The organism is Streptomyces sp. NPDC059875, from assembly GCF_042731085.1.
Taxonomy (GTDB): domain Bacteria; phylum Actinomycetota; class Actinomycetes; order Streptomycetales; family Streptomycetaceae; genus Streptomyces.
Genome location: NZ_JBHWJZ010000016.1, coordinates 111,495 through 168,280, shown reverse-complemented (window position 1 = coordinate 168,280; position 56,786 = coordinate 111,495). Strand labels below are relative to the sequence as shown.

General features: G+C 71.5%; 44 protein-coding genes, 1 tRNA gene and 3 pseudogenes (1 of these 48 only partly in view). 19 read left to right on the top strand and 29 right to left on the bottom strand.

All coding sequences use genetic code 11. From position 1 onward, the window contains the following. Window positions 1-134 precede the first annotated feature (134 nt). From ACFV9D_RS21100 to ACFV9D_RS21090, 3 genes are all read right to left on the bottom strand, one after another. Window positions 135-1,532: an alpha/beta hydrolase gene (locus ACFV9D_RS21100; protein WP_385148139.1), complete on the bottom strand. Its 1,398-nt coding sequence runs from the start codon at window positions 1,530-1,532 to the stop codon at window positions 135-137. A gap of 106 nt (window positions 1,533-1,638) precedes the next feature. Next, on the bottom strand, window positions 1,639-2,520 hold the full coding sequence (locus tag ACFV9D_RS21095) for a helix-turn-helix domain-containing protein (protein ID WP_385148137.1): 882 nt from the start codon (window positions 2,518-2,520) through the stop codon (window positions 1,639-1,641). A gap of 86 nt (window positions 2,521-2,606) precedes the next feature. Beyond that, window positions 2,607-3,302, bottom strand: coding sequence for a class I SAM-dependent methyltransferase (locus ACFV9D_RS21090; RefSeq protein WP_385148134.1), 696 nt, complete (start codon window positions 3,300-3,302; stop codon window positions 2,607-2,609). A 131-nt stretch (window positions 3,303-3,433) separates the two neighbouring features. Between ACFV9D_RS21090 and ACFV9D_RS21085 the strand changes: the two genes are divergently transcribed. Continuing rightward, window positions 3,434-3,706 carry a DUF6343 family protein gene (locus ACFV9D_RS21085; RefSeq protein WP_385148131.1) on the top strand — a complete coding sequence of 91 codons (273 nt, stop codon included), beginning with the start codon at window positions 3,434-3,436 and terminating at the stop codon, window positions 3,704-3,706. Between the two features lie 27 nt (window positions 3,707-3,733). On the opposite strand, the gene ACFV9D_RS21080 is transcribed toward ACFV9D_RS21085, so the two are convergent. From ACFV9D_RS21080 to rpsA, 4 genes are all read right to left on the bottom strand, one after another. Next, on the bottom strand, window positions 3,734-4,102 hold the full coding sequence (locus ACFV9D_RS21080; RefSeq protein ID WP_385148128.1) for a tetratricopeptide repeat protein: 369 nt from the start codon (window positions 4,100-4,102) through the stop codon (window positions 3,734-3,736). A 144-nt stretch (window positions 4,103-4,246) separates the two neighbouring features. After that, window positions 4,247-4,852, bottom strand: a complete 606-nt coding sequence (gene coaE, locus ACFV9D_RS21075) for a dephospho-CoA kinase (RefSeq protein WP_385148126.1) — start codon at window positions 4,850-4,852, stop codon at window positions 4,247-4,249. Between the two features lie 31 nt (window positions 4,853-4,883). Then, window positions 4,884-5,822: a PAC2 family protein gene (locus ACFV9D_RS21070; protein ID WP_385148123.1), complete on the bottom strand. Its 939-nt coding sequence runs from the start codon at window positions 5,820-5,822 to the stop codon at window positions 4,884-4,886. 202 nt (window positions 5,823-6,024) lie between these two features. Continuing rightward, window positions 6,025-7,527, bottom strand: a complete 1,503-nt coding sequence (gene rpsA, locus ACFV9D_RS21065) for a 30S ribosomal protein S1 (RefSeq protein ID WP_019885395.1) — start codon at window positions 7,525-7,527, stop codon at window positions 6,025-6,027. Window positions 7,528-7,876: 349 nt separating this feature from the next. Between rpsA and ACFV9D_RS21060 the strand changes: the two genes are divergently transcribed. Continuing rightward, complete coding sequence (locus ACFV9D_RS21060) at window positions 7,877-8,704, top strand: class I SAM-dependent methyltransferase (RefSeq protein ID WP_385148120.1); 828 nt, start codon at window positions 7,877-7,879, stop codon at window positions 8,702-8,704. Between the two features lie 109 nt (window positions 8,705-8,813). After that, window positions 8,814-11,384: an ATP-dependent helicase HrpB gene (gene hrpB, locus ACFV9D_RS21055; RefSeq protein ID WP_385148117.1), complete on the top strand. Its 2,571-nt coding sequence runs from the start codon at window positions 8,814-8,816 to the stop codon at window positions 11,382-11,384. Here hrpB and ACFV9D_RS21050 read toward each other — a convergent pair. The 3 genes from ACFV9D_RS21050 to ACFV9D_RS21040 all read right to left on the bottom strand — a co-directional run bounded on the left by ACFV9D_RS21050 (window position 11,368) and on the right by ACFV9D_RS21040 (window position 14,385). Then, entirely contained in the window at window positions 11,368-12,330 is a 963-nt protein-coding gene (locus tag ACFV9D_RS21050) for a DUF3068 domain-containing protein (RefSeq protein ID WP_385148114.1), read from the bottom strand. The two genes, hrpB and ACFV9D_RS21050, sit on opposite strands and share 17 nt — an antisense overlap. Window positions 12,331-12,343: 13 nt before the next feature. Next, window positions 12,344-12,484 carry an SPW_0924 family protein gene (locus ACFV9D_RS21045; RefSeq protein WP_385148111.1) on the bottom strand — a complete coding sequence of 47 codons (141 nt, stop codon included), beginning with the start codon at window positions 12,482-12,484 and terminating at the stop codon, window positions 12,344-12,346. 164 nt (window positions 12,485-12,648) lie between these two features. Next, the gene (locus tag ACFV9D_RS21040) at window positions 12,649-14,385 is read right to left on the bottom strand and encodes a lytic murein transglycosylase (protein WP_385148108.1); all 1,737 of its coding nucleotides are present in this window, start codon (window positions 14,383-14,385) and stop codon (window positions 12,649-12,651) included. Window positions 14,386-14,614: 229 nt separating this feature from the next. On the opposite strand from ACFV9D_RS21040, the gene ACFV9D_RS21035 reads away from it, so the two are divergent. Beyond that, complete coding sequence (locus tag ACFV9D_RS21035; RefSeq protein ID WP_385148105.1) at window positions 14,615-15,529, top strand: DUF4184 family protein; 915 nt, start codon at window positions 14,615-14,617, stop codon at window positions 15,527-15,529. 139 nt (window positions 15,530-15,668) lie between these two features. Here ACFV9D_RS21035 and ACFV9D_RS21030 read toward each other — a convergent pair. Together ACFV9D_RS21030 and polA are read right to left on the bottom strand one after the other, a co-directional pair. Next, window positions 15,669-16,022: pseudogene (locus ACFV9D_RS21030) on the bottom strand (serine hydrolase); the annotation flags it as partial. Between the two features lie 476 nt (window positions 16,023-16,498). Next, the gene (gene polA / locus ACFV9D_RS21025; RefSeq protein ID WP_385148102.1) at window positions 16,499-19,207 is read right to left on the bottom strand and encodes a DNA polymerase I; all 2,709 of its coding nucleotides are present in this window, start codon (window positions 19,205-19,207) and stop codon (window positions 16,499-16,501) included. A 124-nt stretch (window positions 19,208-19,331) separates the two neighbouring features. Here polA and ACFV9D_RS21020 point away from each other — a divergent pair, with 124 nt between their 5' ends. From ACFV9D_RS21020 to ACFV9D_RS20985, 8 genes are all read left to right on the top strand, one after another. Next, the gene (locus ACFV9D_RS21020) at window positions 19,332-21,614 is read left to right on the top strand and encodes an FdhF/YdeP family oxidoreductase (RefSeq protein WP_385148099.1); all 2,283 of its coding nucleotides are present in this window, start codon (window positions 19,332-19,334) and stop codon (window positions 21,612-21,614) included. A 76-nt stretch (window positions 21,615-21,690) separates the two neighbouring features. Then, window positions 21,691-22,194 carry a PaaI family thioesterase gene (locus ACFV9D_RS21015; RefSeq protein WP_385148096.1) on the top strand — a complete coding sequence of 168 codons (504 nt, stop codon included), beginning with the start codon at window positions 21,691-21,693 and terminating at the stop codon, window positions 22,192-22,194. 609 nt (window positions 22,195-22,803) lie between these two features. After that, window positions 22,804-23,196: a hypothetical protein gene (locus ACFV9D_RS21010; protein WP_385148093.1), complete on the top strand. Its 393-nt coding sequence runs from the start codon at window positions 22,804-22,806 to the stop codon at window positions 23,194-23,196. Between the two features lie 447 nt (window positions 23,197-23,643). After that, the gene (locus ACFV9D_RS21005) at window positions 23,644-24,876 is read left to right on the top strand and encodes a branched-chain amino acid ABC transporter substrate-binding protein (protein ID WP_385148091.1); all 1,233 of its coding nucleotides are present in this window, start codon (window positions 23,644-23,646) and stop codon (window positions 24,874-24,876) included. A 106-nt stretch (window positions 24,877-24,982) separates the two neighbouring features. Continuing rightward, complete coding sequence (locus ACFV9D_RS21000; protein WP_385148088.1) at window positions 24,983-25,915, top strand: branched-chain amino acid ABC transporter permease; 933 nt, start codon at window positions 24,983-24,985, stop codon at window positions 25,913-25,915. Window positions 25,916-25,920: 5 nt separating this feature from the next. Continuing rightward, window positions 25,921-27,684, top strand: coding sequence for a branched-chain amino acid ABC transporter permease (locus ACFV9D_RS20995; RefSeq protein WP_385148086.1), 1,764 nt, complete (start codon window positions 25,921-25,923; stop codon window positions 27,682-27,684). A 5-nt stretch (window positions 27,685-27,689) separates the two neighbouring features. Continuing rightward, entirely contained in the window at window positions 27,690-28,727 is a 1,038-nt protein-coding gene (locus ACFV9D_RS20990; RefSeq protein ID WP_385148203.1) for an ABC transporter ATP-binding protein, read from the top strand. Beyond that, window positions 28,724-29,440 (top strand): ABC transporter ATP-binding protein, encoded by a 717-nt coding sequence (locus ACFV9D_RS20985; RefSeq protein WP_385148083.1) that lies wholly within the window; start codon window positions 28,724-28,726, stop codon window positions 29,438-29,440. Before ACFV9D_RS20990 ends, ACFV9D_RS20985 begins: the two co-directional genes overlap by 4 nt. 74 nt (window positions 29,441-29,514) lie before the next feature. Here ACFV9D_RS20985 and ACFV9D_RS20980 read toward each other — a convergent pair whose 3' ends face one another. Then, window positions 29,515-30,171 (bottom strand): ANTAR domain-containing response regulator, encoded by a 657-nt coding sequence (locus ACFV9D_RS20980; protein WP_385148080.1) that lies wholly within the window; start codon window positions 30,169-30,171, stop codon window positions 29,515-29,517. A 113-nt stretch (window positions 30,172-30,284) separates the two neighbouring features. Here ACFV9D_RS20980 and ACFV9D_RS20975 point away from each other — a divergent pair. Then, window positions 30,285-30,357, top strand: a tRNA-Leu gene (locus tag ACFV9D_RS20975). A 186-nt stretch (window positions 30,358-30,543) separates the two neighbouring features. Continuing rightward, a pseudogene (locus ACFV9D_RS20970) lies at window positions 30,544-32,429 on the top strand (alkyl/aryl-sulfatase). Between the two features lie 7 nt (window positions 32,430-32,436). On the opposite strand, the gene ACFV9D_RS20965 reads toward ACFV9D_RS20970, so the two are convergent. From ACFV9D_RS20965 to ACFV9D_RS20955, 3 genes and pseudogenes are all read right to left on the bottom strand, one after another. Next, entirely contained in the window at window positions 32,437-33,390 is a 954-nt protein-coding gene (locus tag ACFV9D_RS20965; protein ID WP_385148077.1) for a DUF4331 family protein, read from the bottom strand. Window positions 33,391-33,444: 54 nt separating this feature from the next. Continuing rightward, the gene (gene pyk, locus ACFV9D_RS20960) at window positions 33,445-34,881 is read right to left on the bottom strand and encodes a pyruvate kinase (RefSeq protein WP_385148074.1); all 1,437 of its coding nucleotides are present in this window, start codon (window positions 34,879-34,881) and stop codon (window positions 33,445-33,447) included. Between the two features lie 130 nt (window positions 34,882-35,011). Continuing rightward, window positions 35,012-35,902: pseudogene (locus ACFV9D_RS20955) on the bottom strand (RNA polymerase sigma factor); the annotation flags it as partial. Between the two features lie 131 nt (window positions 35,903-36,033). Between ACFV9D_RS20955 and ACFV9D_RS20950 the strand changes: the two are divergent. Continuing rightward, entirely contained in the window at window positions 36,034-36,663 is a 630-nt protein-coding gene (locus ACFV9D_RS20950) for a TetR/AcrR family transcriptional regulator (protein WP_385148071.1), read from the top strand. 48 nt (window positions 36,664-36,711) lie between these two features. Here ACFV9D_RS20950 and ACFV9D_RS20945 read toward each other — a convergent pair whose 3' ends face one another. After that, on the bottom strand, window positions 36,712-37,383 hold the full coding sequence (locus tag ACFV9D_RS20945; protein WP_385148068.1) for an SIMPL domain-containing protein: 672 nt from the start codon (window positions 37,381-37,383) through the stop codon (window positions 36,712-36,714). A 134-nt stretch (window positions 37,384-37,517) separates the two neighbouring features. On the opposite strand from ACFV9D_RS20945, the gene ACFV9D_RS20940 reads away from it, so the two are divergent. Continuing rightward, on the top strand, window positions 37,518-39,317 hold the full coding sequence (locus tag ACFV9D_RS20940; RefSeq protein ID WP_385148065.1) for a bifunctional metallophosphatase/5'-nucleotidase: 1,800 nt from the start codon (window positions 37,518-37,520) through the stop codon (window positions 39,315-39,317). A gap of 9 nt (window positions 39,318-39,326) precedes the next feature. Here ACFV9D_RS20940 and ACFV9D_RS20935 read toward each other — a convergent pair whose 3' ends face one another. The 7 genes from ACFV9D_RS20935 to ACFV9D_RS20905 form a co-directional block, all read right to left on the bottom strand. Beyond that, complete coding sequence (locus ACFV9D_RS20935; protein ID WP_385148062.1) at window positions 39,327-40,739, bottom strand: lysine N(6)-hydroxylase/L-ornithine N(5)-oxygenase family protein; 1,413 nt, start codon at window positions 40,737-40,739, stop codon at window positions 39,327-39,329. Continuing rightward, window positions 40,736-42,145 (bottom strand): pyridoxal phosphate-dependent decarboxylase family protein, encoded by a 1,410-nt coding sequence (locus tag ACFV9D_RS20930; RefSeq protein ID WP_385148059.1) that lies wholly within the window; start codon window positions 42,143-42,145, stop codon window positions 40,736-40,738. The genes ACFV9D_RS20935 and ACFV9D_RS20930 overlap by 4 nt, the downstream gene beginning before the upstream one ends. A 114-nt stretch (window positions 42,146-42,259) precedes the next feature. Then, window positions 42,260-43,099, bottom strand: a complete 840-nt coding sequence (locus tag ACFV9D_RS20925) for a nuclease (RefSeq protein WP_385148057.1) — start codon at window positions 43,097-43,099, stop codon at window positions 42,260-42,262. Between the two features lie 214 nt (window positions 43,100-43,313). Further along, complete coding sequence (gene pepN / locus ACFV9D_RS20920; RefSeq protein WP_385148054.1) at window positions 43,314-45,806, bottom strand: aminopeptidase N; 2,493 nt, start codon at window positions 45,804-45,806, stop codon at window positions 43,314-43,316. Between the two features lie 82 nt (window positions 45,807-45,888). Next, the gene (locus tag ACFV9D_RS20915) at window positions 45,889-46,878 is read right to left on the bottom strand and encodes an asparaginase (protein WP_385148051.1); all 990 of its coding nucleotides are present in this window, start codon (window positions 46,876-46,878) and stop codon (window positions 45,889-45,891) included. Next, entirely contained in the window at window positions 46,878-47,183 is a 306-nt protein-coding gene (locus ACFV9D_RS20910; protein ID WP_385148048.1) for a chorismate mutase, read from the bottom strand. Before ACFV9D_RS20910 ends, ACFV9D_RS20915 begins: the two co-directional genes overlap by 1 nt. An 11-nt stretch (window positions 47,184-47,194) precedes the next feature. Next, a complete protein-coding gene (locus ACFV9D_RS20905; protein WP_385148045.1) occupies window positions 47,195-48,082 on the bottom strand; it encodes a helix-turn-helix domain-containing protein in 888 nt (295 codons plus the stop codon). A gap of 84 nt (window positions 48,083-48,166) precedes the next feature. On the opposite strand from ACFV9D_RS20905, the gene ACFV9D_RS20900 reads away from it, so the two are divergent. Then, a complete protein-coding gene (locus ACFV9D_RS20900; RefSeq protein WP_385148042.1) occupies window positions 48,167-49,918 on the top strand; it encodes a beta-galactosidase family protein in 1,752 nt (583 codons plus the stop codon). Window positions 49,919-49,969: 51 nt separating this feature from the next. Here ACFV9D_RS20900 and ACFV9D_RS20895 read toward each other — a convergent pair whose 3' ends face one another. Further along, window positions 49,970-50,767, bottom strand: coding sequence for a S1 family peptidase (locus ACFV9D_RS20895; RefSeq protein WP_385148039.1), 798 nt, complete (start codon window positions 50,765-50,767; stop codon window positions 49,970-49,972). Window positions 50,768-50,909: 142 nt separating this feature from the next. Here ACFV9D_RS20895 and ACFV9D_RS20890 point away from each other — a divergent pair, with 142 nt between their 5' ends. Both ACFV9D_RS20890 and ACFV9D_RS20885 read left to right on the top strand, forming a co-directional pair. Further along, a complete protein-coding gene (locus tag ACFV9D_RS20890; RefSeq protein WP_385148036.1) occupies window positions 50,910-51,785 on the top strand; it encodes a hypothetical protein in 876 nt (291 codons plus the stop codon). A gap of 51 nt (window positions 51,786-51,836) precedes the next feature. After that, entirely contained in the window at window positions 51,837-53,471 is a 1,635-nt protein-coding gene (locus tag ACFV9D_RS20885; protein WP_385148033.1) for an ankyrin repeat domain-containing protein, read from the top strand. Here the strand turns inward: ACFV9D_RS20885 and ACFV9D_RS20880 are convergent. The 4 genes in view from ACFV9D_RS20880 to hsaD are tightly spaced (at most 11 nt apart) and all read right to left on the bottom strand, a layout consistent with a single transcriptional unit that may run on beyond the window. Then, window positions 53,431-55,086, bottom strand: coding sequence for an FAD-dependent oxidoreductase (locus tag ACFV9D_RS20880; RefSeq protein WP_385148030.1), 1,656 nt, complete (start codon window positions 55,084-55,086; stop codon window positions 53,431-53,433). The genes ACFV9D_RS20885 and ACFV9D_RS20880 overlap by 41 nt on opposite strands. Next, on the bottom strand, window positions 55,083-55,544 hold the full coding sequence (locus ACFV9D_RS20875; RefSeq protein WP_385148027.1) for a flavin reductase family protein: 462 nt from the start codon (window positions 55,542-55,544) through the stop codon (window positions 55,083-55,085). Before ACFV9D_RS20875 ends, ACFV9D_RS20880 begins: the two co-directional genes overlap by 4 nt. Then, on the bottom strand, window positions 55,544-56,452 hold the full coding sequence (locus tag ACFV9D_RS20870; protein WP_385148024.1) for a VOC family protein: 909 nt from the start codon (window positions 56,450-56,452) through the stop codon (window positions 55,544-55,546). The genes ACFV9D_RS20875 and ACFV9D_RS20870 overlap by 1 nt, the downstream gene beginning before the upstream one ends. 11 nt (window positions 56,453-56,463) lie before the next feature. Beyond that, window positions 56,464-56,786, bottom strand: the final stretch of a protein-coding gene (gene hsaD, locus ACFV9D_RS20865) for a 4,5:9,10-diseco-3-hydroxy-5,9,17-trioxoandrosta-1(10),2-diene-4-oate hydrolase (protein WP_385148021.1). It continues 544 nt past the right edge of the window; only the last 323 of its 867 coding nucleotides appear in the window; its start codon lies beyond the right edge, outside the window; the stop codon is at window positions 56,464-56,466.

Genomic DNA, 56,786 nt, shown 5'->3' with positions numbered 1-56,786 from the left:
CCCGGGCCCTTTACGTGGCCCCCGGCCCCCCCCCCCGGGCGCCGACCCGGGCCCGCCAAATGCCGCGGGCCCCCCCCGCCGCCCCCCCCCCGCCCCCCCGCCGGGGGGGGGCCGCGCCGTGCGGTTCCCACCCGCTACCGGAGCAGGAACTCCGTCGCCGCCCGGGCTCCCCCGGCGCTGCGGCTCTGGGTCGAGTGACCGGCGCCCTCGAGGACGACCAGTTCGGCCCGGGGAGTGGCCGCGGCGAGCTCGCGGGCCCACCGCACCGGCGTGGACAGGTCCCGGTCCCCCGCCAGGAGCAGGACCGGCATGGTCAGCGTGCGTCCCGGCGCCGCCCGGTGGGGGCGGGAGGCCGGCCAGGGCAGGCAGGTCCGCGGGATGCCCTGGCCGCCGGCCGTCTCCCGTTCGAACGGCCAGACGTCCGCCGGCCTGATCCGCTGCACGGCGCGCTTCAGGGCGCGCTCCCGCCCTTCGACGGGCGCGGCGGAGTCACCCCAGGGCCATCGGGAGTCCGCGCAGAGCGTGGCGGCGTGCAGACCGGAGCTGAAGTCGGCGGGGCTCTCGCCGGACGGTCCGGAGAAGCCGGCGACGAGCGCGTCGAGCCGCGCGCGGTCGCCGCCCGCGGAGGCGTGGAGGGCGTTCAGGATGCCGAAGCGCGGATCGTCGAGCTTCGGGTCGATGATGCTCGCGATCACCAGCAGGTTGAAGACGCCGACTCCGTTGCCGTCGCGGCGTACCACCTTCGCGAGATCCCGCGCCGGGTCGAAGCCGCACCGCTGTTCCCGGCAGGCGGTGCGGAGCACCTGCGCGGAGTGGCCGAGCGAGTCCTCGTACAGCACGCCGGCGCCGTCGGACGGAACCACGGAGTCCAGGACGAGTCGGCGCACCCGCTGCGGGTGGGCGAGGGCGTACTGGGCGCCGGTGAACGTCCCGTACGACACCCCGTCGACCGTCCAGGACGGGACGCGCAGGGCGCGACGCAGGTCCTCGAGATCGGCCACGGTGTCGGCGGTGGTGTAGAAGTCCCGGTTCCTGCCGAGGCTTTCGGCGCAGGCCGTGACGGCTCCCGGGGTGGGGGCGACGGTGTCGCTGCTGCCGACCTCCTTCTGGAGCGCGGGGCAGTCGACGGCCCCGCCGCCGGTCCCCCGCTGGTCGATCATGACCAGCCGGTACTCGGCGAGCACGTCAGGGAGGCGTTCGCGGATCCTCGGGACGAAGGGAACGCCCGGTTGGCCGGGACCTCCGGTGAGGAAGAGAAGTGTCCCGCGCGGTGCGTCGGCCTTGCCGAGGACCGCGGCCCGGAGCTTCAAGGTGCCGGGCACGGCTCCCCCGCGGTCCAGGGGCACGGTGAGATCGGCGCAGGTCACATCGGGCTGTCCGGGGCAGGGCCGGTGCCCGGTGAGCCCGGGTGCGTCCGCGGCCGGTGCCGCCGCGGGTGAGGCGCCGGCGGCGCTGCCGGGGGCGGAGCCGACACACGCGGCGGCCGTCAGGACGGCCGCCATGGTCATGCCTGCTCGAGCCAGCAAGGTCATCGTCGTTCCCCCGCTCGGAAGACGTGGTGCCGCCGGTGTCACGGCACCGGCCGGGATTCCGGCCGCTGCCATCCTGCGGGGCGTGCGCCGTCCGGGCGTTGAAGATTCATGCGCGGTCCGCGAGAAGACTCCGTACGGCGCTGGGAACCTGGCCCGTGTTGCTGCGGCACATCCGGGTCAGATGGGCCTGGTCGGCGAATCCGTAGGCGTACGAGAGGGTCCGCAGACTGTCCTCGCCCTCCTCCAGGGCGTGCAGGACGCCGCGCACGCGCAGTTGGTTGCGGTAGCGCGTGAGGGTCGTCCCGGTGACGGCGTGGAAGATCCGGCTCAGATGGTGCGGGGACACCCCGACGACGCGGGCCAGTTCCTCCAGGGAGAGGCGGAGCGCGGGGGTGCCGGTGGCCAGGGCGGCGCAGGTGTCGCGGACCAGATCGGCGTGCACACGCGCGGTGGAGGGGCGGGCGGTGGCGTCGGTGCGCCAGTGGCCGGCGGAGGCGGCGACCAGGTCCAGTAACCGGTGGAGCCGTTCGGCCAGTTCGAAGGGGTCGGCGCCGCGGCGGGCGGCGGCCAGGAGGGCGCGGTGATGCAGGTCGGTGGGGCCGGTGACGGTAAACCTGCGGATGCCGGGCCGGCCGTCGAAACGGTCCGCGAGGAGCTGCTCGCCGATACGGATCTCCGTGGAGCGGTCACCCGGACCGACCGGATGGGCCACCTGGTGTTCGTCACCGGGGCGGGTCAGATAGCCGCCGGTCGGGTCGACGAAGAACTCCTCGCCCGCGATCCGCCGCAGATACCCGCCCGAACGGGAGAGGACGACGGTGTGCGCGTCCGCGTAGCCGGGCCCGACGAACGCGGTCCGGTCCTCGCAGCAGAGGATGTCCTGGACGGTGATCCCGGCGGTCTCGATCCGCCGGCAGAGCGCTCCGCGCCGCTCGCGTACGGCCTCACTGCGGAGCAACTCGTCGACTCCACGGACTTCCTGGTCCATCCCCGCCTCCCCCGTCGGACGTCGGATCCCCCGTCGCGCGCCGCCTCACACCCGGCGCCGGAGGACCAGCGCGAGGAGCTCCTCTCTCAGGGGGACTTGGGGCGGGCCCTGACCCAGGTGCCGTCGTCCGTCAGATAGGCGTCCACCGCGAGCCCCGCCTCGCCCAGATACCGTTCGAAGTCCTCCCTGCTCAGGGGGCGCGAGAGGAAGGTCTGGGTCCAGCGCAGGTCCGGGAAGACGTACTCGGCCAGGACCGAGTTGACGCCGTCGCCGACCGGGTCCGCCGACACGATCCGTACGGTGCAGCCGCCCGGGTCCTCGCGTTCGCGCGGCACCTCCAGGTGCCATCCTTCGCCCTCGCGCTGGATCAGGACACAGCCGTCGTCCCGCACATGCCGCCTGCAGGTCTCGAGCAGCGCCTGCCTCGCGCTGTGTTCGGCCGTGTGCACCAGGTACGAGGCGAGCATCACCACGTCGAACCTCCGGTCCAGCCGCAGCGATTCGATCGGGCTCCGCACCGTCTCCGCACCGGCCACGCGCTCCCGGACCGCATCCAGCATCTCGGCCGACTCGTCCACCGCCGTCACGGCGAAGCCCCGCTCGACCAGAGGCCCCGTCACCCGCCCCGCTCCGCAGCCCAGTTCGAGCAGCGAGGCATCGGCCGGTACGGCGGCCTCGATCACATCGGGCTCTCTCCCGACCCCGAGGCGCCGGTAGACATCGACGGCGCATCCGTCCGGGGTGATGGCTCCGGGCCCCGTCCCTTGGTGTCCCTCACGCATCCGTCCGCTCATGCCCCCGAGAACGAAGGGGGACGGGTGGCCGTTCCCCTCGGCCGGTCCGTTCACCCTCGCTCTTCGGGGGTAGACCTTCAGTAGGCCCTCAGGGGTTCTCGGCAGGAGATGCGACCGTCATGCGTACTGGGAGTGAGCCCGCGACCGCACGCAGTGCCCTGCGGATGCGGTTCTGGCTGAGTCTGTGGGGTCTGGCCTGGGCCGTCTTCGGTACGACGGTGTTCGCCCTGATCGGCAGGCCCGGGTGGGCGGCGGCCTGCGGTGTGCTGTTCGTGGTGGCCGCCGTCGACATGTCGATGGTGCTGCACCACATCCGCCAGGGACCGCACTGGCAGCCCGGTCGGGACATCCCGCCGTACGAGCCCGACCACGGCGGCAGGGGCCGCCACTGACGCCCCCAGGGGCTCGATGCGGCCCGGTCAGTCCTCCACGTCGAAGCGGGCCGCCTGGAGGTACTCCGGCTTCGGGTCCAGCGCGGCGGCGAGGCGGAAGTGCCGGGTCGCCTGGTCGGGGCGGCCGGAGCGCTGGAACGTGCGGGCGAGTGCGAAGTGCGCGAAGGCGTTGTCCGGCTCGTGGTCCACGATGTGCTGGAACTCGCGCTCCGCTGCCCGCAGTTGAGCCGCCGCGAAGTAGGCGCGGGCCCGCAGCAGGCGGGCCGCTCTGCTCTCCGGGTGGGCGGCGATGACCGAGTCGAGCAGCTTGATCGCACCCCGCGGATCACGGGCCGAGAGCAGTTGCTCGGCCGCACGGAAGTCGATGACGTGGGTCTCCGGGCTTGTCTCGGCCACGGTGGCGTCCTTCCCCTTGCTCCGGCGGTTCAACATCGGGAACGGCAGCGGTATTCCGTACGGGAATACGATCCGACAGCCGTCGCACGCCGGCATCCCTACCCAGCCGGAGGCGCCGCCGATCCGCCCCACCCGGCACCCCTTCTAGCGGCCCTCGGCGGCCCGCCGGGTCAGCTCGTCCCAGACCTTGCGCACCTGCGGTTCCAGGGCCTCCAGCGGCCCGTCGTTGTCGATGACGAGGTCCGCGACCGCCCGCCGCTCCTCCCGCGTGACCTGGGCCGCCATCCGGGCCCGAGCCTCGGACTCGGCCATGCCACGGAGGCGCACGAGTCGGTCCAGCTGGGTCTCGGGGGACGCGTCCACGACGACGACCAGGTCGTAGAGCGGGGCGAGGCCGTTCTCGGCGAGGAGGGGCACATCGTGGACGACGACGTCGTCCGGCCCTGCGGCGCTCTCCAGCTCGGCGGAGCGGGCGCCGACGAGGGGATGGACGATCGTGTTCAGGGTGGCGAGGCGGTCGGCGTCGGCGAACACGATGGAGCCGAGCTTCGGCCGGTCCAGGGTGCCCTCGTCGGTCAGGATGTCCGCCCCGAACGCCTCCACGACGGCCGCGAGCCCGGGTGTCCCGGGCTCGACGACCTCGCGCGCGATCTTGTCGGCGTCGATCAGCACGGCCCCGTACGAGACGAGCAGCCGTGACACTTCACTCTTGCCGGCGCCGATACCGCCGGTCAGGCCCACCTTCAGCATGAGCGGCAGCTTAGGACGCCCGGCGGGGGCGCTAGGCGTCGCCCTCCCGTTCGGCGAGGAAGCGCTCGAACTCGCGGCCGAGTTCGTCCGCGGACGGCAGGTCCACGGGCTCCGCGACCAGGCTGCCCCGGGTTTCGGCGCCGGCCACGGCGTCGTACTGGTGCTCGAGGCCCTGGACCAGGGCGGTCAGCTCCTCGTCGCCCTCGCCAATCTGGCGCTCGATCTCGGTCTGCGTACGCCGGGCCTCCGTGCGCAGCGCGTGCGCGACGCCGGGCAGGACAAGCCCGGTGGCGGCCGTGACGGCCTCCAGGGCGGACAGTGCGGCATCCGGGTAGGAGGAGCGGGCGACGTAATGCGGGACGTGGGCCGCGACGCCGAGCGTGTCGTGGCCGGACTCCATGAGCCGGAACTCGAGGAGCGACTCGGCGCTGCCGGGCACCTGCGCCTCGTCGAACGGGCTGCGGTGGCCGGGCATGAGGTCCGTGCGGTTGCCGTGCGGGGTGAGGCCGACGGGGCGGGTGTGCGGGACCCCCATGGGGATGCCGTGGAAGTTCACGGACAGACGCACGCCGAGGCGCTCGACGATCTGGCGGACGGCGGCGGCGAAGCGCTCCCACTCCACGTCGGGCTCGGGGCCGGAGAGCAGCAGGAAGGGCGCGCCGGTGGCGTCCTGGACGAGCCGGACCTCGATCGCGGGCGTCTCGTACGCCGTCCAGCGGTCGCGGCGGAAGGTGAGCAGCGGCCGGCGGGCGCGGTAGTCCACGAGCCGGTCGTGGTCGAAGCGGGCCACGACCTGGTGCGGCAGCGTGTCCAGCAGGCGCTCGACGATCTGCTCGCCGGTCTCGCCCGCGTCGATGTAGCCGTCGAAGTGGTACAGCATGACCAGCCCGGCCGACTCCTGCGCCAGGGCCACGTCCACCACGGCCAGGCCCTTCTGGTCCCACTCGTACAAATCCTGGGGATCAAGCACGATTACCGCTCCTCCTCGCGTTCGTAGAAAAGAACGCCCCGCGGCGCACGGTCATTCCCCCTGGCCCGGATTTCGTGAACGGAGTGTCAGCAGGTGAGCACGCGCGCGTGGAGCGACGCGCCCCGGGCACGACTGAGGCCCGCCCCCCGAAGGGAAGCGGGCCTCGATCGTTGGCTAGCTAGTGCCTAGCAGCAGAGCCGATTCAGCTCTGGCCGCCGGCCAGCTTCTCGCGCAGGGCAGCCAGGGCCTCGTCCGACGCCAGGGCGCCGGAGTTGTCGTCCGACTCCGAGGAGTACGAACCACCGGAGACGCCCGCCGGGGCACCGGCCGGAGCGGCGGCGCCACCCTCGGCAGCGGCGGCCTCGTCGGCCTCGCGGGACTTGATGACCTGAGCCTGGTGCTGCTCGAAGCGCTGCTGCGCCTCGGCGTACTGGGTCTCCCAGGCCTCGCGCTGGGTCTCGTAGCCCTCGAGCCAGTCGTTGGTCTCGGGGTCGAAGCCCTCGGGGTAGATGTAGTTGCCCTGGTCGTCGTAGGACGCGGCCATGCCGTACAGGGTCGGGTCGAACTCGACCGACGCCGGGTCGGCACCGAAGGACTCGTTGGCCTGCTTCAGGGACAGCGAGATCCGGCGACGCTCGAGGTCGATGTCGATGACCTTGACGAAGATCTCGTCGTTGACCTGGACGACCTGCTCCGGGATCTCCACGTGGCGCTCGGCCAGCTCGGAGATGTGGACCAGACCCTCGATGCCCTCGTCCACGCGGACGAACGCACCGAACGGAACCAGCTTGGTGACCTTGCCCGGGACGACCTGACCGATCTGGTGCGTGCGGGCGAACTGCTGCCACGGGTCCTCCTGCGTCGCCTTCAGCGACAGGGAGACACGCTCGCGGTCCATGTCCACGTCGAGAACCTCGACGGTGACCTCCTGGCCGACCTCGACAACCTCGGACGGGTGGTCGATGTGCTTCCAGGACAGCTCGGAGACGTGCACGAGGCCGTCGACGCCACCCAGGTCCACGAAGGCACCGAAGTTGACGATCGAGGACACGACGCCGGAGCGGACCTGACCCTTCTGGAGGGTCGTGAGGAAGGTCTGGCGAACCTCGGACTGGGTCTGCTCGAGCCAGGCGCGGCGGGACAGGACCACGTTGTTGCGGTTCTTGTCCAGCTCGATGATCTTCGCCTCGAGCTCCTTGCCCACGTAGGGCTGGAGGTCGCGGACGCGACGCATCTCGACCAGGGAGGCCGGGAGGAAGCCGCGGAGGCCGATGTCGAGGATGAGACCACCCTTGACGACCTCGATGACGGTACCGGTGACGATGCCGTCCTCTTCCTTGATCTTCTCGATGGTGCCCCAGGCGCGCTCGTACTGGGCACGCTTCTTCGAGAGGATCAGGCGGCCTTCCTTGTCCTCCTTCTGGAGAACCAGGGCCTCGATCTCGTCGCCGACCTTGACGACCTCGTTCGGGTCGACGTCGTGCTTGATCGAGAGCTCGCGGCTCGGGATGACACCTTCGGTCTTGTAACCGATGTCGAGCAGGACCTCGTCCCGGTCGACCTTCACGATGACGCCGTCGACGATGTCGCCGTCGTTGAAGTACTTGATCGTCTCGTCGATCGCGGCGAGGAAGGCTTCCTCGTTACCGATGTCGTTGACCGCAACCTGCGGGGTGGTGGCGGTGGTCTCGGTGCTGCTCGTCATGTGGGAAAGGGCTCCGGTTACGGACAGAAAGTCGTAGGTACTGCTACGCCGTGAGCCCGTATCGCACCGAAGAAGCCGGACAGCCAATGAAGCGCCTTTCCCGACTGAACGGTGGGGCGCCTCGAGAACCGAGGGGACATACAACCGTGCGAGCGCGGCCTGCTCCGTCTGAGGCGCGCAGGCCCGCAGCGCAACCTTTAGCATACGGGGGCAGCCCGACAGGGTCAATGCGCGAAGCGCGCACCCGGGGCAGATGGCCGCATAACCGGCACAACTCACGTCCTCCCAGGCCGTCCCGGCACGGGGGGCAGCGCAGCCGCGCTGTGCGCAAACTACATCGACGGGCGAGATGAACCAAGAGTACGGACAGGAAGACGGACCCGACCAGGAGCCGGAGGCGACCCGGCGAAACGCCGGCGACGCGGAGAGCAGCCGGGCGAGTCGCGGGTGGTGGGACCGGAACGCGGACGAGTACCAGAGCGAGCACGGGGCCTTCCTCGGGGACGACCGGTTCGTATGGGGTCCGGAGGGCCTCGACGAGGCCGAGGCCGGTCTGCTTGGCCCGGCCGGGTCGCTGAAGGGCCTGGACGTCCTGGAGATCGGCGCGGGGGCGGCGCAGTGCTCGCGCTGGCTGGCCACGCAGGGGGCGCGGCCGGTGGCGCTCGACCTCTCGCACCGGCAGCTCCAGCACGCGCTGCGGATCGGCGATGACGTGCCCCTGGTCGAGGCGGACGCGGGAGCACTGCCCTTCCTCGACGGCTCCTTCGACCTGGCGTGCTCGGCATACGGAGCGGTGCCGTTCGTGGCGGACCCGGTGAAGGTCTTCCGCGAGGTGCGCCGGGTGCTGCGGCCCGGCGGCCGGTGGGTCTTCTCGGTGACGCATCCGATCCGCTGGGCGTTCCCGGACGAGCCCGGCCCGGAAGGGCTGTCGGTCGCGTCCTCCTATTTCGACCGCACTCCTTATGTGGAGCAGGACGAGCTGGGGCGGGCCGTGTACGTGGAGCACCACCGGACGATCGGCGACCGCGTGCGGGACGTGGTGGCCGGCGGCTTCCGGCTGGTGGACCTGGTGGAGCCGGAGTGGCCGGCGTGGAACAGCCAGGAGTGGGGCGGCTGGTCTCCGTTGCGGGGGAATCTGCTCCCGGGGACGGCGATCTTCGTGTGCGAGAGGGACTGACGACACAAGGGCCCCTTCGTCAGACGCGAGGGGCCCATTAGTCATATGAAAGGACGGGGCCTGTGGACAGCCGGGCCCGCCACCGGCGACGACGTACGAAACTGAGTGCGTGATCCGACACGACGCACTCGACCGTCTCCCCGTCCGCCATGCCGTCCCCGAGCTGCTGACCGCGCTCGAGGAGCGCGGCACGGCGGTGCTGTACGCGCCTCCCGGCACCGGCAAGACGACGCTGGTGCCCCTCGCGCTCGCGGGACTCATAGGGGACGGCCCGCGGCGGCGGGTGCTGGTGGCCGAGCCGCGCCGGATGGCGGTGCGGGCGGCGGCGCGGCGGATGGCGTGGCTGTTGGGCCAGGACGTCGGCGAGGCCGTCGGCTTCTCGGTGCGCGGCGAGCGCAGGGCCGGGCCGGCGACCCGCGTCGAGGTGGTGACCACGGGCGTCCTCCTCCAGCGGCTCCAGCGCGACCCCGAGCTGGCGGGTGTGGACGTGGTGCTGCTCGACGAGTGCCACGAGCGCCATCTGGACGCGGACACGGCGATGGCGTTCCTGGTGGACGTCCGAGCGACGCTGCGGCCCGAGCTGAAGCTGATCGCCGCCTCGGCCACCAGCGACGCCGAGGCGTGGTCCCAGCTCCTGACGGTCCTGGACGGCACCGGTCCGGCGCCGATCGTGTGGGGCAAGGGAGAGGGGCACGGGTACCGCGTCCTCTTCGCCGCACCGCCCACCGGGATCCGGCCGGCGCACGGCACCTGGGTGGATCCCGCCCTTCTGCGCCATGTGGCGGCGACGGTCCGGCTCGCCTGCGAGCGCCACGAGGGCGACGTCCTCTGCTTCCTTCCCGGCACGGGAGAGATCGCGCGCACGGCGGGGATGCTGGCGGACCTCGACGCCGACGTGCTCCAGCTGCACGGACGGGCCCCGGCGGCGGTGCAGGACACGGTGCTGCGCGGGGCGGAGCCGGGTGGGCGACGGCGGGTGATCCTCGCGACCTCCGTGGCGGAGTCGAGCCTCACCGTCCCGGGGGTGCGGATCGTCGTGGACTCGGGTCTGGCGCGGGAGCCGCGGATGGACCACGCCCGGGGCCTCGGGTCGCTGGCCACGGTTCCGGTGTCGATCGCGGGCGCGACACAGCGCTCGGGCCGCTCCGGCCGGGAGGGGTCCGGCATGGTGTACCGCTGCTGGGCGGAGGCGGACGACGGGCGTCGCTCTCGCTTCCCCTCTCCCGAGATCGAGATCGCGGACCTGGCGTCGTTCGCGCTGCGGACGGCGTGCTGGGGCGATCCCACGGCGAACGGGCTCGCGCTCCTGGACGCCCCGCCGGCCGGGGCGATGGCGGCGGCCCGTGCCGCGCTGACGGCAGCCGGAGCGGTGGACGACGAGGGCCGGGCCACCGAACGGGGCCTACGGATGTCACGGCTCGGAGTGCACCCACGGCTGGCCAGGGCCCTGCTGGACGGTGCGCCCGAGGTGGGTGTCCGGCGGGCGGCCGAGGTGGTGGCGCTGCTCAGCGAGGAGCCGCCTCGGGAGTACGGCGACGACCTGGCGGCGGCCTGGCGTGCGGCGCGGCGGGGCGGTGACGCGTACGGCGCGCGGTGGAAGGCGGAGGCCCGTCGCCTGGAACGCTCGGCCGCCGAGGCGGGGCCGGAGGCGCCGGGTGGGCCGGGCCTCGGCGTCGCCGGGGACGTGACGGCCGGCGGGGACGACGCCGTGGCAGGTCTGGTGACGGCGCTCGCGTTTCCCGAGCGGGTGGCCAGGGCCCGGGAGGGCGGCGGGTTCCTGATGGTGTCGGGGACGGGCGCCGAGCCCGCCGAGGGGTCGGGGCTGCGCAGCGCCCCCTGGCTGGCCGTGGCGGTGGCGGACCGGCCGGTGCGGAGCGCCGCGGCCCGGGTGCGGCTGGCGGCCGTGGTGGACGAGCGCGTGGCTCGGGCCGCCGCGGGGCATCTGCTCCGGGCGGGCGAGGAGGTCCATTGGGAGGACGGCGACGTCGTCGCCCGGTCCGTGTCCCGGCTGGGCGCCGTAGAGCTCTCCGCGCGTCCGCTCAGGGACGGCGCCGACCCCGTTCTCGTACGGGCGGCGCTGCTCGACGGGCTGCGGCGCGAGGGGCTCGGGCTGCTGCGATGGAGCCGGGAGTCGGAGGAGCTGAGGCAGCGGCTCGGCTTTCTGCACCGGGTCCTGGGCGACCCCTGGCCGGAGGTGACGGAGGAGTCCCTGCTCGACCGGGCCGAGGAGTGGTTGGAGCCGGAGTTGTCCCGGGCGCGGCGGCGGGCCGATCTGGGCCGGATCGACGCGGGCCAGGGACTCCAGCGGCTGCTGCCCTGGGCGACGGGCGAGGCGGGCCGGCTCGGCGAGCTGGCGCCCGAGCGGATCGAGGTCCCGAGCGGGTCGCGGATACGGGTCGACTACGGCGGCGAACAGCCGGTCCTCGCGGTGAAGTTGCAGGAGATGTTCGGCCTGGCGGAGACGCCGGAGGTGGCGGGGACGCCGGTCGTGGTCCATCTCCTCTCCCCCGCCGGTCGCCCGGCGGCCGTCACCGCCGATCTGGCCTCGTTCTGGCGGGACGGCTACCCCTCGGTGCGGGCGGAGCTCCGCGGGCGCTACCCCAAGCACCCGTGGCCGGAGGACCCCGCCACGGCGGAGCCCACCCGGCACACCAGCGCGCGGCTCAGGAGGGAGCGGTAGCGGGCGCCGGGTCCGGGCGCCGGCCGCGGGCCTCCAGCCAGAGCGCGAGGGCGAGCAGGGCGAGAGCCAGGGTGACGAAGGTCCACGGCAGGTAGGAGGTCACGAGGAGGACCACCGTCCGGTTGGTCTTGACGAGCTCGACGGTGGACCGGATGTAGTCCTCGCGCATCTTCACATGGCCGGAGAAGGCGGTGACCTTCCACTGGGTCTTGTCGTTGCGCAGCTCCTCCTTGTGGATCTCCTCACCGTTGACGGGCGCGCCCGTGACCGGATCGATCCAGAACATGCGCTTGGTGGTGTACCAGATGGACATGCCCGACTGGGCGATCATCTCGGGCGTGACGCCCTTGACGGGCATCGTCTTGGGCATGGGGACCTTGGTCCAGGGGATGGTCTGCTCGAAGTAGTAGACCTCCATGCCGCGGAAGGTCCGGGTGCCCTTGTAGTGGATGGGGGACGTGGTGCGGGACCGGGCGTCGTAGTACTGGTAGTCCCGCTTCTCCGTGAGGAAGGGCCACTTGAACTCGATGCCCTCGCGCCGGACGGCGTCGCCGTCGACCATCGCCCCGGTGGCGTTGACCGGGTCCTGGGTGTGGGCGTCGAAGATGTAGCGCTCGGGGATCTGGGAGACCATCTTGCCGTCGGGGCCGGTGATGTAGGTGAGCGCGTCCCACACGACGACGTCGCGGCCGGCGTTGCGCTCGATCCGCTTCGACTCCTCCACGTTGCCCTTGAGGGTCTGGATGATCGTGAGCTTCTCGACCTCCTTGGCCGTGAGGGTGGAGTAGTCGACGAGGGTGGCGGGCTTCGCCTCCAGCACGATCTCTTGGTACTGGTTCGGCGGGATCTTCACCACGCGGGGGAAGACGTACCACCGCAGGGTGGGGGCCATCGCGGCGAGGAAGACGGCGAAGGAGAGCAGGACGAGGCTGGCTCGGCGGCGCATGGACTGGCTCCTCCTACTTCTTGGGGCCGGGGTCGGCGGTGAGGAGGGGCTTCGGAGAGGTGGGTCCGTCGGGCGGCAGGTCGACCACCGAGACGAGGAGGATGACGAGGAGGACTTGGACCAGCCCGATGGCGGCGGCTACGAGGGCGCGCATGGTCGGCCTCCCGGTGCTCGATCTGATGCGGCGTCAGGGCTGGGGCACCGTAGCAACGCGGCCGCGAGATGAGAACACGTTGCACTCAGAACACACAGCGCCGCCCCTGCGTCCGGGCGGACGGAGGGGCGGCGGAGTCGTACGGGATCGGCGGCCGGGGCCGGTCAGGGCGTCGGCGTGGCCTCGGTCGAGCCGCTCGGCGACTGCGTCGGGGTCGGCGTCGGCTCGGGGGCCGGGGCGGTGACCTCGAGTTCGATGGTCACGGTGCCACCTCCGGGCGCGGTCAGGCGCAGCAGGAAGGTGCCGGCCTCGCCGTCCGTGTAGATGTCGGGCAGCGTGAGCAGACCGTTCTCGTCGGTCTTCAGGTCCGTGAGCGTACGCAGCGGGTTGCCGTCCGCGTCCTTGAAGTACGGGCCCTTGGCGTTCGTCTGCGGGTCGTCCGCCGAGGTGATCATGGTGGCCGTGAGGGCCACCGACGAGGCGGCGGCGCCGTCGAGGGTCGCCTTCACCAGGACGCGGTCGGCGAACCGGTCGCCGGTGGTGGCGGTCAACTCCTCGGTGTCGGCGCGGACCAGGGTGTCGGCCTTCCGCTCGGTGACCGTCGCGGAGAACTCGACGGGCGCCAGGGTGCGGCCCACGACCGTGGCCCGGACCGTGAACGTGCCCGGCCGCTCGCCCGCCCGGACGGGCGGCGCGACGGCCTTGCCCGTGGAGTCGGTGGTCACGGTCACGCTCTTCGCCACACCGCCGAGGTTGGCGTCGGTGGAGCCGACGATCTCGAACCGCACACCGAGGCCGGCGACCGGCTTGCCCGCCGAGTCGAGCGCGAGGACGGCAGGACGGGCGGCGAAGACGCCGCCGGCGGTGGCCGCCAGGGTGCCCGTGCCGGCGTCCTTGATCCGCACCACCTTCACCGTGGCGGGCGGGTCGACGGGCGGCTTGGCCGGCTCCGTGGTGCCGGGCGTGGACGGGTTCGGCTTGGGCGTGCCCGTCGACGGGGAGGGTGCGGGGGTGACCGGGGCGGTCGGCGTCGGGTTCGGCCGGGGCGAGGTGGTGCGGGCGGTGTCGCTGCGGTCCACCGGCAGCAGACCCGTGCCGTCCGGCACCTGGTGGGTGCCGCGCTTGTAGTACTCGAACCAGGAGAGCACCGTGTGCAGGTACTCGGTCGAGCGGTTGTAGCTGAGGATCGCCCGGTCCAGGTCCGCCTTGACCGCGAGGTCGCGGTTGTTGGCGCACAGGTAGAGACCGGCGGCCTGGGCGGCGTCGTAGATGTTGTTGGGGTCCTTGCGGCCGTCGCCGTTGGCGTCCTGACCCCAGGTCGCCCAGGTGGAGGGGATGAACTGCATCGGGCCGACCGCGCGGTCGTGCGTCGAGTCGCCGTCGAAGGCACCGTCGTCGGTGTCCGAGATGTTGGCGAAGCCGACGCCGTTGAGGACCGGGCCGAGGATCGGCGAGACGGTCGTGCCGTTGGCGTCGACCCGTCCGCCGCGCGCCTGGCCGGACTCGACCTTGCCGATGCCGGCGAGCAGCTGCCACGGAAGGTTGCACGCGGGGTCGCTGGACCGGATGGACTGCTCCGCCCGCTTGTAGGCGGCGAGCACGGACGCGGGGATGCCCGCCTCCGCGGGACCGGTCACGAGGGGCAGTTCTATGGAGGTGCCGGGCTTGTTGGGCGTGTTCAGCGGCGGCAGGTCGGTGTAGTACGGGGAGTCGCCGGTCGCCGTGCCGTCGGGCGACGGCGGTGTGTCGGCGGCGCCGACGGGCCGGTCGCCACCTGCGTTGTCCGCGGGCGGCGGGGTCACGCCGGGCGCCTGCGAGGCGGCCAGCGCCGCCACCGCCGCGGCCACGACGGCCCCACTGGTCGCTCCCCTGCGCAGTCGGCGGCCGAATTGCGCTGCCATACGGATGGTCCCTCCCCCTCGACGGCCGCGCTCCCCGCGCGTGGACTCAGGAGACCCTATGACACCTACGGGCCCCGGAAAACCGCGCCCTGACCGTGTTTCACTCTTTCGTCACCTCTTGGCCGCCTACCGTCTCTTCACGATCACTGCCGCATACTGGGCGTGATCGCCGACCGCAGGTCACAGGGGAAATACCGTGGTCGGCACGGATCCTGAGGGGGATGTTCCGATGCCGTTCACGCTGAGTCATGCCGCCGCGGTGCTGCCGGGCATCCGCCGCGACGGCACCGCGCGCGGGCCGCTGGTGGCCTCCGCACTCGTGGCGGGCTCGTTCTCGCCCGACATGACCTATTTCGCGGCCACGGCGATCCCGGACGCGATGGTCTTCGGCGACGTCACGCACTCCGCGCCGGGGATCGTGACCGTCGATGTGCTGATCACCGCGGCGCTGGTGGCGGTGTGGCTGATGGTGCGTGAGCCGCTGGTGGCCCTGCTGCCGGAGCGCCGGCGCGGGCGCGTGTACCGGTTCGTCCGCGGCCGCTCCTGGCGGGAACGGCGGGCGGCGCCGCTGGCCGCGTGGTTCGTTCTGTCGGCGGCGCTCGGCGCCACGACGCATGTGGTGTGGGACGCCTTCACCCATCTCGACCGCTGGGGTACGCGGTTGATTCCGTTCCTCGGCGAGATCGTGGCCGGTTTCCCGGTCTATCTCTATCTCCAGTACGGGGGTTCGGCCCTCGCTCTCGTGCTGCTGGTGTGGTTCACGGTACGGGCGCTGCGCGCGGCCTCCGGGGACCCGGCGCCGCCCCCGGCCGTACCGGTTCTCGGCCGGCGGGGGCGGTGGCTGGCGGGCGGGCTGATCGGCGTGTGCGTCCTGGCCGGTGCGGTGCACCGCTGCGTGCGCTGGTACGCGTACTGGGGCCGGATCGAGACGCCCCTGGACATCATTCCGACGGCCTGCTTCGGGGGCGGCGCCGGCCTCGCCGTCGGGCTTGTGCTGTACGGGGCGGGGATGCGGCTGCGAGGGACGGCTCCGGCTCCACGCCGGGCGAGGGCGGAGGCGTCGGGGTCGGCGGAGGCGTCGGGGCCGGGGCCGGGGCCGGCAGGGGATCCAGAGCCGGTGCGCTCCCGTCCGAGATCTCGTTGATCGTGTCGCCCGGTGTGTAGCCGCGGACCTTGGCGCCGCCGCCCGCGAGGCGGACGTTGACGGCGTGGGCGACCAGCTCCAGGGTGCGCACGCCGTAGCGCATGGACGAGTTGCCGTGGCTGAGCAGGGCGATCCGGTAGTCGTGGCCGCCGCCCCGGACCGCGCCGATGCTGTGCACCCGCCAGCCGTGGGTGGCACGCGGCAGCCAGCCGTTCTTGAGGTGCACGCGGGCGGCCCGCGGGGCGCCCGCCGAGACGCCCCAGGACTGTGAGGCGACGACCTTGCCCATGAGACCGAGTGCCGCGGGGCGGCGGGAGACCGCGCCCAGTAGCGCCAGCTGGTCACGGGCGGTGGTACGAGTGAGGCCCCAGTAGCGGTCGTGACCGAGGACGGTGTCACGGGCGCCGGCGGAGCTCAGGACTCCGCGCATCCGGTCACGCGAGAGCCCCTGCCACAGCGCGGTCGCCGCGTTGTTGTCGGAGCGGGTGATCATCGCCGACATGCGCTGCGCTTCCAGGACGGTCGGCGCCCGGCCGAACTCCTGCGCACGGTTGTGCACCGACTCCATGATCAGCACCTTGGTGACGCTGGCGGCGTCGTAGGACCGGTCGTCGGCGAGTCGGCAATGCAGTCCGCGGCCGGGGTCGTGGACGGCGACGGAGACGGTGCCGTTGCGGCCCTTGAGGGCGGCCCGGATGTCCGTGGACAGCCTGGCGGCGAGGGCGGGATGACGGGCCGACGCACAGAGCGCGGCCGCCCTGGAGGCCGCCCCGGCGGGCCCGGGGGTTCCCAGCACTCCGAGTACGGCACCGAGCAGGACCCAGGCACGCAGACGGGGGCGAGAGCTCCTGATCATGCCCCCCAGTCTCGGGAGCACTCCGCGCAGAAGCGCCCCCGGACTGGTCCACCTGGCGCAAGCCCGACGCCCCGCGGGCGGCCCCACGGCCGCGACCGCGGGGCCTCGCCGCGTCAGTGCGCCGCGGACTCCCAGTCCGGGCCCACGCCGACCGAGACGTCGAGCGGGGCGCGGAGGGTGACCGCCGCGGACATCTCCCGGCGGACCAGGGACTCGACCTGCTCGCGCTCGCCGGGGGCCAGCTCCAGGACGATTTCGTCGTGGACCTGCAGGAGCATCCGGGACGCGAGGCCCGCCTCCGTCAGCGCCCGGTCGACGTTCAGCATCGCGACCTTCACGATGTCCGCCGCGGTGCCCTGGATCGGGGCGTTGAGCGCCATCCGCTCGGCGGCCTCGCGGCGCTGGCGGTTGTCGCTGTTCAGGTCCGGGAGGTAGCGGCGGCGGCCCAGCATCGTCTCGGTGTAGCCCGTGGCGCGCGCCTCGTCGACGACGCGGCGCAGATAGTCCCGCACCCCGCCGAAGCGCTCGAAGTACGTGTCCCTCAGGGCACTCGCCTCGCCCGCCTCGATGTTCAGCTGCTGGGAGAGGCCGAAGGCCGACAGACCGTACGCCAGGCCGTACGACATGGCCTTGATCTTGCGCCGCATCTCGGCGTCGACGGCGGACCGCTCGACGCCGAAGACCTGGGAGGCGACCGTGGTGTGCAGGTCCTCCCCGGAGGTGAACGCCTCGATGAGGCCCTCGTCCTCGGAGAGGTGGGCCATGACCCGCAGCTCGATCTGGCTGTAGTCCGCCGTCATCAGGGCCTCGAAGCCCTCGCCGACGACGAAGCCGTGCCGGATCGCCCGTCCCTCGTCGGTGCGCACCGGCACGTTCTGCAGGTTCGGGTCGGTGGACGACAGGCGTCCGGTCGCGGCCACCGTCTGGCTGAAGGTGGTGTGGATGCGGCCGTCCGCGGCGATCGTCTTGACCAGGCCCTCGACCGTGGAGCGCAGCCGCGCCTGCTCACGGTGCCGGAGCATGATCACCGGCAGCTCGTGCTCGGTCTGGCCGGCCAGCCAGGCCAGCGCGTCCGCGTCCGTGGTGTACCCGGTCTTGGTCTTCTTCGTCTTCGGCAGGTTCAGCTCGCCGAAGAACACTTCCTGGAGCTGCTTGGGCGAACCGAGGTTGAACTCGTGGCCCACCGAGGCGTGCGCCTCCTTCACCGCCTGCTGGGCGGCGCCTGCGAACTGCTGCTCCATGGCCTCCAGATGGGCCCGGTCGGCGGCGATGCCGTGCCGCTCCAGACGGGCCAGGAGGATGGAGGTGGGCAGCTCGACCTCGTGCAGGAGCTCGCGGGCTCCGACCTCGCCGAGCTTCTCCTCGAAGGCCGCGCCCAGGTCGAGGACGGCCCGGGCCTGAGTCATCAGGGCCTCGGCCTCCGCGGTGTCGTCGGCACCGAAGGCGAGCTGTCCGTCGGCGGCGGCCGCCGGGGCGAGCTCACGGTGCAGATACTCGACGGAGAGCGCGTCGAGCGCGAAGGAGCGGCGGCCCGGCTTGACCAGATAGGCGGCGAGCGCGGTGTCCATGGTGACGCCGGCGACGCTCCAGCCGTGCTCGGGGAAGACCCGCAGCGCGCCCTTGGCGTTGTGCATGACCTTGGGTCGGTCCGGGTCCGCGATCCAGGCGGCGAAGGCCTGCTCGTCGGCCTCGTCGAGCTGGGTGGTGTCGAACCAGGCCGCGGCGCCTCCGGCGGCGGCCAGCGCGATCTCGCTGACGCTGCCGGTGCCCAGCGCCCAGCTGTCGACCGTGGCCACGCCCAGCGGCTCGGCGCCGTGCTCGGCGAGCCAGGGCGCGAGCTCGCCGGCGCCGAGGACGGTGCCGTCCAGCTCAACGCCGGCGGCGGGGGCGGCGGGCTGCTCCTCACCGGCGCCGGGGTCGACGGCGAGGAGCCGCTCGCGCAGCGAGGGGTTGCGGATCTCCAGGGTGTCGAGGACCAGCGCGACGGCCGTGCGGTCGTACGGCGCGCGCTCCAGGTCCTGGACGGTCCTCGGCAGCTCGACGTCCCGCACCATCTCGGTGAGGACGCGGTTGAGCTTGACCGCCTCCAGGTGGTCGCGGAGGTTCTGACCGGCCTTGCCCTTGACCTCGTCGACGCGCTCCACCAGCTCGGCGAACGAGCCGAACTGGTTGATCCACTTCGCCGCGGTCTTCTCGCCGACGCCGGGGATGCCGGGGAGGTTGTCCGACGGGTCGCCGCGCAGCGCGGCGAAGTCCGGGTACTGCTGCGGGGTGAGGCCGTACTTCTCCTCGACCTTCTCGGGCGTGAAGCGGGTCAGCTCGGAGACACCCTTGGTCGGATACAGCACGGTCACGTGGTCGCTGATCAGCTGGAAGGAGTCGCGGTCGCCGGTGACGATCAGGACCTCGAAGCCCTCGGCCTCGGCCTGGGTGGCGAGTGTGGCGATGACGTCGTCGGCCTCGAAGCCGTCGATCGCGAACCGCTCCGCGTGCATCGCGTCCAGCAGCTCGCCGATCAGCTCCACCTGCCCCTTGAACTCGTCCGGGGTCTTGGAGCGGTTCGCCTTGTACTCCGGGAACTCCTCGGAGCGCCAGGTCTTGCGCGACACGTCGAACGCGACGGCGAAGTGCGTGGGCGCCTCGTCGCGGAGCGTGTTCGCCAGCATCGACGCGAAGCCGTAGATGGCGTTGGTCGGCTGACCGGTCGCCGTGGTGAAGTTCTCCGCGGGCAGCGCGAAGAACGCCCGGTACGCCAGGGAGTGCCCGTCCATGAGGAGCAGGCGCGGACGGTTGTCTTGGGTCTTCGATGCTGTCTCAGCCACGGGGACGATCCTGCCACGGACCACTGACATTCCCGCCCCCGGCGACCGAGGGGCACGGACTGTCCGTGGCGCGTGACAGGATCGGGGATGTACGACACACGATGACCGCTCAAGGGAGAGCGCGATGGTCAGCAAGCCCCCCGCAGGCGACCCGGTCCAGGACGCACCGCAGGTCGCGCCGCCTCAGCACGCCGCCGCCGGGCTTCCCGCCGTCGCCCATACCCTCAGGATCGCCCAGGCGCAGATGGGGATGCGGCGCACCGCGCAGACCCTGCTCAAGGTCAATCAGAAGGACGGCTTCGACTGCCCGGGCTGCGCCTGGCCGGAGGCCGACAAGCGGCACGTGGCGGAGTTCTGCGAGAACGGGGCGAAGGCGGTGGCCGAGGAGGCGACGCTGCGCCGGGTCACGCCGGAGTTCTTCGCCGCCCACCCGGTGGCGGACCTGGCGACCCGCAGCGGGTACTGGCTGGGGCAGCAGGGCCGCATCACGCAGCCGATGTACCTGGCGGAGGGCGCCGAGCGGTACGAGGCGGTGCCCTGGGAGCGGGCGTTCTCGATCATCGCCGAGGAGCTGACCGCCCTCTCCTCCCCCGACGAGGCGCTCTTCTACACCTCGGGGCGGACGAGCAACGAGGCCGCGTTCCTGCTGCAGCTCTTCGCGCGCGAGTTCGGCACGAACAATCTGCCGGACTGCTCCAACATGTGCCACGAGTCGTCCGGTTCGGCGCTCAACGAGACCATCGGGATCGGCAAGGGCAGCGTCTCCCTCGAGGATCTCCACCAGGCGGACCTGATCGTCGTCGCCGGGCAGAACCCGGGGACGAACCACCCCCGGATGCTCTCCGCCCTGGAGAAGGCCAAGGCCGCGGGCGCGAAGATCATCTCGGTGAACCCGCTGCCGGAGGCCGGCCTGGAGCGGTTCAAGAACCCGCAGACGCCGCAGGGCATGTTCAGGGGCGCCGCGCTCAACGATCTCTTCCTCCAGATCCGCATCGGCGGCGACCAGGCGCTCTTCCGCCTGCTGAACAAACTGATCCTCGAGACGGAGGGCGCGGTCGACGAGGAGTTCGTCCGCGAGCACACGCACGGGTACGAGGAGTTCACCGCGGCCGCCGGCGCGGCGGACTGGGACGAGACCCTCGCGGCGACCGGCCTGACCCGCGCCGAGATCGAGCAGGCCCTGGAGATGGTCCTCGCCTCCGAGCGGACCATCGTCTGCTGGGCGATGGGACTCACCCAGCACAAGCACTCCGTGCCGACCATCCGCGAAGTGGTCAACTTCCTTCTCCTGCGCGGCAACATCGGCCGGCCGGGCGCGGGCGTCTGTCCGGTCCGCGGCCATTCGAACGTGCAGGGCGACCGCACGATGGGGATCTTCGAGCGGCCCGCGCCCGCCTTCCTCGACGCCCTGGACAAGGAGTTCGGGATCGTCTCGCCGCGCCACCACGGCTTCGACGTGGTGCGCTCGATCCAGGCGCTGCGCGACGGCGAGGCGAAGGTCTTCTTCGCCATGGGCGGCAACTTCGTCGGGGCCACCCCCGACACGGAGGTCACCGAGGCCGCGATGCGCCGGGCCCGGCTGACGGTGCACGTCTCGACGAAGCTGAACCGCTCGCACGCGGTCACCGGCACGCGCGCGTTGATCCTCCCGACGCTCGGCCGCACCGACAAGGACGTCCAGGCGAGTGGCAAGCAGTTCGTGACGGTCGAGGACTCGATGGGCCTCGTGCACGCCTCGCGCGGCAACCTGCCGCCCGCGAGCCCGCATCTGCTCTCCGAGCCGGCGATCGTGGCCCGGATGGCGCGGGCCGTGCTCGGCCCGGCCTCGACCACGCCCTGGGAGGAGTTCGAGAAGGACTACGCCACGATCCGCGACCGCATCGCGCGCGTGGTGCCCGGCTTCGAGGACTTCAACGCCCGCCTCGCCGCCGACCCGGGCGGCTTCGCGCTCCCGCACGCCCCGCGCGACGAGCGCCGCTTCCCCACCGCCACCGGCAAGGCCAACTTCACCGCGGCGCCGGTCGAGTACCCGACGGTGCCGGAGGGCCGGCTGCTGCTGCAGACCCTGCGCTCGCACGACCAGTACAACACCACGATCTACGGACTCGACGACCGCTACCGCGGCATCAAGGGTGGCCGCCGGGTCGTTCTGGTCAACCCCGAGGACGCGGCGGCCCTCGGACTGCCGGACGGGGCGTACACCGATCTGGTCAGCGAGTGGAAGGACGGCAGCGAGCGGCGGGCGCCCGGCTTCCGGGTGGTGCACTATCCGACGGCCCGGGGCTGCGCGGCGGCGTACTACCCCGAGACGAACGTCCTGGTGCCCCTGGAGTCGACCGCGGACATCAGCAACACCCCCGCCAGCAAGTCCGTCGTCGTGCGTCTGGAACAATCACAGTCCGCCTAAGCGTTTGCTCAGGTGGTTCCACGGGTCAGCGGATCGGTGGATCAGCAGCCGTACGAAGACGAACGGAGCCGGGCCGATGGGTGAGCAGCAGCACGTGAAGTTCCCGCAGGAGGTCATCGACGAGTACGCCGCGCTGGGCGTCGATCTTCCCGCCCTCTTCTCGGCCGGGCACCTCGGCAACCGCATGGGCGTGCAGATCGTCGAGGCCTCGGCGGAGAAGGTCGTCGGCACGATGCCGGTGGAGGGCAACACCCAGCCGTACGGACTGCTGCACGGCGGCGCCTCCGCGGTCCTCGCCGAGACCCTCGGCTCGATCGGCTCGATGCTGCACGGCGGGGTCTCCAAGATCGCGGTCGGTGTGGACCTGAACTGCACGCACCACCGCGGGGTCCGCAGCGGCCTCGTGACGGGTGTCGCGACACCGGTCCACCGCGGACGCTCCACGGCGACGTACGAGATCGTGATCACCGACGAGCAGGACAAGCGGGTCTGCTCGGCCCGGCTGACCTGCCTGCTCCGCGAGGTCACGGCCAAGGACGCCGACAACGTCCCGGGCGCGGGCACGGGCACGGGCGCCTGATCCCCACTCTCTGACGCGACTCCCCTGAACCCCGGCGCGGCCCGGGACCGCCACCGCCGTCCCGGGCCGCGCCGCGTCGGGGCACCGCCGTCCCGGGCCGCGGCACGTCGGGGCACCGCCCGTGGACCCGCTCGAGGCACCGCCCGAGGCAACGCTCGAGACACCACCCTGGGTACGAGCCGGCCCGGCCCGAGCGGGTTCACGGTCACAGGGAGCCACCATCACGGGAGTCGGCGCACCCTCGGACCGGGGCGACGAGGCACGACACCCGACGGGCGAATCCACCTCTTCCGGGCGCCGCCCCGGGCGCGGATCGTCGGCCTCCGGAATACCGGCCCTCGGACGTGGAACATCGGCTTCCGGACGCCGGAGAGGCAGGCGGGACCACCCCGGATTCCGGACGCCGACCCCTCGGCCCGACAGCTCCGCCGACGCACCGAGCGCGACCCGGGGCGGAGCGACGACGGCGCCCGATCCGGCGATCCGGGGCGGACCGGGCATACCTCCCCCCGCACTCCCGGTACCCGCTCGTTCCTCGCGCCGTGCGCGCAACTACCTTGGCCGGACCGGCTGTTGTGCCCGCGTCCGCGATCCCCTAGCGTCCCGGGCATGGGGTTTCCGCCGTACGCGCAGACCAGGAGCGCGCTCGCCGCGGTGCTGGCCGTCGGCGTTCTGACCGCCCTGCCCGGATGCTCGGACGACCGGCCCGACCCGGCGCCGCCGAGGGCCAGGACCGCGGTGGAGATCTGTACCGACCTCGTCGCGTACTGGGTGAAGGAAGCCCTCGCGGGGAGCACGTGGGCGGGGCTCGACTGGGAGCAAAAGGGGCTCTCCAACGAGCAGTTGACGATCCACGACGACGTGCTCGCGCTCGCGCGCGCCCAAGAGCGCTCACAGGGGCGCGAAGCCGCGCTGGCCCTCACCGACCGGGAGAGCCGAAGACGGTGCGCGTCGGCGAACGGCGCGACCGGAAGCTCGGAGAACTGGAAGCCGCCACCGTGACCCTCCGTGACGGCCACCCGAGGGGCGAGCGGAGTGCCGCACTCAGCGTTCCGTCCGCTGACGTTTGAGTGACCGTCCGATATCCGGAGACCCTCGCAAGCGGTCCGACAGGAGCAAGATCTGCTCAAGCCCCTTAGCGGAACTGGGCGTTCTCACTATGTGAACACCGCATTGATGACCGCTATGTCCCTATTTGCCCACCACCTGTCCACCTCCTCTCCCCCTCGCGATAACAAGACAGTCACATCCTGACCTCGCCGCTCCCCACCTCCCTCACCTGCGCTTAGAGTCACCGCCAGTCACCGCGCCGCCGGGCGCGTCCACTGCACGGCCCTGCACCACCCAGTCATCCCCAGTACGGCCCGGCATTCACAAACGGCACCTCCAGCTCCACGCTTCACGGCACCGCCTCAGCTCGAGGGGGCCGCGCCAGGGAAAGGATTCATCGTGCGACACCGTTCCTTGCTCATCCTCACCACCGTGATCACCACGGGAGCACTCACGCTCACCGCCTGCGGTTCGCGCGACGACAAGGGCGGCAGCGACAACACGAGCGGCGGCACGACCGTCGTCATCGGTGTCGACGCGCCGCTCACCGGTTCGCTCTCCGCGCTGGGCCAGGGCATCAAGAACTCCGTGGACCTGGCGGTCCAGACCGCCAACAAGAACAAAGAAGTCCCGGGCGTCACCTTCAAGATCGAGGCCCTCGACGACCAGGCCGTCCCGGCCACCGGCAAGGCCAACGCCACCAAGCTCGTCGGCATCAAGGACGTCCTCGGCGTCGTCGGCCCGCTGAACTCCGGCGTCTCCCAGTCGATGCAGGCCGACTTCGACAAGGCGAACCTCACGCAGGTCTCCCCGGCCAACACCAACCCGTCCCTCTCCCAGGGCGACAACTGGGGCAAGGGCGACTTCAAGCGTCCCTTCAAGACCTACTTCCGTACCGCCACCACGGACGTCGTCCAGGGCAAGTTCGCCGCGAACTACCTGTTCAAGGACGCCGGCAAGCGGAAGGTCTTCGTCGTCAACGACAAGCAGACCTACGGCGCCGGCCTCGCCGCGATCTTCTCCGACGAGTTCAAGCGTCTCGGCGGCACCGTCGTCGACACCGACTCCGTGACGGTCAAGGAGACGGACTTCTCCTCCACCGCCAACAAGATCAAGGCCTCGGGCGCCGACTCCGTCTACTTCGGCGGTCAGTACCCCGAGGGCGGCCTGCTCTCCGACCAGGTCAAGAAGGCCGGCGCCAAGATCCCCACCATGGGTGGCGACGGCATCTACGACCCGGAGTTCATCAAGGCGTCCGGCGAGGCCAACGACGGTGACCTGGCCACCTCGGTCGGCTTCCCGGTCGAGAAGCTCCCGACCGCCAAGAAGTTCATCGCCGACTACACCGCGGCCGGCTACAAGGACCCGTACGCGGCCTACGGCGGCTACTCCTACGACGCCGCGTGGTCGATCATCCAGGCCGTCAAGGCCGTCGTCGCCGCCAACAACGGCAAGCTCCCCGACGACGCCCGCGCCAAGGTCACCGAGGCCATGTCCAGCGTCTCCTTCGAGGGTGTGACCGGCAAGGTCTCCTTCGACCAGTACGGCGACACCACGAACAAGCAGCTCACCGTCTACCAGGTCAAGAACGGCGCCTGGGTCGACGTGAAGTCCGAGACCTTCAAGGACTGACCCCCCGCACTGCCCCGCACACGCACCAAATGAACCAAGCCGCGCGAGGGCGCAAACAGCGCCCTCGCGCGGTGTCATATCCGACACGCTCATCGGAGGCCCTGCGGTGAACGAACTGCCGCAACAGCTGGCCGACGGCCTTGCCCTGGGGGCCCTTTACGGCCTCATCGCCATCGGTTACACGATGGTCTACGGCATCGTCCAGCTCATCAACTTCGCCCATGGCGAGATCTTCATGATCGGGGGCTTCGGCGCCCTCACGGCGTACACGATCCTGCCCGAGGGCACCGCCCTCGTGATCGCGATTCCCGTGATGCTGATAGGCGGCGCGGTGGTCTCCGTGGCCGTCGCCACCGCCGCCGAACGCTTCGCCTACCGCCCCCTGCGCGGCGCGCCCCGGCTCGCCCCGCTGATCACGGCCATCGGTCTGTCGATCGTGCTCCAGCAGCTCATCTGGGGTTTCTACCCGGGCGCCAAGAGCAAGGTCACCTTCCCCGAGTTCAAGGGCGGACCTTTCGAGATCTTCGACGGCCTGTCGATCTCCCGCGCTGACACCTTCGTCCTCGTCGCAGCCCCGATGTGCATGCTCGCCCTCGGCCTCTTCGTCTCGAAGAGCCGCAGCGGCCGCGCCATGCAGGCCACGGCGCAGGACCCGGACACCGCGAAGCTGATGGGTATCAACACCGACCGCATCATCGTGATGGCCTTCGCCATCGGCGCCGCGTTCGCCGCGGTCGCGGCGGTCGCCGAGGGCCTCGACAAGGGCCAGATCCGCTTCGAGATGGGCTTCCTGCTGGGCCTCAAGGCCTTCACCGCAGCCGTCCTCGGCGGCATCGGCAACATCTACGGCGCCATGATCGGCGGCGTGGTGCTCGGTCTCGCCGAGACCCTCTCCATCGCCTACGTCGAGCACATCCCCGGGATGGACCAGTTCGGCGGCGGAGCCTGGAAGGACATCTGGGTGTTCTCCCTCCTCATCCTGGTGCTCCTGTTCAGACCACAGGGTCTGCTCGGACAACGCGCTGCGGACAGGGCGTGATCGCGATGACGACCGACCTCACCAAGACCCCCGAAGAGTCCGGTACGCCGACGCCGGTGAAGACCGACGCCCAGAGCCCCGGCCTCCTCCACTGGATCGTCGCCGCCGGTGGCCTCGTCACCGTCGCCAGCACTTTCCTCGCCTGGACCTACACCACCGAGTTCCCCGGCGACCTCACCGTCAACGGCTACCCCGGCGGCCTCCAGGTCCTCACCCTCGTCGGCGGCCTCCTCCTGACGCTCTTCGCCCTCTCCGGGCTCGGCGTCAAGGGCCTGCGCTGGCTCACCCCCGGCGGCTCCACGAAGGCGCTGCAGTTCCTCGCCCTCGGCGTGCTCGGCACCACCTGGTACTCCGTGATCGCCATCGCGGCGCAGCTGGGCGGCATCGCGCACTGGGAGCCCGGCGCGTACGTGGCCTTCGTCGCGGTACTGATCCCGCTGGCCTCGTTCTCCCTGAAGGACGACAGCCGCAAGCCGTCGAAGCCCAAGGAGATCCCCTCCTGGGCCGAGATCCTGATCATCGTCGCCGCGTTCGCCATCGGCATGTACGCCGTGACGTACGGCATCTCCACCGAGTACCCCGAGCTGTTCATCGGCTACCTGCTCCTCGCGGGCTTCGGCGCCGGCGCGCTCAACAAGTCCGGCCTCATGGGCCGCATCTCGGCGATCGCCTCGAAGAACAAGCAGGTCGCGGCCGTCGCCGCCTTCGCCGCGGCCGCCGTCTTCCCCTTCACCCAGACCACCGACACGTTCACCGTGATCGCGGTGCAGATCCTGATCTTCGCCACGGTCGCCCTCGGTCTGAACGTCGTCGTCGGTCTCGCGGGTCTGCTCGACCTCGGTTACGTCGCGTTCCTCGGCGTCGGCGCCTACACGGCCGCCCTCGTCTCCGGATCCACGGCCTCCGCCTTGGACATCGAGCTCCCGTTCTGGGTCGCCATGATCATCGGCGCGCTCGCCTCGCTGATCTTCGGCGTCATCATCGGCGCACCGACCCTCCGGCTGCACGGCGACTACCTCGCCATCGTGACGCTCGGCTTCGGTGAGATCTTCCGCATCACCGTCAACAACATGGACGGCGACAACGGACCGCAGATCACCAACGGCCCCAACGGCATCCCGAACATCCCGGCGCTGAACATCTTCGGCTACGACTTCGGCGAGACCCACACCATCCTTGGCGTGGAACTCGGCAGTTACGCCAACTACTACCTGCTGATGCTGCTGGTGATGGTCCTCGTCGTCCTGGTCTTCAGCCGGGCGCAGGACTCCCGCATCGGGCGCGCCTGGGTCGCCATCCGCGAGGACGAGACCGCGGCGACCGCCATGGGCATCAACGGCTTCCGGGTCAAGCTCATCGCCTTCGCCCTCGGCGCCACCCTCGCCGGCGTCGCCGGCACGGTCCAGGCCCACTTCCAGGGCACGGTCCTCCCCGAGATGTACGTGTTCGCCGGCCCCGTCGCCCCGAACTCCGCGTTCCTCCTCGCGGCCGTCATCCTCGGCGGCATGGGCACCATCCGCGGCCCGCTCCTCGGCGCGGCGCTGCTCTTCCTCATCCCCGAGAAGCTGTCCTTCCTCAAGGACTTCCAGCTCCTCGCGTTCGGTCTCGCGCTCATCCTGCTGATGCGCTTCCGTCCGGAGGGCCTCATCCCCAACCGGCGCGCGCAGCTCGAGTACCACGAGCACGACGAGAACGCTGACAAGCTCGACGTACCGGAGCAGCGGCCGTCCGCCGAGTCCGGTGTCGGAACCGCGAAGGCGGGGGCGTGAACGCCATGACGACCACCACCACGGAATCCACGGCAGCGGCCACGGCCGCGACCGTCCTCGACGCCAGCGGTGTCACCATGCGCTTCGGCGGACTCACCGCCGTACGCGGAGTGGACCTCACCGTCCGCGAGGGCGAGATCGTCGGCCTGATCGGCCCCAACGGCGCCGGCAAGACGACCTTCTTCAACTGCCTGACCGGTCTGTACGTCCCCACCGAGGGACAGGTCAGCTACAAGGGGACCGTGCTGCCGCCCAAGCCGCACCTGGTCACGAAGGCCGGCATCGCCCGCACCTTCCAGAACATCCGCCTCTTCTCCAACATGACGGTCCTGGAGAACGTCCTCGTCGGACGCCACACCCGGACCAAGGAGGGCCTCTGGTCCGCGCTCCTGCGCGGCCCCGGCTTCAAGAAGGCCGAGGTCGCCTCCCGCGAACGCGCCATGGAGCTCCTGGAGTTCGTCGGCCTGGCGAGCAAGGCGGAGCACCTCGCCCGCAACCTGCCCTACGGCGAGCAGCGCAAGCTGGAGATCGCCCGGGCACTGGCCAGTGACCCCGGTCTGCTCCTCCTCGACGAGCCGACCGCCGGCATGAACCAGAACGAGACCCGCGCCACCGAGGAACTCGTCTTCGCCATCCGTGACAAGGGCATCGCCGTCCTGGTCATCGAGCACGACATGAAGTTCATCTTCAACCTGTGCGACCGCGTCGCGGTGCTGGTCCAGGGCGAGAAGCTCGTCGAAGGCACCTCGGACGTCGTCCAGGGCGACGAGCGCGTCGTCGCCGCGTACCTCGGCACCCCGTTCGAGGGCGCGCCGGGCGCGGAGGAGGTCGCCGAGGTCGAGGCGGCGGAGGCCCACGCGGAGGCGGCGGCGGAAGCGGAGGCCGAGGCGGACGCCGAGGAGGCTCCCGCCGACGACGCTCCCGCCGACGAGGCACCCGAGGCCCCGGAGGCCGAGGAGACCCCGGAGGCCGACGAGGCCGACGAGGCCCCCGAGGCCGACGCTCCGGCAGCGGACAGCACCACCGAAGGAGATTCCAAGTGACCGCACTTCTCGAGGTCGAGGACCTCAGGGTCGCCTACGGCAAGATCGAGGCCGTCAAGGGCATCTCCTTCTCCGTCGAGGCCGGTCAGGTCGTCAGCCTCATCGGCACCAACGGCGCCGGCAAGACCACGACCCTGCGCACCCTCTCCGGCCTGATCAAGCCAGCGAGCGGGAAGATCACCTTCGACGGCCAGGTCCTCAACGGAATCCCGGCCCACAAGGTCGTCTCCCTCGGCATGGCCCACTCCCCCGAGGGCCGGCACATCTTCCCCAAGCTGACCATCGCCGAGAACCTCCAGCTCGGTGCCTTCCTCCGCAAGGACAAGGACGGCATCGAGCGGGACGTCCAGCGCGCCTACGACCTCTTCCCCATCCTGGGTGAGCGTCGCAAGCAGGCCGCGGGCACCCTCTCCGGCGGTGAGCAGCAGATGCTGGCGATGGGCCGGGCCCTGATGTCCCAGCCCAAGCTGCTCATGCTCGACGAGCCCTCCATGGGTCTCTCCCCGATCATGATGCAGAAGATCATGGAGACCATCGCCACCCTCAAGGCCGAAGGCATGACGATCCTGCTCATCGAGCAGAACGCGCAGGCCGCCCTGTCCCTCGCGGACTACGGCTACGTCCTGGAGGTCGGCACCGTCAAGCTCTCCGGCACCGGCCAGGACCTTCTCCACGACGACGAGGTCCGCAAGACCTACCTCGGCGAGGAGTAGAACCCCGTCCCCACGGACAGAAGGCCCGCCCCACAACGATGTGGGGCGGGCCTTCTCCTGCTACTGCGCCGTTGCTACTGGCCGCCCTTGGCCGCCTTCTTCTCCTCGGCGTCCTCGATGACCGCCTCGGCGACCTGCTGCATCGACATGCGGCGGTCCATGGAGGTCTTCTGGATCCAGCGGAACGCGGCGGGCTCGGTGAGGCCGTACTGCGTCTGCAGGATGGACTTCGCCCGGTCGACGAGCTTGCGGGTCTCCAGCCGCTGCGAGAGGTCGGCGACCTCCTTCTCCAGCGCGCGCAGCTCCGCGAACCGCGACACGGCCATCTCGATGGCCGGCACGACGTCGCTCTTGCTGAACGGCTTCACGAGGTACGCCATGGCACCGGCGTCCCGCGCCCGCTCGACGAGATCGCGCTGCGAGAAGGCGGTGAGCATCAGGACGGGGGCGATGGACTCCCCGGCGATCTTCTCGGCGGCGGAGATCCCGTCCAGGACCGGCATCTTCACATCGAGGATGACGAGGTCGGGCCGGTGCTCCCGCGCCAGCTCGACGGCCCGTGCGCCGTCGCCGGCCTCGCCGACGACCGAGTAGCCCTCTTCTTCGAGCATCTCTTTGAGGTCGAGGCGGATGAGGGCCTCGTCCTCGGCGATGACGACGCGGGTCGTCAGCGGCGGGACGTGCGACTGGTCGTCGTCGGCGGCGGGCTGGGGCGACTCGGGGGCGGTCACGGGGGCTCCTCGTTCAAGGCCTCTTCCAAGGCGGATACAGCTCCCCAAGAGCCTACCCACCTCCTGTAAGGTGGGGGCACGGCGGGTGACCGCCGATCTTCGTTCCGAAGGATGCCCCGGTAGCCCAGCGGTAGAGGCAGTGGTCTCAAACACCATCCAGCGTGGGTTCGAATCCCACCCGGGGCACTCTACCTTCGATTTAAAGGTTCGAACTTTCCGTCGGCGATCTTCGGCCGTCCCAGTGAGGCGAGCAGCCGGAGCTCCGGCCGCGCAATGTGACGCGTCACCGTCCTCCACGGGCCGTGCGGGGAGTACTCCCAAATTTCCGCGGAACCGTTGATTCACCCCTGCTCACCTGCGACGTTCCCTGGCATGACGCCCATGAATCGCCGTACTTTCGTCGCCGCCACCGGGGCCGCCGCCGCTGCCGTCGCGTTCAATCCGGTCACCGCCGCCGCGGACAACGCACCCGCCGGGGACTTCGCCGATGCCGACCGGGGGTCATCGCCGCCCTCGTGCCCGGGGTCGTGAAGAACGCCGCCGGCAAGGTCGTCTGGGACAACGACGCGTACGCCTTCCTCGGCGGCGAGGCACCCGGGACCGCGCACCCCGGTCTGTGGCGGCAGTCGCAGCTCGTGGCGCGGCAGGGGCTGTACAAGGTGACCGAGCGGATCTATCAGATACGCGGACTCGATCTGTCGAACATGACGATCGTCGAGGGGGACACCGGGATCGTCGTCATCGATCCGCTCATCTCCGCCGAGACGGCCGCCGCCGCGCTGGGGCTCTACCGGGCCCACCGCGGGGACCGGAAGGTCACCGGGATGATCTACACGCATCCGCATGTGGATCATTTCGGAGGGTCGCGGGGGGTTCTTCCGGAGGGCGCGGGTGGGGTGCCCGTGTTCGCGCCGGCCGGGTTCATGGACCACGCCGTCTCGGAGAACGTGTACGCCGGGACGGCGATGACGCGGCGCGCGGGCTACATGTACGGGTCGCACCTGCCCAAGTCGCCCGCCGGGCAGATCGGTTGCGGTCTGGGGCAGAGCGTGTCGCTGGGGACGGTGGGGCTGGTGCCGCCGACGCGGGAGGTCACGCGGACCGGGCAGGTGGAGACGGTCGACGGTGTGCGGATCGAGTTCCAGATGACTCCGGGGACGGAGGCGCACGCGGAGATGAACTTCGTCTTCCCGGATCTGCGGGCGGTGTGCATGGCGGAGAACGCGACGCACACGATGCACAACATCATCACCCTGCGGGGTGCGCAGGTGCGCGACGCCCGGCAGTGGGCGCGCTACCTGGGTGAGTCGATCGAGTTGTTCGACGGCCGGGTGGACGTGGCGTTCGCTTCGCATCACTGGCCGACGTGGGGTGCGGAGGCGATCACCGAACTCCTCGGGCAGCAGCGCGACTTGTACGCGTACATGCACGATCAGACGCTGCGGATGCTGAATCAGGGGTTGACGGGGCGGGAGATCGCGGAGGAGATCGAGCTGCCGCCCGCGCTCGCGAAGGTGTGGGCGAACCGCGGCTACTACGGTTCGCTGAGCCACAACGTGAAGGGGATCTACCAGCGGTACATGGGCTGGTTCGACGGCAATCCGGCCCATCTGTGGGAGCATCCGCCGGTCGAGGAGGCCAAGCGGTACGTCCGGGCGATGGGCGGCCGGTCGGCGACCGTGGCGAAGGCGCGGGCGTTCGCGCGGGAGGGTGATCTGCGGTTCGCCGCGACGCTGTTGAACCAGGTGGTGTTCGCCGATCCGTCGCATCGTACGGCGAAGGCTGAACTGGCCCGCGTGTACGAGACGTTGGGGTACGCCTCGGAGAACGCGGTGTGGCGGAACTTCTATCTCACCGGTGCGCTGGAGTTGCGCGAGGGGGTGCGATCGGCGTCGGGGTCGACGACCGGGCCGGACATGCTGATGGCGCTGTCCGTGGAGCAGTTGATCGACTCGGTGGCGATCCGGGTGAACGGGCCGCGGGCGTGGGATGTGCGGCTGTCGATGGACTGGAGTCTGCCGTCGCTGGGCGCCGTGTGGCATCTGCGGTTGGCGAACGGGGTGTTGACGTATCGCCGGAGCGAGCGCCCCGATCCGGACGCGGGGGTGACACTGACGATGACGAAGCCGCAGTTGCTCGCCCTGCTGGGGGGCAAGGGGTTGGGCGGGATCACGGTGGAGGGGGACGCCTCGCTGTTGTCGAAGCTCCTGGACGTCCTCGACGAGCCGGATCCGGACTTCGCCATCGTCACTCCGTGAGCCCGGCTCAGTGGGGCGTCCCCAGATAGGGGAAGTGCGGCAGGAGGTCGGTGTGGGGGCCGATGTGGTCCGAGGTGACCTTGCCGTTGGAGATCATGGCGAGCCGGGCCGAGGTGACGTCGTCCGTCAGCGTGCGCCCGTTGGGGTAGGCGGCGGGCCGGGTGCGGTCGTAGCGCAGGACGTCGGGGAGGACGGTGCGCAGGGCTGCCTCGGCGGCGTCGGGGTCGTAGCCGCCGGTGTGGGCGAGGGCGGCCTTCCAGGGTTCGAGGTAGGTCGCCCAGTCGTCGGCCGGTTCGCCCGCGTTGTAGGCGTCCTTGGCGTCGTCGGCGTTGAGGTACGCGGTGAGGGAGGGGTGGGCGCCGCGGTCGACGGACGTCAGTTCGCCGTCGGTGTGGAGGCTGACGCGGGCCCAGACGCCGATCCGGGGGTCGTCGCCGAGTTCGACGTCGGGCATTTCGAGGGCGATGCCGAAGACGTTCTTGTCGGCGCCCCAGTCGGTGCCGGTCCACTGGAAGTCGGCGACGATGCCGTCGAGGTCGGCGAAGAAGGGGTCGCTGCGGAGCCCGGCGGAGACCTTGTAGCCGTCGGCTTCGGTGACGGAGAGTTCGCGCCCGAAGGAGACGGGGACGTCGGTGAAGAGGGGGGTGCCGGCGGCTTCGTGGCTGCGGGCTTCGGTGCCGGTGGCGCGGTGCAGGGCGAGGGTCTGTTCGCCGTCGTCCGCGGGGTCGGAGAAGGTGAAGCTGTAGGCGATGTCGGCCTGGTTGTCGCCGTCGGTGTCGACGTTGATGCGGTAGACCGCGTCGGGGTGGAACGTGGTGCCGCCGGTGGGCGCGATGGGGTTGACGTTCATGATGAGAACGGTCCGCCCGCCGGGGACGGTGAAGGCGAAGAGATCCGTGAGGTCCAGGCGGGCGTCGTCCATCGGGGACCGCAGGTGGGGTCCGCTGAGGTGGTGTGACATGGCGCCACTGTTGCCGTACGGGGGTGTGGTCGTACGGCGACGGGGCCGCGGTGGTCACTCCTTCGGGCTGTCGTCCTCGCCGATGTGGTGGACACGGACGAGGTTGGTGGAGCCGGGGACTCCGGGCGGGGAGCCGGCGGTGATGACGACGACGTCGCCCTTCTTGCAGCGGCCGATGCGCAGGAGCTCTTCGTCGACCTGGGCGACCATGGCGTCGGTGGAGTCGACGTGCGGACCGAGGAAGGTCTCGACGCCCCAGGTGAGGTTGAGCTGGGAGCGGGTGGCCGGGTCGGGGGTGAAGGCGAGCAGCGGGATGGGCGAGCGGTAGCGGGAGAGGCGCCTGACGGTGTCGCCGGACTGGGTGAAGGCGACGAGGAACTTGGCGCCGAGGAAGTCGCCCATCTCGGCGGCGGCGCGGGCGACGGCTCCGCCCTGCGTACGGGGCTTGTTCCGCTCGGTCAGCGCCGGCAGGCCCTTGGCGAGCACGTCCTCCTCCGCGGCCTCGACGATCCGGCCCATGGTGCGGACGGTCTCGACGGGGTACTTGCCGACGCTGGTCTCGCCGGAGAGCATCACCGCGTCGGTGCCGTCGATGACGGCGTTGGCCACGTCGCTCGCCTCGGCGCGCGTCGGCCGGGAGTTGTCGATCATCGAGTCGAGCATCTGGGTGGCGACGATGACCGGCTTGGCGTTGCGCTTGGCGAGCTTGATGGCGCGCTTCTGGACGATGGGGACCTGTTCGAGGGGCATCTCGACGCCGAGGTCGCCGCGGGCGACCATGATGCCGTCGAAGGCGGCGACGATGTCGTCGATGTTGTCGACGGCCTGGGGCTTCTCGATCTTGGCGATGACGGGGAGGCGGCGGCCTTCCTCGTCCATGACACGGTGGACGTCCTCGATGTCGCGGCCGCTGCGGACGAAGGAGAGGGCGATGACGTCGGCTCCGGTGCGCAGGGCCCAGCGGAGGTCGTCGATGTCCTTCTCGGAGAGGGCGGGGACGGAGACGGCGACACCGGGGAGGTTCAGGCCCTTGTGGTCGGAGACCATGCCGCCTTCGACGACGCGGGTGTGGACGCGCGGTCCCTCGACGGAGGTGACTTCGAGGGTGACGCGGCCGTCGTCGACGAGGATGCGTTCGCCTGCGGTGACGTCGGCGGCGAGCCCGTCGTAGGTGGTGCCGCAGATGTGGCGGTCGCCCTCCATGGGTTCGACGGTGATGGTGAAGTCGTCGCCGCGTTCAAGGAGTACGGGGCCTTCACGGAAGCGGCCGAGGCGGATCTTCGGGCCTTGAAGGTCGGCGAGGACACCGATGCTGCGGCCGGTCTCGTCGGAGGCTTTGCGTACGCGCTGGTAGCGCTCCTCGTGCTCGGCGTAGGTGCCGTGGCTGAGGTTGAATCGGGCGACGTCCATTCCCGCTTCGACCAGTGCCTTGATCTGGTCGTATGTGTCGGTGGCGGGGCCCAGGGTACAAACGATCTTTGCTCGGCGCATGGTTCGAGCCTAGGGCTTACCGGTGGGTAGAGAAGTGGCCCGGCATGTCTGTTCAACAACCTTTGCGTGAAAGGTTGTTGACAAGTCTTGAATCTGTGCAGGTGGGTGCTCCGATGAGCATGGCCCGCGGTCACGAGAGGTAGGCGCGCAGGCTCCGGGAGCGGGCGGGGTGGCGCAGTTTGGACATGGTCTTGGCCTCTATCTGGCGGATGCGTTCGCGGGTGACGCCGTAGACCTTGCCGATCTCGTCGAGGGTGCGGGGGTCGTCGCCGTCGAGTCCGTAGCGCAGGGCGATGACGCCGGCCTCGCGCGCGGTGAAGTCGGCGAGGACGGCGGCGAGGTGCGCCTTGAGGAGGTCGGCGACGACGACGTCCTCGGTGGCGGGGGCGGTGGTGTCCACGATGACGTCGCCGAGTTCGCCGTCCCCTTCCGCGTCACCGAGGGGGGTGTGGAGGGAGACGGGCGCACGGTCGTAGCCGCGGACCTGGGTGATGCGTTCGACGGTGGTGTCGAGCGCGGCGGCGAGTTCCCCGTCGGTGGGCGTGCGGTCGAGGTCGGCGGTCAACTCCCGGGTGGTACGGGTGAGTCGGTTGATCTCCTCGACCATGTGGACGGGGACGCGGATGGTGCGGGACTGGTCGGCGAGGGCGCGGCCGATGGCCTGCTTGATCCACCAGGTGGCGTACGTGGAGAGCTTGAAGCCCTTGGTGGGGTCGAACTTCTCGATGGCGCGGAGGAGGCCGAGGTTGCCCTCCTGGACGAGGTCGAGGAAGGGCAGGCCGCGGCCGGCGTGGCGTTTGGCGATGGAGACGACGAGGCGGAGGTTGGCCTCCAGCATCAGGTCCTTGGCGCGGCGGCCGTCGCGGGAGGCGTGTTCGAGGTCGGGGGTGGGGGTGCCGGTGTCGGCGATGCGCTGTTCGGCTGCGAGGCCGGCCTGGACGCGGAGACCGAGGGCGACTTCCTGGTCTGCGGTGAGGAGGGGGATGCGGCCGATCTGGCGGAGGTAGTCACGGACGGCATCGGTGTGGAGCGAGGTCTGGGTGAGCAAGGAGATCCTTCGGTTCGGGTTCATTGTGATGGACCTAAATTTAGGCTGGACCTAGCCATTAGGTCAAGCATAAATTTATGACCGACCTATGAGAGGGTGGATCCATGAGCACACAGTCCCTGCGGGAGCAGAAGAAACAGCAGACCCGGCAGGCGATCTCGGACGCGGCGACGGGCCTGTTCATCGAGCGGGGCTTCGACCGGGTGACGATCGCCGACGTCGCGGCCGCGGCCGGGGTCGCGAAGATGACCGTCACGAACTACTACCCGCGCAAGGAGGATCTGGTCCTCGACCTGAGCGAGGAGTTCGTGGCGGGCGCGGCACGGGCGGTGGCGGCGGGGCGGGAGGCCGGGGTACCCGCCGTGGAGGCCCTGCGGGACGACTATCTGGCGGCGGTGGCGCGGCGGGACCCGGTGATCGGGTTCGCGCCGGAGCCGTTCGCGCGGATGCTGACGGACAGTCCGGTGCTCCTCGCCCGGCTGCGGGAGTTCCACGAGCAGCGCGAGGCGGCCCTGACGGCGGTGCTCGCCGAGGACTGGCCGGCCGGTGACATCACGCCGCTCGCGGTGGCGGCGCAGCTGGGTGGTGCGCTGCGGGTGCTGTTCGGGCGGCTGGTGGAGCGGGTGCTGGAGGGGGAGGACGTGGAGGAGATCGCGGTGGCGCACGAGGCGGAGGCGCGGCGGGTGTTCGAGCTGCTGCCACCCCCGCCGCTCCCTCCACGCCCTGCGGCGTAGGGCCCCCACGTCGCGCCGACGAGCCCGGGGATCGGGGCCGCTCGGCCCCTACAGCGCCGGGGGATTCATGGTGAAGCGGGCCGTCACCTCGGCCGTGACGGTCTGGCGTTGCGGTTCGAGGTCGAGGGGCGGGGCCGTGTCGACGGCTTCGGCCGCGAAGGCCATCCGCATGCCGCCCATCGGGGCGGGCGGCGGGACCAGGCCCGTGTCCGAGAGTTCCAGGAGGGCGGAGAGGGAGGTGCCGAGAGCTGCCGCGTACGCGCGGGCGCGTTGAACCGCCTCCCCCACCGCCGTGCGGCGCGCCTCGCCGTACGACGGGGAGTCGGGGCGCAGCGCCCACCACGGACCGTCCACGCGGGTCAGTTCCAAGTCGGCCAGCCGGGTCGTGAGTTCACCGAGTGCGGTGAAGTCGTTCAGCTCGGCGATCAGATGGACGCGCCCCTGGTAGGCACGCACCCGCTCCCCGCGCCCGTGCCGGGCCGGCTCCGGGGTGATCGAGAAGGCACCCGTCTCCAGCTTCTCGACGGCCTCGCCGTACGACTTGATCAGGTCGAGGGCGAGCGCGTTGCGCCGCGTCAGATCGCTCAGGGTCGCGCTCCGGTCGGTTCCCCGGGCGCTCACCGTCACCCCGATGCGGGCGATCTCCGGGTCCACTTCGAGCAGGGCCTCCCCGCGGACCGCCACCTGCGGTGCCTCCGGGGTCGGGTGTGGGGTCGTCACGGCGGGCTCCCTCGTACGAACGACGGCTGCGGTCCCGAACACTTTCCCACTCCGTAACCCGAAAACTCTGTTGCCGGCGTGACGGGTGAGCCAGAATCTACGCGCGTTGTGCGCCATTGAACCAAGGAGAACACATGCCGTTGAACCGTCGGACGTTCCTGGAGAGCTCCGTCGCCGTCGGAGCCGGAGCCGCCCTCACCACCGGGGCCGCCGTCGCGCCGGCGCAAGCCCACGGACACCGCCCCAAGCCGGTCAAGCGGTACTCCTTCACCGTGATGGGCACCACCGACCTGCACGGCAACGTCTTCAACTGGGACTACTTCACCGACAAGGAATTCGACGACAAGGCGCACAACGACGTCGGCCTCGCGAAGATCTCCACCCTCGTCGACCAGGTGCGCGAGGCGAAGGGGAAGCGCAACACGCTCCTCATCGACGCCGGTGACACCATCCAGGGCACCCAGCTGTCGTACTACTACGCCAAGGTCGACCCGATCACCGCGCACCGCGGTCCGGTCCACCCCATGGCCCAGGCCATGAACGCCATCGGCTACGACGCCGCGGCCCTCGGCAACCACGAGTTCAACTACGGCATCCCCGTGCTCCGGAAGTTCGAGGAGCAGTGCGACTTCCCGCTGCTCGGCGCCAACGCGCTCGACGCGAAGACGCTGCGGCCGGCTTTCCCGCCGTACAGCATGCACCGGCTGCGCACCCCGCACGGCCGGGACGTGAAGGTCGCGATACTCGGCCTGACCAACCCGGGCATCGCCATCTGGGACAAGGCCAACGTCAGCGGCAAGATGGTCTTCCCCGGGCTGGAGGAGCAGGCCGCGAAGTGGGTGCCGAAGCTGCGGTCGATGGGTGCCGACGTCGTCGTCGTGTCCGCCCACTCCGGCTCCAGCGGCACGTCCTCGTACGGCGACCAGCTCCCCCACATCGAGAACGCGGCCGGGCTCGTGGCCGAGCAGGTCCCGGGGATCGACGCGATCCTCGTGGGGCACGCGCACACCGAGATCCCCGAGTACCGGGTGAAGAACAAGGAGACCGGCAAGGACGTCGTGCTGTCGGAGCCGCTGAAGTGGGGGCAGCGCCTCACCCTCTTCGACTTCGACCTCGTGTGGCAGAAGGGCCGCTGGGTGGTCGAGAAGGTCGCCGCCCAGGTCCTGAACTCCAACACGGTGGAGGAGGACCCGGAGATCGTCGGGCTGCTCGCGGACGAGCACAAGAAGGTCGTCGCGTACGTCAACCAGATCATCGGCACCTCCACCGCGACCATGGCCACGGCCCAGGCGCCGTGGAAGGACGAGCCGATCATCGACCTGATCAACCACGTCCAGGCGGAGACGGTGAAGGCGGCGCTGGCCGGCGGCGCCTACGCGGCCCTGCCCGTCCTGTCGCAGGCGTCCTGCTTCTCCCGTACGGCGGCGATCCCGGCCGGTCAGGTCACCATCAGGGACGCGGCCGGTCTCTACGTCTTCGAGAACACCCTGGAGGCCCGCCTCCTGACGGGTGCCCAGATCAAGGACTACCTGGAGTTCTCGGCGCGGTACTACGTCCAGACGCCGGCGGGTGCGCCCGTGGACACCGCGAAGCTGACGAACGCGGACGGCACCCCGGACTACAACTACGACGCCGTGTACGGGGTGACGTACGACATCGACATCGCCAAGCCGGCCGGCTCGCGGATCGTGAACCTGTCCTTCGGCGGCAAGCCGATCGACCCGGCCGCGCAGTTCGTGCTCGCGGTGAACAACTACCGCGCCAGCGGCGGCGGCGCGTTCCCGCACGTCGCGGGGGCCAAGCAGCTGTGGGCGAACTCGGACGAGATCCGCAACACCATCATCCAGTGGGTGAAGGCGAAGGGGTCGATCGACCCGGGTCAGTTCGCTTCGGTGGACTGGAAGCTGACCCGGGACGGTGTGCCCGTGTTCTGATCCGGCGGTTCAGCTCTGTGTGAGAGGCGTCAGCACCTGGCCCTGGGCCGGGATGCGCGGCGCCTCTTGCCGTTCCAGGCCGAAGCTCGTGAACGCGGTGCGGCGCGGCAGCGGGTAGGGCTCCTTGCGGGTGAGTGAGTTGAGGATGGTCGCGCTGCGCCAGGCGGCGAGCCCGAGGTCGGGCGCCCCGACGCCGTGGGTGTGCTTCTCGGCGTTCTGGACGTAGACGGAGCCGGTGACGCAATCGTCGAGGACGAGCCGGAACTCGCTGTCGATCCGGGCCCGCCCGGCCGAGTCATGGCGCGTGTACGGGTCGAGTCCGGCGAGCATCCGGCCGAGCGGGCGCTCCTTGTAGCCGGTCGCGAGGACGACGGCGTCGGTGGTGAGGCGGGACCGGGAGCCCTCCTGGACGTGCTCCAGGTGCAGTTCCACCTTCGTCGTGGCGACCCGGCCGGCGGTGCGGACCTGGACGCCCGGCGTGAGGACGGCGTCCGGCCAGCCGCCGTGCAGGGTGCGCCGGTAGAGCTCCTCGTGGATGGCGGCGATGGTGTCGGCGTCGATGCCCTTGTGCAACTGCCACTGCCGGGGCACGAGTTCGTTGCGCACGGGCTCGGGCAGGGAGTGGAACCAGCGGGTGTAGTCGGGGGTGAAGTGCTCCAGGCCGAGCTTGGAGTACTCCATCGGCGCGAAGGCCGCCGTCCGCGCCAGCCAGTGGATCTTCTCGGCGCCGGCCGGCCGGGCCCTGAGCAGGTCGAGGAAGATCTCGGCGCCGGACTGGCCGGAGCCGATGACGGTGACGTGCTCGGCGGCGAGGAGCCGCTCGCGGTGGTCGAGGTACTCCGCGGAGTGGATGACGGGGACGTTCGGAACGTCGGCGAGCGGCTTCAGCGGCTCGGGGACGTACGGCTCGGTGCCGACGCCCAGGACGACGTTCCGGGTGTACGCGCGCCCCAGCGCCTCGGCCTCGCCGTCCGCGTCGAGCTGGGTGAAGTCGACTTCGAACAGGGCGCGTTCGGGGTTCCAGCGGACGGAGTCGACCTGGTGGCCGAAGTGCAGGCCGGGGAGGCGGGAGCTGACCCAGCGGCAGTAGGCGTCGTACTCGGCGCGCTGGATGTGGAACTTCTCCGCGAAGTAGAAGGGGAAGAGCCGGTCGCGGGTGCGCAGGTAGTTGAGGAAGCTCCAGGGGCTGGCGGGGTCGGCGAGGGTCACCAGGTCGGCGAGGAAGGGGACTTGGAGGGTGGCGCCGTCGATGAGGAGGCCGGGGTGCCAGTGGAAGGCCGGGTTCTGCTCGTAGAAGGTGGCGGCGAGGCCGCCGGGGACGCCGTGCGCGAGCGCGGCGAGGGAGAGGTTGAAGGGGCCGATGCCGATGCCCACCAGGTCGTGGGGCTGATCGAGGTCTCGCTGGGGCGTGCTGCCGGTCATCGGTCGGTGCTGCCTTCCGTCTGGGCTTCTACGAGGGCGAGGAGCTGTTCGAGGTCGCCGGGGCCGGCGTGGGGGTTGAGCAGGGTGGCCTTGAGCCAGAGCCGGCCGTCCTCGTGGGCGCGGCCGAGGACCGCGCGGCCCTCGGTGAGGAGGGTGCGGCGGATCGCGGCGACGGTGGTGTCGTCGGCGTCCGTGGGCCGGAACAGGACGGTGGTCAGGGTCGGACGCTCGTACAGCTCGAGGCGGGGGGCCTTCTCGACGAGGTCGGCGAGGTGCTGGGCGAGCGCGCAGACCCGGTCGACGAGTTCGCCGAGTCCGGCGCGGCCGAGGGCGCGCAGGGTGACGGCGGTCTTGAGGATGTCGGGCCGGCGGGTGGTGCGCAGCGAGCGGCCGAGGAGGTCGGGGAGGCCGGCCTCGGTGTCGTCGTCGGCGTTGAGGTAGTCGGCGGTGTGGGCGAGGACGGCGAGGTCGGCGGTGTCGCGGACGGCGAGGAGTCCGGCGGCGACCGGCTGCCAGCCGAGTTTGTGCAGGTCGAGGGTTACGGAGCGGGCGCGGTCGAGGCCGGCGAGGAGGGGGCGGTGGGTGTCGCTGAAGAGGGCGGCGCCGCCGTAGGCCGCGTCGACGTGGAGCTCGGCGTGGTGGGCCTCGCAGAGCGCGGCGATCTCGGGGAGCGGGTCGATGCGGCCGGTGTCGGTGGTGCCGGCGGTGGCCGCGACGAGGAGGGGGCCGTGGAGGTCGGTCAGGGCCTCGTCGAGGGCGACGGGGTCGAGGGTGCCGTTGGGGGTGGGCACGGTCACCGGCTCGGGCAGGCCGAGGAGCCAGGCGGCGCGGCGGAAGGAGTGGTGGGCGTTGGCTCCGACGACGGTCTGGACGGCCCGGCCGGGTCCGAGGCGGCCGTGGCGCTCGCGGGCGAGGAGGAGGGCGAGCTGGTTGGACTCGGTGCCGCCGGTGGTGACGAGGGCGTCGGGGCGGGGCGCGGTCGGGAACACGGCCGTGGCCAGGGCCTCGGTGACCAGTTCCTCCAGGGCGGAGGCGGCGGGGGCCTGGTCCCAGGAGTCCATGGAGGGGTTGAGCGCGGAGGCGGCGAGGTCGGCGGCGGTGGCGAGCGCCAGGGGCGGGGTGTGGAGGTGGGCGGCGCAGAGGGGGTGGGCGGGGTCGGCGGCGCCTTCCGCGAGGGTACGGACGAGGGTGCGCAGGGCGTCGTCGGAGCCGGTGCCGTGGGCGGGGAGCGGGTCCCCCAGAGCCTCCCTCACCTGGGCGGCGACCGCGTCCGGTCCGCCGGCCGGGATCGGCCCACCGCGTGCGTGCGCGCCTTCGCGCAGGGCGTCGAGGACGGTCTCCAGGAGAGGGCGCAGGGCGTCGGGGCCGGTCTCGCCTCCGGCGAGGGGTGGGGGTGAGGCACGCATGGGCACGAGCCTGCCGGGGGTTCTGGGGGTTTGTCCGACGATGTCGCCGGAGCAACCCGAACGGGGGACGGCACCCTTGCGCGGGCACCGGCCCCCGCCCTCGCACCCGCGCGCTCATTCCTCGAAGACGATGTCCTCGACCGGGTGGGTCCAGCGGACCTTGTCGGTGTCGACCTCGATGATCAGGTCGAGACCGGTGCTGAAGTGCCCGGTGGACAGCAGGGTGAACTTGTCGGCCTTGCGGCGGAGATAGACCACGAAGCCGTCCAGCGCCGGGTCCCCGTCGTTCTCGAGCACGTACTCGCCGAGCCTGCGGAAGAACTTGGGGTAGATGACGTCCGCGTTGATCAAGGGCGGTGCGATCACGGTGGTGTTGCTCTGGGTCTTGTCGAGCCGCCACAGGCCCTCGCTGTCGCTCCGGGCCTTGACCGCCGTCGCGGCGAGATCGTTGCGGAGGTCGGGGAAGAGCGTGCGGTAGAAGATCGGGTACGCGAAGCCCTTGGCGAGCAGCTTGTGGTTGACCGTCTCGCGCATCATCGCGGGGGTGAAGAAGAGTTCACCGTTCGCGTCGGCCTCGGGCCCGTCGCCCGGGCCGGTGAACGCGATGCAGCGACCGTGGGTGTCGGCTCCGCGCGTGATCACGTAACCGCGGACCGCGGCCGGGTTGGTGGGGGCCTTCACCTTGCCGTTGGGCGTGCGCTGGACGGGGTCGAAGCCGAGGAGCCGGAGCAGCTCGGCGGCCGCCGCGTCGGCGGGCACCTTGGGCTGATGCAGCTCGGGGCCGCTGACGAAGGGCGGTTTGAAGTGGGTCTCGAGGGAGTCGATCCCCTCCAGGCGCAGATTGGCCCCGCCGGGGCCGAGGATCACGATCGGATGGGGGCCGGGGACGGTGTCCCAGGCGGCCGGATCGTCCGGGTAGAACCGGACCGTGTCGCCGTCCGGACGTGTTCCCACGATCCGGAATTCGCCTTGGATTCTGAGGTACGGCATGGGGACCTCGCAGACGCCCGCAGGGATGGGGTGAGCAGGGTGCGGAGGGAAGGCCCGGGCGGACGCCACGCGGGCACTCCCCTGCCCACTATGCGTCCCGAACGTCGGCAGGGCCTGTTGGCGGTTCAACCTCTGCGGTACGTGAGGTCGAACCGCCGTCCAGCGTCAGGCGGGTGGGTCAGGCGGTACGGACCTTCAGCGCGCGGCGGAGGTCGTCGAGTTGGTCGACCAGTTTGCGGCGGAGGGCCGGGATCAGGGCGTCGGTGCCCAGGTGGTGGTCGCCCAGGGCCAGGGACTCCGCGTCGATCGCGTACGCGGGGAAGGCGTAGCGGCCCGCCGCCTCGGCCATCGCGGGGCCGCGGCGGGCGGCCAGGGCGGCGGCGGCCGGGTAGTAGCGGGGGACGTACTCCCGTACCAGGTCGGCCTGTTCGGGCTGCCAGAAGCCCTGAGCCGTCGCGGTGAAGAGGTAGTTGGACAGGTCGTCCGAGTCGAAGAGACGGGACCAGGCGGCCGCCTTCGTCTCCGCGTTCGGCAGGGCGGCGCGACAGCGGGCGGCGCCTTCCTGGCCGGTGGCCGAGGGGTCGCGCGCCAGCTCCGCGTCGATCGCGGCCTCGTCGACGGCGCCGAGGACGGCGAGCCTGGCGAGGATGCGCCAGCGCAGTTCCGGGTCGATCTCGGGGCCGCCGGGGACGGTCCCGTCGGCGAGCCAGGCGGCGATGGTGTCGGGCTGGGTGGCGCTGCTGATGAACGTACGGACCGCGGTCAGGCGCAGGCCGGGGGCGCCGCCGTCCTCGGTGCGGCGGATGAGGTCGCGGGCGAGGGAGGTGAGCAGGGCGAGCGCGGCGGGGCGCTCCCCGGCCGGCAGGTAGCGGTCGGCGACCTGGGTGCGGGCGAAGGCGAGGACGCCCTGCACGATGGCGAGGTCGGTCTCCTCGGGGAGGTGGGCGTCGGCCGTGTGCAGGTACTCACCGGGGTCGAGTTCGCCGTCGCGGACCATGTCGCGCAGGGTGTTCCAGACCAGCGCGCGGGTGAGGGCGTCCGGGATGCCGGAGAGGCCGCGCAGGGCGGTCTCCAGCGAGGTCTCGTCCAGGCGGACCTTGGCGTACGTGAGGTCGCCGTCGTTGAGGACGACGAGGGCCGGGCGGGGGCCGGGGAGTTCGACGGGCGCGGTCTGCGGGACGTCGATCTCCAGGCGCTCGCGCGGGACGAGCCTGCGGGGGTCGACGAGGTCGCGGTCGTAGACGCCGACGGCGATGCGGTGCGGACGGCTGCCGTCGTGGCGCACGGTGAGCGTGGTGCGGGTCTCGCCGCCGCCGAGTTCGGGGGTGAGGGTGTCGACGCCGGTGGTGCGCAGCCACTGCTCGGCCCAGCCGTGGACGTCGCGGTCGGTGGCGGAGGCGAGGTTGTCGATGAAGTCGGCGAGGGTGGCGTTGCCGAACTTGTGGCGCTTGAAGTGGGTGTTGATGCCGGCGAGGAAGTCCTTCTCCCCCATCCAGGCGACGAGCTGGCGCAGGGCGGAGGCGCCCTTGGCGTAGGAGATGCCGTCGAAGTTGAGGAGCGCGGAGGCGGTGTCGGGGACGGCGTCCGGGTCGGGGGCGACGGGGTGGGTGGAGGGACGCTGGTCGGCGTCGTACCCCCAGGCCTTGCGGACGATGCCGAAGTCGATCCAGGTGTCGGGGAAGCGGTCGGAGCACGCCTCGTTGACGGTCTGGTAGCCCATGTACTCGGCGAAGGACTCGTTCAGCCAGATGTCGTCCCACCAGCGCAGGGTGACCAGGTCGCCGAACCACATGTGGGCCATCTCGTGGGCGATGACCATGGCGCGGGTCTGGCGCTCGGTGACGGTGACGGCGGAGCGGTAGACGAACTCGTCCCGGAAGGTGACGAGGCCGGGGTTCTCCATGGCGCCGGCGTTGAACTCGGGGACGAAGGCCTGGTCGTAGGAGTCGAAGGGGTAGGGCTCCTCGAACTTCTCGTGGAAGCGGTCGAAGCAGGCCTTGGTGACGTCGAGGATCTCGTCGGCGTCGGCGTCGAGGTAGGGCGCGAGGGAGCGGCGGCAGTGGATGCCGAAGGGCAGTCCGGCGTGCTCGGTGCGGACGGAGTGCCAGGGGCCGGCGGCGACGCAAACGAAGTACGTGGAGAGCAGCGGGGTGGCGGCGGCCTTCCAGCGGCCGTCGGGCTGCTGCTCGGTGATGCCGTTGGCGAGGACGGTCCAGCCGTCGGGGGCCTTGACGCCGACCTCGAAGACGGCCTTGAGGTCGGGCTGGTCGAAGGCGGCGAAGACGCGCTGGACGTCCTCCATGAAGAGCTGGGTGTAGACGTACGACTCGCCGTCGGTGGGGTCCTTGAAGCGGTGCATGCCCTCGCCGGTGCGGGAGTACCGCATGGTCGTACTGACGCGCAGCGTGTGCTCGCCCTCGGTGAGGGTCAGCGGGAGCCGGTTCTCGTCCAGGAGCGCGGGGTCGAGGGGCTCGCCGTCGAGGAGGACGGAGTGGAGCGTGACGGGCTTCAGCTCGACGAAGGTGTCCCCGGCGGTGCGGGCGGTGAACCGGATCTCGGTCGTGGATGCGAAGGTCTCGTCGCCTGTGGTGAGGTCGAGGTCGACCGTGTAGTGCTCGATGTCGAGGAGCTGGGCACGGGTCTGCGCTTCGTCGCGCGTCAGTACGGACATGGGCCCATGCTGCCTGATGCGGCCACGCAGAGGCAGGGGGGTTCCGCTGACAGCTCAGCGCGGACACGCCCACGGACAGGCCCTAGGCCAGGCCGGCTCCGTTGACGTGGGCGAAGGCCGCCGTGATGCCGGGGCGGTCGTAGCCCGCGGGGCCCTTGGCGCCGGAGGAGAGCAGGGCGTGCAGGAGGAGGCGGGCCTTGGCGGGGTCGAGGGGGCCCGCGGGGACGAGGCCGCGGTGCAGGAGCTCGTACTCGGAGCCGGGGCCTCGGTAGGTGCGGGAGAGGGTGGCGCCGGCGCCCGTGCGGGAGGCGAGGACGACCGGGATGCGGCCGGCGAGGTCGGCCAGGGGCTCGACGAGCCAGGTGGGGACGTGGCCGGCGCCGAAGGCGGCCACGACCAGGCCGTCGAAGCGGGAGTCGACGGCTTCGAGGAGTTCGCCGCGGTCGCCGACGGTGAGGGTGACCAGGGCGACGCGTACCGCCGGGTCGAAGCGCAGCGGGTGGATGGCGCTGGTGCCGGTGGGGCGCAGCAGGACGCGGGGCTCTCCCTCGACGACCGAGCCGAGCGGGCCCGCGCCCGGGGAGGCGAAGGTCGTGACGGAGGTGGTGTGGGTCTTGCGGGCGAGGCGGGCGGCGTGGATCTCGTCGGCGAGGACGACGAGGACGCCGAGGTTCCGGCAGCCGGGGTCGGCGGCGACGGCGAGGGCGGCGGCCAGGTTGGCCGGGCCGTCGGCGCCGGGCAGGTCGGGTCGGCGCATCGCGCCGGTGACGACGATCGGTTCGCTCGTGACGCAGAGCAGGTCGAGGAGGAAGGCGGTCTCCTCCAGGGTGTCGGTGCCCTGGACCACGACGACGCCGGAGCCGGCCGCGACGCTCTCCCGTACCTCGTGCGCGAGTGCGGTGAGGTCCTCGAAGGACAGGGAGGAGCTGGGCAGCCGGCGGATGTCACGGAGCTCCACGTCGACGTCGGGGACGCCGAGCCCGGCCAGGACCTCCGCGCCCGTCATGCGCGACGCGTCGCCGCCGCGCGCCGAGATCGTCCCGCCCAGGGTGAAGACCGTGACGCGGCCCATCAGCGTGCTCCGTCCGCGATCGTCTCGTGGTGGCGGATGACCTCCGCGATGATGAAGTTCAGCAGCTTCTCCGCGAACGCCGGATCCAGTTTCGCGCTCTCGGCCAGTTCGCGCAGCCGGGCGATCTGGCGGGACTCGCGGGCCGGGTCGGCGGGCGGCAGCTGGTGCTTCGCCTTGAGAACGCCGACCTGCTGGGTGCATTTGAAGCGCTCGGCGAGCATGTGGACGACCGCCGCGTCGATGTTGTCGATGCTTTCGCGCAGCCGGGTCAGTTCCGCCTGTACGGACTCGTCGATGTCACTCATGAGCAGCGAGCTTAGACGGATCGCGAGGCGATCGTCGGAGGGTGTTCGGGATCCGGGATGCGGTTGCTCCAGCCGCCCGGGACGGTCCGCCCCTGCTGTTCCCTGAAGCGGACGGGGGCGGTGCCGACCCGGCGGGTGAAGAGCCGGGAGAAGTAGGCCGGGTCGTCGTAGCCGACCCGGCGGGCGACGGCGGCGACGGGCAGTTCGGTGGCGGCGAGGAGTTCCTTGGCGCGGCCGAGACGGATGGAGAGCAGATAGTCCTTGGGGCTGCAGCCGGCGGCGCGCCGTACGGCGGTGCGCAGCTCGGCGGGGGTCATGCCGTGCCGGGTGGCGTGTTCGGCGACGGAGAGCGGCTGGAAGGCGTCGCGGGCGAGGGCGGTGAGGACGGGGTCGCCGTCGGCGTTGGTGTCGGCGCGGGCGCGGCGCAGGGCGACGAGGAGCTCGTGGACGGCGGCTCCGGTCTCGACCTCCAGGAGGGGGTTGCCGCGGCGGGCGGCGCGGGCGATCCGGCCGATCGCGGCGCGGGGGCCGGCGGCGTCGGAGAGGGGGACGACGGGCCGGTCCGGTTCGATGTAGCCGAGTTCGGTGTAGGTGGTGGTGGCGGGGCCGCCGAAGTCGACGAAGGACTCGTCCCAGCCGGTCTCCGGGTCGGCGGAGTAGTGGTGCGGTACGCCGGGGGTGAGCCAGATCAGGGCGGGCGCGGTGACCGTGGTGCGCCGGCCGTCCGGACCTCGGTACCAGCCGCTGCCTGCGCTGACGACGACGGCCACGTGGTGGTCGAGCGTGCGGGGTCCGACGGTGGGCAGGGTGCCGTGCTGCAGTCCGACGCCGAGGCAGACGAGCCCGAGGCGGTGGTGGACCGGGCTGGGAGTGAAGTAGCGCATCCAGGTGTGGTACATCCGCCGTGCCTGCCTTTCTTCCGTCCAAACAGCGACGATCTTTGTCCATGGACCCGTCCGCCGCCAGAGGGCGAAGGTGAGGCCATGAGCACGTTCGCTGTGGGTGACGAGGACTTTCTTCTGGACGGGCGGCCGGTGCGGCTGCTGTCGGGGGCTTTGCACTACTTCCGGGTGCACGAGGACCAGTGGGGCCATCGTCTGGGGATGCTCCGTGCGATGGGGCTCACCTGTGTGGAGACGTACGTCCCGTGGAATCTGCACGAGCCGGAGCCCGGCCGGTACCGGGACGTGGCCGCGCTGGGCCGTTTCCTGGACGCGGTGGCGGCGGCCGGGATGTGGGCGATCGTGCGGCCGGGGCCGTACATCTGCGCCGAGTGGGAGAACGGCGGGCTTCCGCACTGGCTGACGGGGCCGCTGGGGCGGCGGGTGCGCACGGAGGACGCGCAGTATCTGGCCCATGTGGACCGCTGGTTCCGGACGCTGCTGCCGCAGGTCGTGGAGCGGCAGATCGACCGCGGCGGTCCGGTGATCATGGTCCAGGTGGAGAACGAGTACGGGAGTTACGGCTCGGACCAGGGGTATCTGCGCCGGGTCGCGGATCTGCTGCTCGACTGCGGGGTGGAGGTGCCGCTGTTCACCTCGGACGGCCCGGAGGACCACATGCTGACGGGCGGGTCCGTGCCGGGGGTGCTCGCGACGGCGAACTTCGGCTCCGGGGCGCGGGAGGCGTTCGCGGCGCTGCGGCGGCATCAGCCGTCGGGGCCGTTGATGTGCATGGAGTTCTGGTGCGGCTGGTTCGACCACTGGGGCAGGGAGCACTCCGTACGGGACGCGGCGGACGCGGCGGCGACGCTGCGGGAGATCCTGGAGTGCGGGGCGTCGGTGAACGTCTACATGGCGCACGGCGGGTCGAACTTCGCGGGCTGGGCCGGGGCGAACCGGGCCGGTGAGCTGCACGAGGGCGAGCTGCAGCCGACGGTGACCTCGTACGACTACGACGCGCCGGTCGACGAGGCGGGGCTGCCGACGGAGAAGTACTGGCGGTTCCGTGAGGTGCTCGCGGAGTACGCGGAGGGGCCGCTGCCTCAGGTGCCGGAGCCGCCGCGGCGGATCGCCGCGCCGGTGGAGGCGGCCCCGGTGGAGTGGGCACCGCTCGCGGAGGTCCTGGAGGTCCTCGGCGACGAGGAGTCGGAGACGCCGCTGCCGCCGACCTTCGAGGAGCTGGGCGTGGACCGGGGTCTGGTGCGCTACCGCCTGGAGGTCCCGGGGCCCCGGCAGCCGTATCCGCTGTCGGTGACCGGGCTGCGCGACCGCGCGGTGGTGTACGCGGACGGGGTGCGGGCCGGGGTGCTGACCTCGGAGGACGCGGTGCTGCCGGAGCCGGTGGCGGGGCCCGCGGTGGTCGAGCTGTGGGTGGAGTCGCTGGGCCGGGTCAACTACGGTCCGCGGCAGGCGGAGCCGAAGGGGATCACGGGCGGGATCCGGCACGAGCGGCAGTACGTGCACGGGGTACGGGCCCGGGGGCTGCGGCTTGACGCCTTCGACGCGGGGGCGGTGGCGAAGGTGCCGTTCCGGCCGGTCGCGTCCGAGGTGCTGCCGGGGCTCTTCCGGGCGGTGGTGGAGGTGGCGGGGCCGGGTGACGCGGCGCTGTCCCTGCCGGGCGGGACGCGCGGCTTCGTCTGGGTGAACGGCTTCTGCCTGGGGCGGTACTGGGACGAGGGTCCGCAGGAGTCGTTGTTCGTGCCGGGCCCGGTGCTGCGGGAGGGCGGCAACGAGGTGTGGGTGCTGGAGCTGGAGGGCGGGGCGGCGGGGACACCGCGGGTGGAGCTGGCATAGCGAGGAGGGGCGGGCCGTGACGGCCCGCCCCTCGGTCACGTCGGGTCCGCGCTACAGCGTCGCCGCGGCCGACTTGATCGCGGCGGCGAAGGTCGAGACCTCGGTGTACACGCCGGGGTAGCCGGGCCGTGCGCAGCCCTCGCCCCAGCTCACGATGCCGACCTGGATCCAGGCACCGGCGTTGTCGCGGCGGAACATCGGGCCGCCGGAGTCACCCTGGCAGGTGTCGACGCCGCCCTCGTTGAAGCCGGCGCAGATCTCCTCGCCCGGGACGAGGGAGGAGCCGTACGCGTCCTGGCAGTCGGCGTCGGAGACGAACGGCACCGTCGCCTTGCGCAGGTAGCGCTGCTGCCCGCCGCCCTCGCGGGTGGCGCCCCAGCCGGCGACCGTGAACGTGCCGCTGTTGTACGCGGTCGTGTCGGCGATCTTGAGGGTGGGCACCGAGGTGATCGGCGAGGCCAGCTTGATCAGGGCCCAGTCCTTGCCCGTGCCGTTGTAGCCGGGGGCCTGGAGGACCTTGGTGGACCTGACCTTGATGGCGCTGCTGGAGTTCAGGTCCACGACTCCGGCGGTGGCGGTGATGCTGGTGTTGTTGCCGGAGCCGCTCACACAGTGGGCGGCGGTGAGGACGATCTGCGGGGTCAGCATCGAGCCGCCGCAGCCCATGGAGAGCCGGACCATCCAGGGGAACTCGCCCTGGGCGGCGCGGGTGCCGCCGACGACGGGGGTGGGCGCGGCGGAGGCGGTGGAGGGCTGGAGACTGACGGCGGCGAGGACGACGGCGCCGGCCGCGACGATTCTCTGCAGGGCGCGGACGAACTTGTTCTTCTTCAAGTGTCTGCCTTTCATGGGGGGTTGAGCCTTGATGGCATGTGCCCGTCAAGGCTTGGTCCGGATTATGGACAAGGGCTCACGGGGGCCACAAGGACACGTTTTCGGCCAGCGGACGGCGCCCGACCGTCCCCGTACAGTGAGGGGAAGGGGGTGTGACGTGCCGAACGCCAACGAGGTCGTCCATGGGTTCCCGCACCTCGACACGGTCCGGGCCTCGATCACCGCGCTGTACCGCAGGCTGTCGGCGGACGGGGTACGCCGCTTCGCGACGAGCGTGCCGGCGGCCGAGGTGGCCTTCGGGGACGAGGAGGACCTCCATCTCGGCGCGCAACGGGTGGCCCGGGCCCTCGTGCACCACCTGGAGCTGCCCGAGGCGCGGATGATCGTGAGCTTCCGGGAGATGGGGCACGCGGCGAGCGTCGAACTGGCGGCCGGTCCCGAGTACTTCGTCGAGCTGAACGACCGCTTCCGGCAGCACCGCAGGGACGTGGGAGCCGCGCTGGCCCACGAGATCACCCATGTCCTCCTGCACCGCCTCGACCTCGGCTTTCCCGGCACCCGGGACAACGAGATCCTCACGGATGTGGTGACCACCTATCTGGGGGCGGGATGGCTGCTGCTCGACGCGTTCCGGGAGGACGGGGTGTCCAGCCAGAAGCTGGGGTACCTGACGCCGGAGGAGTTCGGGTACGTCCTGGCCAAGCGGGCGGCGCTGTTCGGGGAGGACCCGTCGCCCTGGTTCACCAGCCCGCGTGCGTACGAGGCGTGGACGCTCGGGCGGGAGGAGGCGGCGCGGGACGCCCGCAGGCCCCCGCTGGCGGCAGCGGGCTGGGCGGCGCGCCACCGCTACACGAAGGACCGCCGCTACGGGCGTGCGCCGTCCGACGCTCCGTACGCATTCGAGGGGACGGGATCCTCGCTCCGGGTGTCGTTCCCCTGCCCGGTGTGCCGACAGCGGCTGCGGGTGCCGACGGGGCGAAAGGTCCGGGCGAGGTGCGGGGTGTGCGGGACGGTCCTGGAGTGCGACGCGTAGTCCTCTTGTATTCATTTGCGCCGTCCCTGCCCGGCGGGTGAAGGTCGGTGGATGAGCACGTTGTTCGACGCGATTCACGAGGGGGAGGACGCCGTCGTGCGCGCCCTCCGGGCCGGGGTGTCACCCGAGGCCGACGACGAAGGGGAGACCCCGCTGTACCGGGCGGCCCTCGCGAACGAGGCAGGGATCGTCCGGCTGCTGCTCGCGACGGGCGCCGATCCCGCGCGGGGCAGCGGCGAAGAGGCGGGGGACCTGCCGCTGTGCGGGGCTGCGTGTGGCGGGCACGCCGAGGTGGTACGGGCGCTGCTGGCCGGCGGGGCGCGGGCCGACCAGGCGGAGGCGTACGGGTTCACGGCCCTCGACTGGGCCGTGCGGCTCGGTCACGCGGAGACGGTGCGGATCCTTCTGGAACACGGCGCCGACCCGGGCCGGCCGGGTCCCGACGGGCTCCCGCCGCTGGTGGCGGCGGCGCGTCGCGGCTCGACCGCGAGCGTGCGGGCGCTGATCGAGTACGGCGCGGGGCCGGTCGAGGACGCGCTGCGCGAGGCGCGGCGCTGGATCGGCGTCGACATCGCGGAGGAGCTGCGGCGCGGTCTCCTCGAGACGAGCGGGGGCGACGGGTCCGGCGAGACCGTGGTGCGCCGCGTGCACGAGGACGGCGGGGTGACCGTCGTCGTCGAGCTGCTGCGCGCGGACGGCGCCCCGAGCAGCGGCAACGAGCAGCAGACCGGCCACGCGGCGATCGCCACGCTCCTGGAGCGCGCACGGGGCGACCGCACGCCGCCCGAGGAGCTCGCCGAGCGGGCCCTGCGCTGCGGGGACCCGGACCTGGACGACTGGAGCACGGCGGTCCGCACCCTCGCCGACCGCGGCGACGAGGAGACCTTCCGGACGGCCACCGCATGGTGCGCGAGCGAGGAGCCCCTGCGGCGGGCGCTCGGCGCACGCGTCCTGGGCGGCCTCGACGGGTTCACAGCCCAGGCCGTGCCGGTGCTGCGCCGTCTGGCGGCGGAGACATGGCCCGGCGGGCCGGGGTCCGCCGGGCCGGGCGTGCCGAGGGCCGGGCAGGCGCCGGGTTCGTCGCACCTCGAGCCCGGCGGCCCGGCGGGAGACCCCCCGGGCGGCGTCCCCGGCGTGGCGGCGAACCCTGCGGCTGCCGTGCCCGGCCAGGACGCCTCGACCCGGGTCGCCCCTGCGCGTGAGCCCGCGCTCTCCGTCGTGGTCGCGCTCGGGCAGTACGGGGAATCCGTCGCGCTGCCCGAGATGGTGGCGTTCGCGTCGCATCCCGATGTGGAGGTGCGGAGGGCGCTCGGGTGTGCGCTCACCGGGCCCGTGCCCGCCGGGGACGCGGGGGCCGTGGAGACGCTGGTCGCGCTGAGCCGCGATCACGACCACGGCGTACGCGACTGGGCGACGCTCGCGCTCGCGGAGGTGCCCGAGGACACCCCCGTACTCCGCGAGGCGCTCGCGGCCCGGCTGGACGACGAGGATCCGGACGTCGTCGCCGAGGCGGCGCGCGGGCTGGCGATGCGTCAGGATCCGCGCGCCGTCGAGGTGCTGGCGTGGATTCTCGCGGAACGGGACGACGAGGGGACCGCACGCGACACCGCGCTCGCCGCCGTCGAGTACATCGAGGACCCCCGGGTCAGGACCCGGCTCGAGTGGACGACGCCGCGATGTCGTTGACCGCCGCCCAGGCGAAGGCCATCGCCGGTCCGATCGTGGCGCCCGGCCCCGGATACGTCTCCCCCATCACGGCCGCCGAGCAGTTGCCGGCCGCGTAGAGACCGGTGATCGCGGTGCCGTCCTCCCGCAGCACCCGCGCGTCGCCGTCCGTCACCGGACCGCCCTTGGTGCCGATGTCGCCGGGGTGCACCGGCACCGCGTAGAAGGGGCCCTTGTCCAGCGGCGCCAGGTTCGGGTTCGGCAGCGTCGGGTCGCCGTAATAGCGGTCGTAGACCGAGTCCCCGCGCCCGAAGTCCTCGTCCTTGCCCTTCGCCGCGAAGCCGTTGAAGCGGGTGACGGTGGCCTCCAGGCCCGGGGTCCCGATCCGGTGCGCCAGTTCGGCGACCGTCGGGGCCCGGACCACGAAGCCCTCCCACCGCTTCGGGAACGGCTGCCCGGGGAACAGCCCCGCGAAGATGTACCGCGCCTTGGAGCGGGCGTCGAGGATCAGCCAGGACGGCACCGTCGTCGCCTCCGGCCGGTCGCAGGCGTACATGCGGTCGACGAACGCGTGGTACGGCGCCGCCTCGTTGGCGTACCGCTCCCCCGCCGCGTTCACGATCACCATCCCCGGGATGCCCCGGTCCGCGACGAGGAAGAACGGCTTCTCCCCGGGTGGGCAGACCGAGGGCGCGCCCCACACCTTGTCCAGCAGATCCGTCGCCGCGCCCAACTCCCCTGCGATCCGCAGGGAGTCGCCCGTCTGTCCTTCCGAGGCATGCGTCCAGTCCGTCGACGTGGGCGCCGGCAGATGCTTCTCGCGCAGCTCCTGGTCGTGCGAGAAGCCACCGGAGGCGAGGACGACCCCGCCCCGCGCCCGTACGGTCCGCCCGTCCGCGAGCTCCACTCCGGCCACCCGGCCGTCCTCGACGACGAGCCCGGCGAGGCGGGCGTTCAGCCACAGCTCGCCGCCGAGTTCGTGGAGGGAGAGGCGCATACGGGCGATCAACGCCTCGCCCAGGGAAAGCAGCGTCCGCCCCGTGAGCAACGCGCCGACCGCCCGCGCGCCGACCCGGACGGAGGCCCGCCGACCCGCCCAGGTGCGGGCGACCATGTTCAGGAAGCGGAAGTCGTACGAGGTCATGGTCAGCCCGTACGTCGGCAGGCCGGCCCGGCGCATGGTCGCCGCGAGCGGGCCGAGCCGCTTCAGGTCCATGATCCGCGGCTCGACCGAGCGGCCCTGGGCCATCCCGCCGAGGGCCTCGGGAAAGTAGTCGGCGTAGCCGGGGGTGTACATGAAGCGCACATGGGTCCGGTCGTGGAACTCCCGCACCATGCGCGGCCCGTGAGCGAGGTACGCGTCCTTGCGGGCGTCCGGGACCCGGTCGCCCACGGTCGCGTCGAGATAGGCCCGGGCCTTCTCGTACGTGTCGCCCAGCGCGGCCTCGTCGAGATGGAGGTTCCCGGGGACCCAGATCGCGCCGCCGGACAGGGCGGTGGAGCCGCCGTAGAGGTCGGTCTTCTCGACGACGAGGGCGGTCAGACCGCGCAGCCGGGCGGTGATCGCGGCGGCGAACCCGGCGGCGCCGGAGCCCACCACGACGACGTCGTACTCGTGCGGAGGCTCTGGGCTCATCCGAACACCCCTGTCGCGTAGTCGCTGCGGAAGTAGAGGAGCGGTGCGCCGTCCTCGCGGGCGTCGAGGGCCAGGACGCGGGCGGTGACGACGAGGTGGTCGCCGGCCTCGTGGACGGCGTGGACCGCGCAGTCGAGGGTGGCGAGGGCGCCGTCGATGTGGACGGCGCCGTCCTCGGTCGTGGTCCAGTGGACTCCGGCGAACTTGTCGGGGCCGCTGCGGCCGAGGGCCGCGCACACCTCGCGCTGGTCCTCGGCGAGGACGGAGATCCCGAAGCGGCCGGCGGCCCGGACGCCGGGCCAGCTGGTGGAGGTCTTCGCCACGCAGAGCAGGACGAGCGGCGGTTCGAGGGAGAGGGAGGCGAAGGACTGCACGGCCAGGCCCACGGGCCGGCCGGCCGGGTCCAGCGCGGCGACCACCGTGATGCCGCTGGCGAAGTGGCCGAGGACGTGCTTCATCAGCCGTTCCACTGATGGCCCCAGAGGCTGTCGGAGGTGATCTCCTTCGTGGTCCAGGTCTCCGCGTCGACGACGAGTCCGTCCCAGCCGTACTCGACCTGGAAGCCGCCGGGCGCCTGGGCGTAGAAGGAGACCATGCGGTCGTTGGAGTGGCGGCCGAGGGTGGACGCGATGGGGATGCCGGCCGCGTTCGTCCGGTCGAGGCAGTGGCCGACGGCGTCGAGCGAGTCGGTCTCGACCATGAAGTGGACGATGCCGGGCGGCAGGGCGCCGGGGTAGAGGCCGAGGCTGTGGTGGCGGGCACCCGGGCTGAGGAAGTTCATCCAGTAGAAATCCTGGCCGGGGTCGCCGGTGGGGACGGCGACGGGCGGCAGCTTCATCCGGTCGCGGAGCTGGAAGCCGAGCAGGTGCTCGTAGAAGGCGACGGTCTCGTCCATGTTCGGTGCGGGAAGCACGACATGGCCGAGGCCGAGGTCCTGGCCGGAGGGCGCGGTGGTGACGAAGCGGTTGCCGTACCGGGCGGGGAGCGGTGTGTGGTCCTGGGCCTGGCCCCAGTAGAGCTCCAGGGGGTTGCCGGCCGGGTCGTCGACGTGGATGAGGCCCTGGACGCGGCGCTCGGCGAGGGTCGCGTCCTCGGCGTGCTTGACCGGGAAGCCGGACGCTTCGAGTTCTTCGGCGGCCTCGGTGAGCGCGCGGGCGTTCGGGAGCTCGAAGCCGGCGGCGAGCAGCCGGTCGTGCGCGCCGGCGACGAAGGAGAGGCGACGGATCCGGTCGTCGATCCGGACGTGCAGGACGGAGTCCGTGGAGCCCTGGGCCTCGGCCATGCCGAGGATGTCGAGGGTGTAGGCGCGCCAGTCGGCGAGCGTGGTGGTCTCGATGCGGAGGTAGCCGAGCGAGCGGATGTCCATGAGCCGTGCTCCTAGTGCGTGAAGAAGTCGAGGGCCAGGCGGTTGAACTCGTCGAACCGTTCGACCTGCGCCCAGTGGCCGCAGTGCGGGAAGACGTGCAGCCGGGCGTCGGGGATGGTGCGCAGGGCGACGAGCGCGCCGTCGAGCGGGTTGGTGCGGTCCTCGCGGCCCCAGGTGAGCAGGGTGGGCCGGGTGATGCGGTGGCCCTCGCGCCAGAGCTGCGACTCCTGCGGCCAGGTGGCGAACGCGGCGGCCATCCGGGCGGTGCCGAGCCGGGCCTGGGGGTCGGTGGCCTGGGCGTACCGCTCCTCCACGAAGGCGTCGGTGACGATCG

Bases quoted from the DNA above. Each gene is read 5' to 3' on its own strand.
- ACFV9D_RS21100 (WP_385148139.1), bottom strand. From the start codon at position 1,532: ATGACCTTGCTGGCTCGAGCAGGCATGACCATGGCGGCCGTCCTGACG.
- ACFV9D_RS21095 (WP_385148137.1), bottom strand. From the start codon at position 2,520: ATGGACCAGGAAGTCCGTGGAGTCGACGAGTTGCTCCGCAGTGAGGCC.
- ACFV9D_RS21090 (WP_385148134.1), bottom strand. From the start codon at position 3,302: ATGCGTGAGGGACACCAAGGGACGGGGCCCGGAGCCATCACCCCGGAC.
- ACFV9D_RS21085 (WP_385148131.1), top strand. From the start codon at position 3,434: ATGCGTACTGGGAGTGAGCCCGCGACCGCACGCAGTGCCCTGCGGATG.
- coaE (WP_385148126.1), bottom strand. From the start codon at position 4,852: ATGCTGAAGGTGGGCCTGACCGGCGGTATCGGCGCCGGCAAGAGTGAA.
- rpsA (WP_019885395.1), bottom strand. From the start codon at position 7,527: ATGACGAGCAGCACCGAGACCACCGCCACCACCCCGCAGGTTGCGGTC.
- ACFV9D_RS21060 (WP_385148120.1), top strand. From the start codon at position 7,877: ATGAACCAAGAGTACGGACAGGAAGACGGACCCGACCAGGAGCCGGAG.
- ACFV9D_RS21050 (WP_385148114.1), bottom strand. From the start codon at position 12,330: ATGCGCCGCCGAGCCAGCCTCGTCCTGCTCTCCTTCGCCGTCTTCCTC.
- ACFV9D_RS21045 (WP_385148111.1), bottom strand. From the start codon at position 12,484: ATGCGCGCCCTCGTAGCCGCCGCCATCGGGCTGGTCCAAGTCCTCCTC.
- ACFV9D_RS21040 (WP_385148108.1), bottom strand. From the start codon at position 14,385: ATGGCAGCGCAATTCGGCCGCCGACTGCGCAGGGGAGCGACCAGTGGG.
- ACFV9D_RS21035 (WP_385148105.1), top strand. From the start codon at position 14,615: ATGCCGTTCACGCTGAGTCATGCCGCCGCGGTGCTGCCGGGCATCCGC.
- ACFV9D_RS21020 (WP_385148099.1), top strand. From the start codon at position 19,332: ATGGTCAGCAAGCCCCCCGCAGGCGACCCGGTCCAGGACGCACCGCAG.
- ACFV9D_RS21015 (WP_385148096.1), top strand. From the start codon at position 21,691: ATGGGTGAGCAGCAGCACGTGAAGTTCCCGCAGGAGGTCATCGACGAG.
- ACFV9D_RS21010 (WP_385148093.1), top strand. From the start codon at position 22,804: ATGGGGTTTCCGCCGTACGCGCAGACCAGGAGCGCGCTCGCCGCGGTG.
- ACFV9D_RS20995 (WP_385148086.1), top strand. From the start codon at position 25,921: ATGACGACCGACCTCACCAAGACCCCCGAAGAGTCCGGTACGCCGACG.
- ACFV9D_RS20990 (WP_385148203.1), top strand. From the start codon at position 27,690: ATGACGACCACCACCACGGAATCCACGGCAGCGGCCACGGCCGCGACC.
- ACFV9D_RS20965 (WP_385148077.1), bottom strand. From the start codon at position 33,390: ATGTCACACCACCTCAGCGGACCCCACCTGCGGTCCCCGATGGACGAC.
- pyk (WP_385148074.1), bottom strand. From the start codon at position 34,881: ATGCGCCGAGCAAAGATCGTTTGTACCCTGGGCCCCGCCACCGACACA.
- ACFV9D_RS20950 (WP_385148071.1), top strand. From the start codon at position 36,034: ATGAGCACACAGTCCCTGCGGGAGCAGAAGAAACAGCAGACCCGGCAG.
- ACFV9D_RS20940 (WP_385148065.1), top strand. From the start codon at position 37,518: ATGCCGTTGAACCGTCGGACGTTCCTGGAGAGCTCCGTCGCCGTCGGA.
- ACFV9D_RS20935 (WP_385148062.1), bottom strand. From the start codon at position 40,739: ATGACCGGCAGCACGCCCCAGCGAGACCTCGATCAGCCCCACGACCTG.
- ACFV9D_RS20930 (WP_385148059.1), bottom strand. From the start codon at position 42,145: ATGCGTGCCTCACCCCCACCCCTCGCCGGAGGCGAGACCGGCCCCGAC.
- pepN (WP_385148054.1), bottom strand. From the start codon at position 45,806: ATGTCCGTACTGACGCGCGACGAAGCGCAGACCCGTGCCCAGCTCCTC.
- ACFV9D_RS20915 (WP_385148051.1), bottom strand. From the start codon at position 46,878: ATGGGCCGCGTCACGGTCTTCACCCTGGGCGGGACGATCTCGGCGCGC.
- ACFV9D_RS20910 (WP_385148048.1), bottom strand. From the start codon at position 47,183: ATGAGTGACATCGACGAGTCCGTACAGGCGGAACTGACCCGGCTGCGC.
- ACFV9D_RS20905 (WP_385148045.1), bottom strand. From the start codon at position 48,082: ATGTACCACACCTGGATGCGCTACTTCACTCCCAGCCCGGTCCACCAC.
- ACFV9D_RS20900 (WP_385148042.1), top strand. From the start codon at position 48,167: ATGAGCACGTTCGCTGTGGGTGACGAGGACTTTCTTCTGGACGGGCGG.
- ACFV9D_RS20895 (WP_385148039.1), bottom strand. From the start codon at position 50,767: ATGAAAGGCAGACACTTGAAGAAGAACAAGTTCGTCCGCGCCCTGCAG.
- ACFV9D_RS20885 (WP_385148033.1), top strand. From the start codon at position 51,837: ATGAGCACGTTGTTCGACGCGATTCACGAGGGGGAGGACGCCGTCGTG.
- ACFV9D_RS20880 (WP_385148030.1), bottom strand. From the start codon at position 55,086: ATGAGCCCAGAGCCTCCGCACGAGTACGACGTCGTCGTGGTGGGCTCC.
- ACFV9D_RS20875 (WP_385148027.1), bottom strand. From the start codon at position 55,544: ATGAAGCACGTCCTCGGCCACTTCGCCAGCGGCATCACGGTGGTCGCC.
- ACFV9D_RS20870 (WP_385148024.1), bottom strand. From the start codon at position 56,452: ATGGACATCCGCTCGCTCGGCTACCTCCGCATCGAGACCACCACGCTC.